The 46,285-nt window shown below is 65.3% G+C and carries 37 protein-coding genes and 1 pseudogene (1 of these 38 running past the window's edge); 22 read left to right on the top strand and 16 right to left on the bottom strand.

From position 1 onward, the window contains the following. Window positions 1–295: 295 nt before the first annotated feature. From GO707_RS06445 to GO707_RS06425, 5 genes are all read right to left on the bottom strand, one after another. Complete coding sequence (locus GO707_RS06445; RefSeq protein WP_114549142.1) at window positions 296–727, bottom strand: hypothetical protein; 432 nt, start codon at window positions 725–727, stop codon at window positions 296–298. A 12-nt stretch (window positions 728–739) separates the two neighbouring features. Next, window positions 740–1,177: a LytTR family DNA-binding domain-containing protein gene (locus tag GO707_RS06440; RefSeq protein WP_114539250.1), complete on the bottom strand. Its 438-nt coding sequence runs from the start codon at window positions 1,175–1,177 to the stop codon at window positions 740–742. 266 nt (window positions 1,178–1,443) lie between these two features. Continuing rightward, window positions 1,444–3,015: a C69 family dipeptidase gene (locus GO707_RS06435; protein ID WP_157012581.1), complete on the bottom strand. Its 1,572-nt coding sequence runs from the start codon at window positions 3,013–3,015 to the stop codon at window positions 1,444–1,446. Between the two features lie 157 nt (window positions 3,016–3,172). Then, on the bottom strand, window positions 3,173–4,543 hold the full coding sequence (locus tag GO707_RS06430; RefSeq protein ID WP_157012580.1) for an MFS transporter: 1,371 nt from the start codon (window positions 4,541–4,543) through the stop codon (window positions 3,173–3,175). Window positions 4,544–4,594: 51 nt separating this feature from the next. Then, window positions 4,595–5,440 (bottom strand): MerR family transcriptional regulator, encoded by an 846-nt coding sequence (locus tag GO707_RS06425; RefSeq protein ID WP_335878765.1) that lies wholly within the window; start codon window positions 5,438–5,440, stop codon window positions 4,595–4,597. Between the two features lie 371 nt (window positions 5,441–5,811). Here GO707_RS06425 and GO707_RS06420 point away from each other — a divergent pair, with 371 nt between their 5' ends. The 4 genes from GO707_RS06420 (at window position 5,812) to GO707_RS06405 (ending at window position 13,580) form a co-directional block, all read left to right on the top strand. Next, the gene (locus tag GO707_RS06420) at window positions 5,812–6,072 is read left to right on the top strand and encodes a hypothetical protein (RefSeq protein WP_157012579.1); all 261 of its coding nucleotides are present in this window, start codon (window positions 5,812–5,814) and stop codon (window positions 6,070–6,072) included. Window positions 6,073–6,101: 29 nt separating this feature from the next. Next, on the top strand, window positions 6,102–6,359 hold the full coding sequence (locus tag GO707_RS06415; protein WP_157012578.1) for a hypothetical protein: 258 nt from the start codon (window positions 6,102–6,104) through the stop codon (window positions 6,357–6,359). A gap of 28 nt (window positions 6,360–6,387) precedes the next feature. Beyond that, window positions 6,388–11,448, top strand: coding sequence for a DEAD/DEAH box helicase (locus GO707_RS06410; protein WP_157012577.1), 5,061 nt, complete (start codon window positions 6,388–6,390; stop codon window positions 11,446–11,448). Between the two features lie 554 nt (window positions 11,449–12,002). After that, window positions 12,003–13,580: a response regulator transcription factor gene (locus GO707_RS06405; RefSeq protein WP_157012576.1), complete on the top strand. Its 1,578-nt coding sequence runs from the start codon at window positions 12,003–12,005 to the stop codon at window positions 13,578–13,580. Here the strand turns inward: GO707_RS06405 and GO707_RS06400 are convergent. Continuing rightward, a complete protein-coding gene (locus tag GO707_RS06400) occupies window positions 13,564–14,601 on the bottom strand; it encodes a DMT family transporter (protein ID WP_157012575.1) in 1,038 nt (345 codons plus the stop codon). The two genes, GO707_RS06405 and GO707_RS06400, sit on opposite strands and share 17 nt — an antisense overlap. 124 nt (window positions 14,602–14,725) lie before the next feature. Here GO707_RS06400 and GO707_RS06395 point away from each other — a divergent pair, with 124 nt between their 5' ends. From GO707_RS06395 to GO707_RS06375, 5 genes are all read left to right on the top strand, one after another. Further along, window positions 14,726–15,613 (top strand): LysR family transcriptional regulator, encoded by an 888-nt coding sequence (locus tag GO707_RS06395; protein WP_157012574.1) that lies wholly within the window; start codon window positions 14,726–14,728, stop codon window positions 15,611–15,613. A 93-nt stretch (window positions 15,614–15,706) separates the two neighbouring features. Next, the gene (locus GO707_RS06390) at window positions 15,707–17,140 is read left to right on the top strand and encodes a response regulator transcription factor (protein WP_173114040.1); all 1,434 of its coding nucleotides are present in this window, start codon (window positions 15,707–15,709) and stop codon (window positions 17,138–17,140) included. Between the two features lie 158 nt (window positions 17,141–17,298). Further along, window positions 17,299–18,981 (top strand): FAD-binding protein, encoded by a 1,683-nt coding sequence (locus GO707_RS06385; RefSeq protein ID WP_157012572.1) that lies wholly within the window; start codon window positions 17,299–17,301, stop codon window positions 18,979–18,981. A 104-nt stretch (window positions 18,982–19,085) separates the two neighbouring features. Continuing rightward, window positions 19,086–20,699 carry a helix-turn-helix transcriptional regulator gene (locus GO707_RS06380; RefSeq protein WP_157012571.1) on the top strand — a complete coding sequence of 538 codons (1,614 nt, stop codon included), beginning with the start codon at window positions 19,086–19,088 and terminating at the stop codon, window positions 20,697–20,699. A 160-nt stretch (window positions 20,700–20,859) separates the two neighbouring features. After that, window positions 20,860–22,500 (top strand): FAD-dependent oxidoreductase, encoded by a 1,641-nt coding sequence (locus GO707_RS06375; RefSeq protein WP_157012570.1) that lies wholly within the window; start codon window positions 20,860–20,862, stop codon window positions 22,498–22,500. Between the two features lie 125 nt (window positions 22,501–22,625). Here the strand turns inward: GO707_RS06375 and GO707_RS06370 are convergent, their stop codons facing one another. From GO707_RS06370 to GO707_RS06350, 5 genes are all read right to left on the bottom strand, one after another. Then, window positions 22,626–23,717, bottom strand: a complete 1,092-nt coding sequence (locus GO707_RS06370; RefSeq protein ID WP_157012569.1) for an ATP-binding protein — start codon at window positions 23,715–23,717, stop codon at window positions 22,626–22,628. A gap of 256 nt (window positions 23,718–23,973) precedes the next feature. After that, window positions 23,974–24,444 carry an acyl-CoA thioesterase gene (locus GO707_RS06365; RefSeq protein WP_157012568.1) on the bottom strand — a complete coding sequence of 157 codons (471 nt, stop codon included), beginning with the start codon at window positions 24,442–24,444 and terminating at the stop codon, window positions 23,974–23,976. Window positions 24,445–24,667: 223 nt separating this feature from the next. After that, entirely contained in the window at window positions 24,668–24,979 is a 312-nt protein-coding gene (gene rhaM / locus GO707_RS06360; RefSeq protein ID WP_157012567.1) for an L-rhamnose mutarotase, read from the bottom strand. Window positions 24,980–25,148: 169 nt separating this feature from the next. After that, window positions 25,149–25,835 (bottom strand): LexA family transcriptional regulator, encoded by a 687-nt coding sequence (locus GO707_RS06355; protein ID WP_197745945.1) that lies wholly within the window; start codon window positions 25,833–25,835, stop codon window positions 25,149–25,151. 4 nt (window positions 25,836–25,839) lie between these two features. Next, window positions 25,840–27,090 carry an arginine deiminase gene (locus tag GO707_RS06350; protein ID WP_157012566.1) on the bottom strand — a complete coding sequence of 417 codons (1,251 nt, stop codon included), beginning with the start codon at window positions 27,088–27,090 and terminating at the stop codon, window positions 25,840–25,842. 254 nt (window positions 27,091–27,344) lie between these two features. Here GO707_RS06350 and GO707_RS06345 point away from each other — a divergent pair, with 254 nt between their 5' ends. The 3 genes from GO707_RS06345 to argF all read left to right on the top strand — a co-directional run bounded on the left by GO707_RS06345 (window position 27,345) and on the right by argF (window position 31,274). Beyond that, complete coding sequence (locus GO707_RS06345) at window positions 27,345–28,775, top strand: YfcC family protein (protein ID WP_157012565.1); 1,431 nt, start codon at window positions 27,345–27,347, stop codon at window positions 28,773–28,775. A gap of 106 nt (window positions 28,776–28,881) precedes the next feature. Beyond that, window positions 28,882–30,129 (top strand): arginine deiminase, encoded by a 1,248-nt coding sequence (locus GO707_RS06340; protein WP_157012564.1) that lies wholly within the window; start codon window positions 28,882–28,884, stop codon window positions 30,127–30,129. 137 nt (window positions 30,130–30,266) lie between these two features. Then, window positions 30,267–31,274, top strand: coding sequence for an ornithine carbamoyltransferase (gene argF, locus GO707_RS06335; RefSeq protein WP_157012563.1), 1,008 nt, complete (start codon window positions 30,267–30,269; stop codon window positions 31,272–31,274). A gap of 62 nt (window positions 31,275–31,336) precedes the next feature. On the opposite strand, the gene GO707_RS06330 is transcribed toward argF, so the two are convergent. Continuing rightward, window positions 31,337–31,858, bottom strand: coding sequence for an acyl-CoA thioesterase (locus GO707_RS06330; RefSeq protein WP_157012562.1), 522 nt, complete (start codon window positions 31,856–31,858; stop codon window positions 31,337–31,339). A 219-nt stretch (window positions 31,859–32,077) separates the two neighbouring features. Between GO707_RS06330 and GO707_RS06325 the strand changes: the two genes are divergently transcribed. The 7 genes from GO707_RS06325 to GO707_RS06295 all read left to right on the top strand — a co-directional run bounded on the left by GO707_RS06325 (window position 32,078) and on the right by GO707_RS06295 (window position 41,047). Further along, on the top strand, window positions 32,078–34,498 hold the full coding sequence (locus GO707_RS06325; RefSeq protein ID WP_157012561.1) for a molybdopterin-containing oxidoreductase family protein: 2,421 nt from the start codon (window positions 32,078–32,080) through the stop codon (window positions 34,496–34,498). Between the two features lie 10 nt (window positions 34,499–34,508). Further along, the gene (locus GO707_RS06320) at window positions 34,509–35,126 is read left to right on the top strand and encodes a 4Fe-4S dicluster domain-containing protein (protein WP_114539236.1); all 618 of its coding nucleotides are present in this window, start codon (window positions 34,509–34,511) and stop codon (window positions 35,124–35,126) included. Between the two features lie 9 nt (window positions 35,127–35,135). Beyond that, entirely contained in the window at window positions 35,136–36,302 is a 1,167-nt protein-coding gene (nrfD, locus tag GO707_RS06315; RefSeq protein ID WP_157012560.1) for an NrfD/PsrC family molybdoenzyme membrane anchor subunit, read from the top strand. Between the two features lie 27 nt (window positions 36,303–36,329). After that, window positions 36,330–37,016 (top strand): TorD/DmsD family molecular chaperone, encoded by a 687-nt coding sequence (locus GO707_RS06310; protein WP_157012559.1) that lies wholly within the window; start codon window positions 36,330–36,332, stop codon window positions 37,014–37,016. 109 nt (window positions 37,017–37,125) lie between these two features. After that, window positions 37,126–38,025, top strand: a complete 900-nt coding sequence (locus GO707_RS06305; RefSeq protein ID WP_114539233.1) for a MarR family transcriptional regulator — start codon at window positions 37,126–37,128, stop codon at window positions 38,023–38,025. Continuing rightward, window positions 38,019–40,382: a DMSO/selenate family reductase complex A subunit gene (locus tag GO707_RS06300; RefSeq protein WP_157012558.1), complete on the top strand. Its 2,364-nt coding sequence runs from the start codon at window positions 38,019–38,021 to the stop codon at window positions 40,380–40,382. Before GO707_RS06305 ends, GO707_RS06300 begins: the two co-directional genes overlap by 7 nt. Beyond that, entirely contained in the window at window positions 40,379–41,047 is a 669-nt protein-coding gene (locus tag GO707_RS06295; protein ID WP_114539231.1) for a 4Fe-4S dicluster domain-containing protein, read from the top strand. The genes GO707_RS06300 and GO707_RS06295 overlap by 4 nt, the downstream gene beginning before the upstream one ends. Window positions 41,048–41,098: 51 nt before the next feature. Here GO707_RS06295 and rhaM (GO707_RS06290) read toward each other — a convergent pair whose 3' ends face one another. The 3 genes from rhaM (GO707_RS06290) to GO707_RS06280 form a co-directional block, all read right to left on the bottom strand. After that, a complete protein-coding gene (rhaM, locus tag GO707_RS06290; protein ID WP_114539230.1) occupies window positions 41,099–41,410 on the bottom strand; it encodes an L-rhamnose mutarotase in 312 nt (103 codons plus the stop codon). A gap of 225 nt (window positions 41,411–41,635) precedes the next feature. Then, the gene (locus GO707_RS06285) at window positions 41,636–43,003 is read right to left on the bottom strand and encodes an ATP-binding protein (protein WP_157012557.1); all 1,368 of its coding nucleotides are present in this window, start codon (window positions 43,001–43,003) and stop codon (window positions 41,636–41,638) included. A 364-nt stretch (window positions 43,004–43,367) separates the two neighbouring features. Further along, window positions 43,368–44,732, bottom strand: coding sequence for a PFL family protein (locus GO707_RS06280; protein ID WP_157012556.1), 1,365 nt, complete (start codon window positions 44,730–44,732; stop codon window positions 43,368–43,370). 318 nt (window positions 44,733–45,050) lie between these two features. On the opposite strand from GO707_RS06280, the gene GO707_RS06275 reads away from it, so the two are divergent. The 3 genes and pseudogenes from GO707_RS06275 to GO707_RS06265 all read left to right on the top strand — a co-directional run. Next, window positions 45,051–45,446: a helix-turn-helix domain-containing protein gene (locus GO707_RS06275; RefSeq protein ID WP_198161032.1), complete on the top strand. Its 396-nt coding sequence runs from the start codon at window positions 45,051–45,053 to the stop codon at window positions 45,444–45,446. Between the two features lie 139 nt (window positions 45,447–45,585). Continuing rightward, window positions 45,586–45,798, top strand: a complete 213-nt coding sequence (locus tag GO707_RS06270) for a helix-turn-helix domain-containing protein (protein WP_114539227.1) — start codon at window positions 45,586–45,588, stop codon at window positions 45,796–45,798. Window positions 45,799–45,835: 37 nt separating this feature from the next. Next, window positions 45,836–46,228 (top strand): annotated as a pseudogene (locus GO707_RS06265) (HipA domain-containing protein); the annotation flags it as partial. 14 nt (window positions 46,229–46,242) lie between these two features. Here GO707_RS06265 and GO707_RS06260 read toward each other — a convergent pair. Beyond that, window positions 46,243–46,285: the end of a hypothetical protein gene (locus tag GO707_RS06260; RefSeq protein WP_157012554.1), read on the bottom strand. Its footprint extends 368 nt past the window's final position; 43 of the gene's 411 nt are visible here — the last part of the coding sequence; the start codon falls outside the window, past its right edge; it ends in the stop codon at window positions 46,243–46,245.

The raw sequence follows: 46,285 nt of genomic DNA, 5'->3' as shown, positions 1-46,285 counted from the left end.
AAGTCATCCACGGACATCTCGCCGGGCATCGAGAACCACAGATCCAGCGCATCCTGCTTGGCCCTCTTGTCGTACATTCGAACTCCCTTCCGGACACCTGGGTGTCCAACTTGGAGTCCGCACCCCCCTGGATTGAAAAAAGCCGTCGAAATTAACGTAGAACAATATAATAATTGACTGTAGGAGCCTTCCAGACGCTGATAAGTGCAGATTTCCTACTAAATCGGCGCACTCGGCCTTCCGGGCGGGGAAAGCGCGGACGAGGACCGACGTAATCGCTTCTCGTCGCGATGGCCTACTCTTTCCGGCCTTCGCGGTAGCGGGCGAGGGCGGCGTCGAAGCTGCCGGCGGTGCGACGGTAGTAGATAGTGTAGCCGGCGGTGATGGCGGCCAGGGTGACCAGGTAGATGGCAACGAAGCTGACCCAGGCGCCGATGTTGTCCAGGGGGAACCAACCGCCGAGCGCGGCGCACAGGACGAGCGCCGGAAGGCCCGTCAGGCCGAACCCGGCGATGCGTGCGGGGTAGCTCAATCGCCCGATGACCGCCTCGGTAAACCAGAATGCCTGCAGGGCGCACAGGGCCAAGGCGGCGGCGAGCAGCGAGAGCGTGATGACGATGCCCTCGACGGGCCCGGCGAAGATGAGGCCGGCTGTGCACCAGAGGGCCATGGCGACGGTGAAGGTGATGCAGGCGCGGACAAAGGCGCTCTTGACGATGTTTCTCATGGCGAATCCTTTCTACAGCCCGATCTTCTGCTTGATGGCCGGGGCGTACTGGCGCGAGGCGATGACGGATTCGCCGTTATCGAGTACCAGCTCCAGCCGGGCGTTCAGGTAGGGGCGAAGCGCCCGCACGTGGTCGAAGTTCACGATGAGAGATTTCGAGGCCCGCACGAACTCGGTGCCGGCGAGGGCCTCTTCCAGCTCGTAGAGGCGCAGCGGGCTCTCCAGCACGCGGTCGCGGCCGTAGAGGAAGGTGCGGCCGTCGACGGTTTCCGCGTACAGCACTTCCGACGGTTCCACGATGAACGTGCCTGTGCCGTCGGTGCCGAGAAGCCGGCAATCCACTGCGTTCGCGGTCGCCATGATGGCCCGCACCCGCCGGTCGATGGCCGGGCAGCGGATGGTGACCTCCGCCTCTTCTAAGTCGGGCCGCTCTTCCACGGTCAGCTTCACGGGCGCTCCTTTCCGTCTCCTGTCCGTAGCGCTAGTGTGCCTCGACGAGGCAGCGACGGCAAGGGGGCGCCGCTTCACTTGCACGAGAAGAGCCCTGTGTTGCAGGGAGAGGGGAGCGAGTGGGGCGTGAATGCGAAAAGGGTCGTGAATGCGAAAGAACCGTGAATGCGAAAAGGCCGGCCTCGGCGTCGCCAGCGAATGGCGAGGCGCCGGGGCCGGCCCCAATCAGGCATTGGCGTTGCGCTCGGGGGCGCAACGGCGCGCTCTCAGTGGTCGTTCATGTTGAAGGCGTTCTTCATCGTGACCGTGCGTTGGTCGAGCACGGTGCCGAGCAGAGCGCGGGTCTGCGTTTGCACGCTATCGACGAGCGCCTGATTCGCGCGCTCGAGCTCGGCGATCACCGTCGGGTCGTCCATATCGTCCAGGTTCGCCTTGCCTTCGGCAGCGAGCTTCTCAAGCGCGGCGTCGGTCTCACGCAGCGACTGGTAGCCCTGGGCCATGGTGTTCAGGCGATAGCCCTGGATGGCCTCGTAGCTCTCGAAGAACTGCGGGTCGGCAAGGCCGGCCACCAGGCGGTTGTTCCAGTAGAGGCTGTCGGTGGTCACCGCGGTGGGTGTGTCCAGGTAGGCGGGCATCGCCTTCACGTTCGCGTACAGGGCCACGGCGGTGTTGAAGGGGCCGGAGGCCGGGGCGAACCAGTGCACGCCGCGCAGGGCCGCCGGAGCGTTCGGGCGGATGCACAGGATGGAGCACTCGGAGGTGCGGTCGATGCCGACGTAGCGGTACTGATGACGCGTGGCGGGGGTGCCCTTGGTGCCGTAGGGGTCGTACTCGGTGCCGTCGTAGGTGGTGGCGAGCAGATCCTTCACATCCGACGCCGACAGCTTCTTGTCGGGGCGCATGGCCCAGGGGATGTCGAGGCTCTCGGGACCGAACTCGGGCGCCGGGCCGGCAAAACGCGGATCGGAGGGCGTCAGGCGGCGGCAGAGGTACCACTTGCGCGGAGCGTTGTACAGCTGGTCGAGCCAGGTGTAGGTGGAAAATGCGATGCGGGCGTTGAAGTAGCGCGGCAGCCCTTCGACGGTCTCGCCGGCATCGTCCTCGTGGGCAGGCATGTCCATGAGCAGATCGTTCTCTCGGATCCACTGGGCCAGATCGGCGCTGCACATGTAGTCGTGCTGATCGCCCAGCGCGTCGGCCAAATCGAAGTGATCGATGCCTTGGCGGTTGGGCTGCACCACGTAGCAGTCGTCGGGCACGCGCCGTGCGATCCAATGGTGGCCGCCGATGTTCTCCCAGTACCAGACCTCGTCCGCGTCGCCGAAGGCCACGCCGTTGGTCTCGTAGGTGCCGTACTTCTCCACGAGCATGCCGAGGCGCGCAACGCCTTCGCGGGCGCTTTTGATATAGGGCAGCGTGATGGTGGGCAGGTTCTCCTCGCCGATGCCGCCGGGCACCTCGGGCTTGTAGTTGGCGTCGCCGGGCTTTCCGACGGCCGGCTGGTAGGTGACGAGCGGGTCGGCGCCGAGCACGCGGGCGTTGGCCGAGATGGTCTCGGTGGCCGACATGGACACGTTCGCCGCGTTGATGCCGGTTTCGGCCCACACGCCATTTGCCGGGTCGGCGTTGGGCGTGCAGGTGTAGCGCAGAGGGTTGTCGGGCAGATCGATGGTCAGGTGGCTGGCCACGCCGGTGTAGGTGCGCGGCTGGTCCTCTGGCATGACCACGATCATCTTTTTCGGATCGAACGAGAAGTCCTCGCCGTCCTCGTTGCGGGCGACGATGGTGGAGCCGTCGTTGGTGGCGCGGCGGCCCACGAGAAGCGTTGTGCAAGCCATGGTGTCTCCTTGGTTGGGGAATGATTCCGGCTCCATGGTGTGCCTGCGGGGCGCCCGCCTTCCGGCTCGCAGGCAACTTGTTCGAAGACCGTTGCCAGATGGCTGCGCCGCTGAAAGCCAGCTAGTCGTACTGCTGGCTTTCGGGCGTCGCGAGGTGCTAGATGCGCTCGGCGTCGGGAACGAAGGGAACGGGGTCGAGGTGGTTCTCCTTGTCGTCCAGGTACTTCAGGCTGTGGGTGTTGAGGGCCCACACGGTGATGAGCATCCAGCACCCGGCGAGGGCCAGGGCGGCCACGGACACCCCGGCGCCCTCCACGACGAGCGAGGTGGCAAAGATGGCCACGGGCGCGGCGGCCAAGGTGAGCGAATTTTGCGTCCCCAGGGCGCTCCCGCGATTTGCAGCGGGAATGCGGTCGAAGATGAAGAAGCCGAGCAGGGCCGAGATGGGGCCGGCCGAAAGCCCCAGCATGAGTGCGCTCGCGATGAGCAGCGGAAACGACGGCAGAAGGCCCAGCCCCAAGATTCCCAAGGCCATGCCGGTGAGCGACAGGATGTACCAGGTGCGGCGGCGCAGCTTGTGGGCGAGCGCCGCATAGCCGAGCGAGCTTGCGAGCATGCCGGCGGACATGGCCGACAGCACGTAGCCGAGCAGCTCCGGGCTGTTCGCGGCCGTGAAATGCACCGGCAGCACGAGGCCCTGGAGCGAGCCCATCACCATGACGATGCCGAAGCTGATGAGCATGGACGAGCGCAAGAGCGTATCGCTCGCGAACAGCACATGCGCGCCGTCGCGCAGGGCCTGCCACGCGTCGGGCAGAAGGCCGCGTCGGGATTCGTCTTTGGTGGAGCTGACAACTCTGGCGGCCGGGACGCCGGTCGGGCTGGCGGCGGGGGTTGCCGCGCCGCAGACGGCGCCGAGGGAGCGGGGCAGCGTGAGAGTGAGAAGAGCTGCGGAAAGCGACATGGCGGCCGTGAACCACAGGGCGTTCACGCTTCCTGCCGCGCCCATGAGGAAGGCGGCCAACGCGGGACCTGCGATGACCACGAGGGAGTCCAGCGATTGCGTGAGGCCCATGAACTTTTGCAGGCTGCGCCCGTCGCGCTCGCAGACGGCGGGCACGAGGGAGTCGCGGGCCGTCATGCCGGGGATGTCGCCGACGGCGCCGAGGAGTCCCAGTGCCACGAACCAGCCGAAGGAGAGTCCCCAGATCATATCAACGATGGGCAGCAAAGCCACGCTGGCCGCCGACAGGATGTCGGAGACGACAGAGACGTTGCGTCGGTTGAAGCGGTCGGTGAGCGCCCCGCCGACAAGGCCGATGACGAACTGGGGTGCGGCACAGATGAGCGCGAGGGTGCCAGCGGCCAGGGCGTCGCCGGTGGTGGCGAGGAGCACAAGCGGTAAGACGACGCTGGCCACGGAATTGCCCAGCAGCGAGCAGGCGCAGGAGAGCAGGTAGCGGGGAGCGGTCTTGCGCGGCCGGTACGGCTTGCGCGGTCGGCGGAATTTCGGGGACGCGAGGGTCATGGCGGGGCCTTTCTCGAACGGCGGGTCAGGGGTTCGAGGGGCCAGTAAAAACTATGACGTTGCGTCGGAGTCAAACGGCTCGTGGACGACTTGTGGAGAGGCCGCAGTCGCATTCTCCCGTTGCGCCCGCTCGGTCATGATCTCCTCGATGCCGCGCTCGATGCGGTCGTACACGTCCTGCTGGGCCTCGTTGTAGCCCGCGAAGGCTATTTCGTCCAGGAATCGCTCGCGGTCGGTGGCGGGGCGCAGCCAGTTGGCGGCATCGAAGCAGGCGATGACGGGGACAAGCGTCTCGAGGGACTCGGCGGCGAGTGCGGCGCGCTCTTGCTCGGGGGCATCGGGCGCGAGGGCGCAGAGCTTCTCGTCGAGCCGTTCCATGGCCTCCACGAGCCTCTCGCTTGCGATGGTATCCACGACGCGCTCCAGCTCACCGAGCTCTTTCTCGTCGTAGAGGTGCGCGGCGACGATGAGGGCGGTGCGGTCGTCGGGGGAGGTTTCGGCGAGGCTGTCCACGCCGGCGAGCTTGCGCAGGATGCGGGCGAAGCGCACGGGAAGATCGGGATCGAGGTGCTCGGCGCGCAGTTCGGCGATGGTGCGTCGCTGTTCCTGCAGCCTTGCGATCTCGAGGGCCAGCTCGCGGTCGAGCTCGTCTAAGGCGCTCGCGGATGTCGCGTGCCCCTCGGCATCCATCTCTTCCAGAACGTCCCCGATGCGCGAGAGGGGAAAGCCCAGGGCGGCCAGGCGCTTGATGCGCAGCACGCGGGCCACGTCGGCAGGGGAGTAGTCGCGGTACCCGTTGGCGCGCCGCGGCGGTTCGGACAGAAGCCCCAGCTGGTGATAGTGCCGCAGCGTGCGCACGGTCACGCCGGCCAATTTTGCCACCTCGTTGCTGCGCACGATTTCTCCCCTCGCGGTCGTTCACGTTCCATCGGACGCCTCCATTGTAATGGCTTTTCGAGCGGGTGGCCTTGGAAAGGAGGAACGGCGCTCTGGGAGAGGGAAATAGCTCGGCTTCATAGACAAGTTGGCGAAACTTACTCTTGACAAGAACATCTGTTCCCTTATAATGAACGAAAACAAATGTTCTAAAGGCTGGGTATATCCCTAACTTCTGTGCTTGAAGGACAGCCGTCCGATGTAAAGGAGGCTGTCATGGGCCGTTTTCCCTCACATTTTCTCAGACGGTTTCAGCGAGGCAACGCTTGCTTATAGCTGTTGCTGAGCCGCTCGCCCTGCAGTATAATTTCGTTTAACGAAAGTAGGTAGCGATGATCGAAATCGTTGTGCACGAGCACGCGCTCAAGCATGATTTGAGCAGTAGGGAAATCGAGTATGCTTGGAGGAATTTTGTAGTGCAGCAGCACAGGGCATCTCCGGATGAAGATAAGATTCTTGCTATTGGGTTCGACCAAATGCATCGACCCATTCAGATGGTTGCAAGAGACCAAGGAGACAGAGTGCTTATTTATCACGCCATGACGCCTCCTTCGGAAAAAGTCCTTCGAGAGCTGGGCATGGTCAGGAGGTAATGATGAAAACCGACAAGGAAATTGAAGAGATGTTTGGCGTAACCCGGGAGGAGATTGAGGCTCTTGCTGCGCCATGGGATGCCGGAGACGTTGATGGCGTGCCGGTGGGGGAGGTGATCGTCGGGCGACCCCTTAAGTTCGGGGAGCATTTGAGGCTCGTGGGCTTTAAGGAGACCGAGCAGAAGATCGAGCGCATGGATAAGCGGGCGGATAGCTTGGGCATGAAGCGTTCCGACTATTTGCGGTGGCTTGTCGACAAAGACCTTGCATCAGTGGACGTGGCTTAAGAGCAGTAGTTGATAGGGGAACTTACCTATGGATGATGCTGAGGCCATGGCCTCGTTCTCGGAACCGGTGCGCCACTGGTTCGCCGATGCCTTCGGGGCACCCACGGCGGTGCAGGGCGAGGCGTGGGAGGCTATCGCGCGGGGCGAGAACGCGCTCGTGATAGCGCCGACGGGTTCGGGCAAGACGTTGGCGGCGTTTCTGTGGGCCATCGATGCGCTTATGGCCGAGAAGGCGCGCACCGCCGAGGCGGGCGAGAAGTGGGTTCGCGGCGTGCGTGTGCTGTACGTATCGCCGCTAAAGGCACTTGGTGCCGATGTGGACCGCAACCTGCAGGGACCGCTTTCAGCCATTTCCGAGCTCGCAGCCGCTGAGGGCGCGCGTTGCGGTGCGAAAGCCCCCGAAATCCGCACGGCCATGCGCACCGGCGACACCCCCGCCGACGAGCGCCGCAAGATCGCCCGCAATCCGCCCGACATTCTCATCACGACGCCCGAGTCGCTGTACCTCATGCTCACCTCGGCGGCCCGAGAGGCGCTGCGCACGGTTGAGACGGTCATCGTGGACGAGGTGCACGCCCTGGCCGGCGACAAGCGCGGGGCGCACCTGTCGCTGTCTTTGGAGCGGCTAGACGATTTGCTGGAGGCTCCGGCCCAGCGCATCGGGCTGTCGGCCACGGTGCGCCCGCGCGAGGAAGTGGCCCGGTTCCTCGGCGGCACGCGGCCCGTGACGGTGGTGTCCACGGAGGCGCCCCCGAGTCTCGATCTTTCGGTGCGCGTGCCCGTGCGCGACATGACGGCCGTCCCCGCCTTCGGGGGATTTGCCGGTGCCGGGGACGGCACGCGACAGCGGGGCGCCGGTCCGCGCCGGGCACCCGTCGAGGATGCATGGAAATCCGATCGGGCGCTGCGGGCCGTCATGGCCGAGGGCGCGTCGCCCGCGCCGCATCCTGACAGCCGCCTGGGCAGCTCCTCCATCTGGCCCCATATCGAGGCGGCCATTCTGGACGAGGTGCTGGCCCATAAATCCACGATTGTCTTCGTGAACTCGCGCGGTTTGTGCGAGAAGCTGACGGCACGTTTGAACGAGCTGTACGCGAAGCGCCTTGGCCTGGATGCGCCCCATTCCGAGGTGGCCGGCTTCTGGGCCGCTGCGGGTAGCGGCGATGCGACGGCTTTCGGCGACGATGCGGTGCGCGGCGTGCCCACGGGCGCCGATGCCATGCGAGGCGCGCCGGGAGCGAGCTTCCGCTCCGACATCGGCTCCACCACCAAATTGGTGACCGAGCCCGCGGTGGTCATCGCGAAGGCCCATCACGGCTCGGTCTCCAAGGAGAAGCGGCTGCAGGTGGAACGGGAGCTGAAGGCAGGAGAGCTGCCCTGCGTGGTGGCCACTTCCAGCTTGGAATTGGGCATCGATATGGGTTCCATCGATTTGGTGCTGCAGGTGGCCGCGCCGCCCTCGGTGGCCAGCGGGCTGCAGCGCGTGGGACGGGCGAACCACCGGGTGGGCGGCCGCTCCCAGGGCGTCATCTTCCCGCGTACCCGGGTGGAGGTCATCGATGCCGCCGTCATGGCCGAGGGCATGGAGGCCGGCGCCATCGAGAGCACGCGGCTTGTGCGCAATGCGCTCGATGTGCTGGCCCAGCAGACCGTGGCCGCCGTGGCCATGACGCCAGACGGTCTGGCGGCCGACGAGTGGCTCGCCTGCGTGCGGCGGTCGGCCTGCTATGCCGATTTGGGCCGACGCTCCTTCGAGGGAGTGCTCGACATGCTCGCCGGGCGCTACGGCTCGGGCGAGGTGGCCGAGTTCGCGCCGCGCATCCTGTGGGATCGCGAGACGGGGCTGCTCACGCCGCGCCCCGGTTCCCAGCGCCTGGCCGTAACGGCGGCGGGTACCATTCCCGATCGCGGCATGTTCTCGGTGGTGCTGCCCGAGGGCGACGCCCGTCAGGGGCGCCGGCGTGTGGGCGAGCTGGACGAGGAGATGGTGATGGAGTCGCGTGTGGGCGACATCATCGCCCTGGGTACGAGCACCTGGCGCATCAAGGAGATCGGTGCCGACCGGGTTATCGTGGAAGCGGCCCCGGGACGCGCCGCGCGATTGCCTTTCTGGCACGGCGAGGCCATTGGTCGCCCCTACGAGACGGGCCGCGCCCGGGGGGCTCTTGTGCGGGCGCTCGACGGCGGTATTGCGCGCGCTGCCGAACGGGACGAAGCGCCGGAGGCTCGTTCGGGGAAGAATGCCATGACTCCGGCGCTGCGCGATCGCCTGATGGCCGACGGGCTGGACGAGGACGCCCGGCGCAACTTGGCGGCTCTCATAGAGGCGCAGCGCGCCTGTACCGGGGCGGTGCCCACGGATCGGCGGCTCGTGGTGGAGGCATGCCCCGATGAAACGGGCGATATGCGCGTCATTCTGCATTCTCCCTTCGGGCGCCGCGTGCACGAGCCCTGGGCGCTGGCCGTGGCCCATCGCATTACCTCCACGCTGGGCTTCGACCCGCAGGCGGTGGCCTCCGACGACGGCATCGTGCTGCGCGTGCCCGCCACCGAGGACGCCCTACCGGGAAGCGATCTGTTCCGCTTCAATCCCGACGAGTTGGAATCCATCGTGCGCGAGCGCGTGGGGTTCACGGCCCTGTTCGCCGCCCGTTTCCGCGAATGCGCGGCCCGGGCTCTGCTCATGGCGCCGACGGCCCCGGGCAAGCGGGCGCCTTTATGGCAGCAGCGTCTCAAGGGCGGACAGCTTTTGGAGGCGGCCCGGCGCGAGGAGGATTTCCCCATCGTTCTGGAAGCTCTGCGCGAGTGTCTGCAGGACGTGTTCGACCTGCCAGCCCTGCGCGAGGTGATGGACGGTCTTGACTCGGGCTCCATCAAGATGAGCGAAGTTCGCACGGCCGCGCCGTCGCCCTTCGCGGCGCCGCTCGTGTTCGGGTATCTGGGCGAGCACCTCTACGAGGGCGATCTACCCCATGCCGAGCGCCAGGCGTCGCTCCTGTCTGTGGATCCGGCGCTTCTGGGCGAGCTTCTGGGCACCGGTGCTGTGGAAGATATGCTGGATGCGGAGGTGGTGGCGCGCACCGTGGCCGAGCTGCAGCGGACGGTCGCGGGCTGGAAGGCGCGGGGCGCGGAAGGCGTGGCCGACCTTCTGCGGGAGTTGGGGCCGCTCACGGTGGAGGAGGTCGCTGCGCGCACTGAGAACGGCGAGGCGGGCGCTCTTTCCGCGGGCGCTGATGCGGCTGCTCTTCTTGCTAATTTGGAAGCGGACCGGCGGGCTTTCCCCGCCGTCATCGGCGGAGCGGAAAGATGGGTCGCCGCCGATGACGGCCCGCGTTTGAGCGCGGTGCTCGGCATTGCGGTTCCCTCCTGGGCTCAGAGGGAGGGAAAGCTGTCCCGTCCCCTGGATGGCCTCGCGGCCCGCTTCGCCCGCACCCACGGGCCTTTCGACAGCGAAGAGGCCGCTTTTAGCCTGGGGGTCGGCGTGGCGCTTGCGGCGGAGTCATTGGAGCGGTTGGCCGCCGAGGGGAGGCTCGTGCGCCTCGGGCCCGACCGCTGGGCGGACGGCACCGTGCTCGCCCGCTTGCGCAGCCGGTCCCTCGCCCGGGCCCGCGAGGCGGTGCGCCCCGTTCCCGCCGACGCCTATGTGCGCTTCCTGCTGGATCGCCAGGACGTCGCGCGCACCGGTGAGCCGACGCTTGCGGGCATTGACGGCGTAGCCCAGGTCATCGCGCAGTTCGAGGGCGCGGCCCTCCCCATGGAGCAGTGGGAGAGAGACGTGATGCCGGTCCGCGTGCCCGACTATCGGCCTGCCATGCTGGACGAGCTCATCGCCGCAGGCGAAGTGCTGTGGACGGCGTCGATAGCGGGGGAGGCGCACCTCGTCTCGTTCTTCCCGACGGACTCGCCCCTGGCGCCAGTGTCCCAGGACACCCAGGCGGGCGTGGCGGAAGTCGCTGTAGCCGAGCCGGGCCAAGATGACGCAGGCGCCCTGGAAGACCCTCCGCTGGATGTCATCGTGCGCCACGTGCTGGCAGCCCAAGGGCCGCTTCCATTTCGCGCCTTGGCGGATGGTGCCGCGCGGCTCACCGGGCCCGTGGCGCCGACGGATCGCGAGGTGGCCGAGGCGCTGCAGCGGCTCGTGTGGCAGGGGAAGGCGACCAGCGACGGTCTGGGCTTTCCCCGCGCCGGAGGGCTGGCCGCAGCGGCATCGGCGTCCGCGGCCAGCGGCCAGACGCCCTCGCCCTCGCGGCGGCGGGCGAGCAGCCGGCGGGGCCGGTCTCTTCGCAGTGAGGCCCGCATGGCGGCCCGTGCGGCCGTGGTGGGCCGCCAGGTTGCGGCGACCGCCTTCGACGCCGCCCTCGCCGGGCGCTGGTCGGCCCTGGCGCCGAGCGGCCAGAGTTCCACGGTACAAGCGGTGTCTCTGGTGGAATCGCTGCTCGACCGCTACGGGGTTGTGACGCGCGACATCGCGCTGGCGGCAGGTGTGCCCGGCGGGCTTACGACGCTGTACCCGGTGCTCAAGGCCATGGAGGACGCGGGCGATCTGGCGCGCGGCATGTTCGTGGAGGGCATGGGGCCGGCCCAGTTTGCCCAGCGCGAGACCGTGGAGGCCCTGCGCGCCTTCGCCCAGCCTGCGGATGCGTCAACGCCCGTCTCCCTCGTCGCGCTTCCCGCCGACGACCCCGCGTGCCTCTTCGGCGCCGGCATTTCCTGGTCCGACGTGGCGTGGGGTGCGGCGGGCGACGCCCCTGCGGTCGATTCCGCCGTCGTGGCCGCGCGGCCGTCCCGCCGCGAGGGGGCGATGGTGGTCATCGCCGACGGTGTGCCGGTGCTCTGGGCCGCGCCGCGTCTGAAATCGCTGCTGGCGTTTTCAGGCGACGAAAAACTGCTGGAGGCGGCCGTCGCCGCCCTGGTCGCCTCGGTGCGCGCCGCCCTCAAGCGCGAGGGCGCCTCTGCCGCGCGACGCAAGATCGTCGTCGAGCACTTCAACGGCCGCGATGTTCTGGCCACTCCGGCCGCTTCGTGGCTCCAGGATGCCGGTCTCGTGCGCCTCCCCGACGGCCTGCGCCTCTATACGAGCCCGTTCTAGAGCGGCCTCGCCGAAAAAAGAAGGGCCGCTGCGTCTCTCTCCGACGCGGCGGCCCTGCGATTCCGGCCGTGGTCCCCCTGATGATACGCGGCCGTTCCGAGTTAGCACAAGGTAAAGAAAGCGGGCGGCGGCCAGAAAGGAGAACCGCCGCCCCTCGAGTTCCCGGCGCGCTGCGCCAGGTTCCCGCATAGCCCTTGGTGAAGGCGGAGCGGCCTGGCCTCAATGGCCCCAGAAGACCAAGCCGTGGGAGTCCGCCTCCAAGAGGAACGACGTCCACTATAGGGAGTGCGGCCGTCGGGCGCCATCGCCGCTTATGGGTAAGGACATCGCACTTTTTGGGTATTGTGGAAAACGCAGTCGGAAACAGATGCGTCCGGCTGCATTATCACAGGTCGGCCACGAGTTCCCGGATCGACGGGCGCTATCCCGCGGCGATGCTAGAATCGGCGTTTGGAAGGGAGCGCGCCGGCTCGGTGCGCTGTGTCGCGCGATCGCCCGGCGATGTGCGGACATCTCGTTTAGGTACCGGAGCGAAGAAAGGAGACGGAAAGGCCATGGAGGGTTTCGCGTTGCGCGATGCCGGCGACGATGGACGCGCCCCGCTCGCCCTGCGCCCTATTCATCTCGCTCTCGTTGCTTTTGTGGCCACGCTGCCCGCCCATGCACCGACTATCGGGGCGTTCGCCGAGGCCCCTCAGTTCGAGGCAATCGCCGACACGTTTCTGTTCGCGCTGCTTCTCGCCGCCGTCACCTCGTCGGTCGTGGTGCTCCTGCGCGGCTTGCAGCGCCCGCGCAAAGTGTTCGCACGCGCCCGGGTCACTGCCATCGCGGCCGCAGCCTACCTGCTCGGCACGATGGGCGCCGTGGGCCTTCTGTTCGCCCCGATGCCGCTGCCGGCGGCGGCCGTAGGCGCGGGGCTTTTGGCGGGGGCGGCGCTGCCCCTGCTGGTGGCGGAATGGGCCCGAGCCGTGGCCGTCCCCATCGACCAGGCCCTCGTCCTGTGCGCTTTCGTCGTGCTGACGGCCTCCTTTGTCGGCTGGATTCTCGCGCTGCTGCCGCCCTCGGCGCTCGTCCCCGTGTTCTGCCTGCTGCTCGTGGCGGGAGTCGTCGTGCCGCCGGTGGCCGCCCGCATGGGCGACCCTGCGCTTCCTCTCGCCCGTCCCGCCGACACGATGCGCCGCCTCGTGTCGGTGACCTGGCTGCCCCTTCTGGGGTTCGCCGTGTACGCGTTCATGACCGACGTGATGGCCCATAGCGCTTTCGGCGTCGTGCAGGCGTCGTTTCTCGGGGGAGCGGTTGCGGCGCTCGTGATGTTCGGCGTCTGCTTTTTGTGGGGGCGCACGCCCCTGCTGCCCTGGTCCTACCGCATCCTCGTGCCCCTTATGGCGGCGGCGTTCGTAGTGCTGGGCGCGTTTCCCGCAGGCACGTTCCCGCGGGATGCCTCGGTGGTGGCCCTCTACGTGTTCTACATCGTCCTCGCCCTGCTGGGGTGCGCGGTGCTGCTCGCCGTGGTGCGCAACCGCGAATTGCCGGCGAACGTGGCGTCGGGCTTCGCCTGCGGCGTGGCCGCAGCTGCGGCGCTTTTGGGGCAGATCCTCTCCCAGGTGCTTACGGTGACCGACGACTTCGCCCCGTGGCTCGCGGTGCTCACCGGCGCGTTCGTGGCGGTGCTCCTGGTGTTTCTCGGCCGCACGTCGTGGAACGAGCTGGTGGCGCCCCACGAGTCGGCCGCCGCGGAGGAGCCGGCCCTGGCCGCAAGATCGGGCACCGGCGACGCCCCTGGCGGGGGTGCCGTCGGCGCGGCGCACGGAGAAGAGTTCGAAGGCGCAGGCGCCCCCGACGGTTCCGAGCCCCCCGTCCGTCCGAACGCGTCCGGCGATGCTTTCGAGCTGGCCGAGCCGAGCATGCAGAACACCCTGGAGGCCCGCTGCGCCGAGGTGGCCGCGGCCCGCGGCCTCTCTCCCCGCGAGGCCGAGGTGCTCGTGTTTCTGGCCCGCGGCTTCACGCCGGCCTATATCGCGAAGTCCCTGGTGCTCTCCATCTCAACGGTGCGCACCCACGTCCGCAACATCTACCGCAAGCTCGGCGTGAACAAGCGCGAGGAGCTCATCCACCTCATCGACGGCGAATAGCCCAGCGAAGAACTCCTCCGTGGGCACCGTCCGTCCGCGCGCCGCCGTGGGTGCCGTCCGACTTGATGCCGCCGCGGGTTCTGCCTGATCTTGCGTCGGCGCCCGCTCCCCATTGCCTCGCTGCGCCCGCCTTCGCATCTGCCTGCGTTACTCCGGTTCGCTTCCGCATGGGCAGGTTCGCCACGACCATGGCGGATATGATGAGGCCGAGGCCGACGAAGGTGGCGGGGCCGGCCGGCTCGCCGAGGAGCGTGATGCCGAGCAGGCTGGCCACGAGCGGCGTGGTGGCGCAGAACAGGCTCGCGCGCTCGGCGGACAGGTGGCGCTGGGCCACCGGCTGCAGGGTGAAGCCGAACCCGGTGCACACCACGACGAGCACGGCCAGCGCCTCCCATTGCAACGGGCCGGCGGGCAGCGTCGGCTGCTCGAACAGGAAGGCGGCCGCCAGTCCGAGCGCCCCCATGACGCCGATCTGGACGATGCCGAGGGCCAGCGCGTCCCCTTCGCGGGAGAACCGCGCCGTGACGAGGATGGCGGCGCTGTAGCAGAGGGCGGCCAGCAGCGCGAGTCCCTCGCCGGGCCCGAAGGGCGCCGTGCCTGCGAGGTTGTTCCCCACAGTGAGGCAGGCCACGCCTCCCACGGCGAGGGTGGCGGCCACGGCCACGGTCGACCGGGGCGCGCGACGCAGCAGCAGCGCCTCGGCGAGGGGCACGATGACGATAGCCAGGTTCTCCAGCAGCGACACGGTGGAGGAGGGCGCGCGGGTGAGGGCGTGCAGCTCGAAGGCCATGGTGGCGAAGAAGGCCGCGCCCATGAGGCAGCCGTGAAGCACGGCGCGGCGCGATAGGCCGCGCAGGTGCCACCAGAACAGCAGCACCAGCACGGCGAAGGCGAGGGTGAAGCGCACGCCCAGCAGGGTAAGCGGCCCCATATCCGCCAAGAGGATCGTGCTGAACAGAAACGAGGTGGCCCGGGCGGCGATCACCGCCGCGAGGAGCCATGCCGCATGTCGTGCCGTCATCGCCGGTTCCCTTCTCTGCCGGGTAGTGCCCTGTTGCGGTCATCTTAGCGATGGCGTATCATTGCGAAAAGCGACACTGTGGCATATCATCATTGTGAAATTCGCAAAGAAGGGGGGGCTTGCCATGGATACCGCGAAGTGCGCCGCCGTGCTGAAGACCGTGGAGCTCGGCAATCTGACCGCTGCCGCCGAGGCGCTGGGCTACACCGCGTCGGGTATGAGCCGCGCCGTGGCCTCTCTGGAGGCCGAGCTGGGATTCCCCCTATTCACGCGCAGTAAGGCCGGGGTGACGCTCACGCCCGACGGCCGGGCGATGCTGCCGGCGCTCAGCGAGCTCGTCGCCGCCCAGCGGGCCTGCGATGAGCAGGCGGCGGCCATCCGGGGCGCGGTGTGCGGCAGCATCACCGTGGGCAGCGCCTACCGCCAGTTCTACCGCCAGCTGGCCGGCATCATCGCCGCCTTCCACGACGAGCACCCCGGCATCGCGGTGAACCTCGTGGAGGCGAACAGCTCCATTCTCCTCGCCAGCCTCGAGCGCCGCGAGCTGGATTTCGCCATCATGAGCCGCCGCGAGGGCGATCACCGTTGGACGCCGCTTCTGCGCGATCCCATGGTGGCCGTGCTGCCGGCCGACCATCCCTGGGCCGGCCGCAAGACGTTCCCCATCGAGCGCTACGCCGAGGAGCCCTTCATCGAGGTGTACCCCGGCGAGGACTGCGACAACGCGCGCACCCTGGCGGCCTGCGGCGTGAAGCCCCGCCCGCGCTACACGGTGCGCGACACCCACGCCGCCTTCGCCCTGGTGGAAGCCGGCCTCGGCATCACGCTCATGAACGACATCTACGCCCGCGACACCCGCTCGGCCATCGCGTTCATGCCCCTGGCCCCCCGCACCGACATCGAAATCGGCGTCGCCACGCCGGCCAGCGCCCTCTCCCCGGCCCTGGCCGCCTTCGAAGACTTCGCCCTCCCGCGCCTCTCCGCCCAAAGCCAGGCTCTGGCAGGGAAGTGAGGGTGTGGAACACTGACGGGAAGCGGCGGCCATTCCCGATATGCCGCGTATTGGTTGTCGTCCGTGTTGGATCGTTGCGCTATCATGTCGGCCATGGAAAAGTCAGCTTCCCATAGCTTTGAGATCGGGTTCGTGGCCGCGCTTGTCGTGGGACTCGCCTGCATGGACATGTGGCCCGATATGCTCGGGCACGCCGCGGGGCTGGTGGGTGTGAACGACTTGTTCGCGGCGCTCGGTCTCAACGGACGGTTCTTCTGGTCGCTCGGATTGGCGGTCGGCGCCTTCCTCATCGCGGCCTTCCCCGCCTTCACGCGAAAGTTGGATCGGCCGTTGGCCGTGGTGGTTCCCGTGACAGGCCTGCTCGCCACGATTCTGTACGTGAACAGCGAGGCTTCGGGGCTCGGCTTTGCCGGCGCGGCCCTGTGCGCGGTGCTTACGGCCGCCGGCTACGGCTGGCTCGAAGTGCGGCTCATTGCCATGGTCGGTCGCATCCCTCAGTTCTCCACTATCGTGCTCGTGCTGGCGGCGAGCCGCATACTGAAGATGGTTTTCGTGACGGTGACCGGTGTGCTTCCCGAGAGCTTCCAGGTGGTGGGCACCTGTCTTTCGCCCGTGCTGACGGGCGCATCGGTGATCGTCGCCTCGGCCCTGGCTGACCGGGCAGCCCGGGTCACGTTGCTGCGCGGCATGGCCGGGCTTCCCTTCGCGCGTTGGTCGGCGCTTTCCGACACGCGAACTGCCTACGTGTTCCTCGTTGCCGCGGCGGTGCTCTCGGCCGTGGCCCGCTCGGTGAGCGACCTGGGGTTCTGGGGCCGCGAGAACGTGATTGGGGCCCAGTACGTGACGCTGGTACTACCCGTGGGTATAGCCTTGGCCATCGCCGTGTACGTGGCGTTCTTCCGGTTGCGCGAATCGGCGATGCTGTCGCAGTTGGTGGTGCTGTTCCTCATTGTGCTGGGAGGTTTGTTCCTGCAGGACGGCGCCTTGGTGAACGCCCTCGGCCTGCCGTCGGTGGTGGCCGCCCAGGCCTCCATCGCCACCGAGTTGTTCTCCCAGTTCTTGTTCTGGGTGGCCATGATAGCCGCCATGCGCCTGGGCGGTGTGAGTCCCTACCGGGCCGTCGGCGTGGCTGAGGGCTGCATGAGCGCGGCGGCGCTCCTTCTGGGTGTGGCGCTGTTCGGGCGCGGGCCCCAGCAGGGGGTGGTGGCTGCTGCGGCTACCTACGGGACGCTCTTCGTCGTGTGGTACCTGCTGCGGCGCACGCAGTCCATCAGTGAGGCCTGCGCCCCGGTGTTGCCGGGGGAGGATCCCCTTAAGGGCACCTGCGAAGTCGTGGCCGCCCAGCGCGGCCTGTCCCCGCGCGAGACGGAGGTGCTGTACCTTCTGGCCCAGGGCCGCTCGCGCACGTTCATCCAAAGCGAACTGTACCTTTCCGACGGCACCGTGAAGACCCATATTCGCCATATCTACCAGAAGCTCGACGTGCATTCCAAGCAGGAGCTCATCTCGCTTATTCAGAATTCGTAAGTCTCTCATCAGGTAAAACTTCGAAATAATGTCTTTTGGGCGATGGCTTTCATCCCCTTTGGAAGATGGCGGCAGGCCCGTGGCGCCGTAGAGTCCCCCTCGTCTGGCGCCGCCGCGGCGCCGGGCGCAATGTCATCATCTCTGGAAGGGGAACGATCATGGAGAACAACGGAATCGAGACGACGCGACGCGGGTTTCTGAAGGGCGCGGCTTTGGCCGTGGCTGGCGCCGGGGTGGCGGGTCTGGCAGGGTGCGCGCCCCAGGGCTCGGACGCCGGCGCCGGCGCCAGCGCCGGCGGGGCGGCTCCCGCCGATGCGGCCAACATCGCCTGGGACGAGGAGTTCGACGTCGTCATCATCGGCGCCGGCGCTGCGGGCATGACCGCCGCCATCACCGTGGCCCGCGAAGGCAACGGCAAGACCTGCCTTCTGGCCGAGAAGGAACCGCAGCCCAACGGCAACTCGCCCTTCTGCGCCGGCGACTTCAGTTGGACCACGGTGCCCGACGACTACTACACCTACTTGAAGGAGCTGGCCGGCGAGCACACCACTACCCCCGACGAGGTGCTGCGCGTGTTCGCCAACGGCCTCGGCCAGGTGAAGGACTGGGTGGTGGAGCTGGGCGCCCGCGAGGAGGAGATGCAGATTCTGCCCAACGGCACGGCCGAGGATCCCTATCTCAACATCGATGTGGTGTGGCCCGAGCTGGAATGCTCCTACGCCCACGCCATGTGCACCATCGGCGGCATCGTGCGCGACGACCCGGAGTACGACCTGAAGGGCGAGCCCCACATCTTCACCTTCCTCACCAACCGAGTGAACGAGCACACCGATGTGGTGGACTACCGCACGAACTTCGCCATGGAGGAGCTGATTCAGGATGCCGCGGGCCGCATAGTGGGTGCCGTGATCGACGGCAAGAACATCAAGGCCCGCGACGGCGTCATCATGTGCTGCGGCGGTTTCGAGAACGATCCGGCCCTGAAGGAGAACACCTTCGGCGTGTCCACCATCGTGCCGGCCGCGGGCCAGGGCAACACCGGCGACGGGCACCGCGCCTGCATGAAGGTGGGGGCCGACTTCTGGCATATGAGCGGGCTGGCGGGCATGTGGCTGCAGCCGCGCAACCTGGACAACACCGCCTTCACATCGGTGGTCGTCGGCGGCCCGCGCGTGAAGAAGTACGGCATCACCGTGGGTTCCAATGGGCACCGCTTCTACATGGATTACGACGCGCTGACCTCGTGGCCCGATCCGAAACCGGGCTATCTGGCCGACCTGCGCACCGATGTGGGCATGCGCTACGGTCACACCAACTTCGGGGGCGCGTGGCCCTGGCAGGCCATGCCCGCTGACGGCGGCTGGTTTATCTTCGACGCCGATGGCTTGGCGGCCGGTGCCATTCCCGCCGAGACGTCCGCCGACCCTGTGGCCGACAAGCTAGCCCTGACCGCCGACACCCTGGCCGATCTGGCTGCCCAGATCAACGTGCCGGCCGAGGAACTGGAACGCACGGTGGCCGAGTGGAACAAGTTCTGCGCCGAGGGCGAGGATGCCGCCTTCCATCGGCCGCCCGAGACGCTCACCCCGGTGGCCAAGGCACCTTTCTACGCCCAGTTCTGCGCTCCCACGCTGCTGAACACCGACGGCGGCCCGGTGCGCAGCCACCTGGGTGAGATTCTGGATCCCTATGGCAAGCCCATCCCCGGCCTGTTCTCGGCCGGCGAGTTCGGCAGCCTCTGGGGCCACTTCTACCAGGGTTCCGGTAACATCGCCGAATGCCTCATCTACGGCCGCATCGCCGCCGAGAGCGCCATGGGGTGCGAGGTGGCCTATCAGTAGAGAGCGCGTCTTCTTTCAAGCAAGCCAGCCGCCCTCCCTCCCCGCGGCTGGCTTTGCCTTTCGGTTTCCGGCGAGAAGTACGGTAGAATGGAGGCGTGAAGAGCATGGCGAACATACCGGCGATGACCGAGGCAGCTGAGGAGGCGGCCGCATCGGGGACGACGGCGGGCACCCGTCTTGACCGCGACTCCCTGCTGACCGCGGGTATGGCCGTGATGGGGTTCGCGTTGTTCCTGTCGGCAGTGTGGACGGCTCGCAACGAGGCGGCGCTCGTGCCCGACGGAGCGCTCTACACCGCACGCTTCGTGAAGGCCGTCGCCTGCTTCGCCATCGCTTTCACCCTGCGCAGCCACATTCCCTCGGTGGGGAAGTTCTTCGCGTTGGGCGCGGGGTTCGTGGGTATGCACCTTGTCGCATACGGTCTCGGCGCGCTTATGCCCGCGGGCGTAGCCGAATATTTGGCCGCCTCCGTCATTTCCGGGGCCTTCAGCGGCATCGGCGAGGCCTGCGTCATTGTGTTGTTCGCGCATCTGTTCTCCACCTATGCGCCGAGGGTGAGTGCCGTGGCCATTCCGGTGGCCTACCTGCTGAACGAGGCGCTATACTTCTCCACGCTGTACCTGCCCACGGAGGCCATCATGGCGCTGCGTCCGGCGGGGAAGCTGCTCGGCGTAGTGCTTTTGGGGCTGTGCCTGCGCCGCAAGGAGCGGCTGCCCCTGGCCGACAACGAGTACCCGCTCCAGTACGGCATTTCCATCAAGAGCGCCGGCGAGCGCGCCATCACGCTGTTCGCCACCCATCGCAGTTGGGCGCTCATCATCGCCGGCTCCACGCTGTTCCCGCTCATTTTCGGTTTCGTGGCCCAGGCGTGCTCGCGGCTTTCCACCAACTCGGGGCTCTACGACGGGTTCAACGAGATTGTCGCCTTGGGCACCATCGCCCTGCTGGTCTTCTACGGCGTCTGGCGCGCCGGACGCCTCACCTTCGACGAGTTGCTGTACTTCTCGGTGCCCCTGTTCGCCACGGGGTGCCTGCTGCTACCGGCCTTCTGGCTGGCGGACGCCCCCTATGCCGGCATGCTCGTGAAGTGCGGCTACACGGTGAACCAAGTGCTGTTCTGGGTGCTTCTGGCCCAGGAGAGCTATCGCGACCTGCGCCATACCTACCTGTTCTTTGGCCTGTTCTACGGCATCTACGAGCTGACGACCGCCGCGGCGCGACTCACCACCTCGGCCCTGTACGCCGAAGGCGGCATCGATTTCACCTTCATGGTATACGTGGCTTTGGTGGCGCTGTGGCTCATCGCCTGCTATGGCGTGCTGTTCTTCGCGCTGGCGAAACGCGTGGCGCGGGGGCGCCAAGGAGGTGGCCGCTCTGCGGACGCGCCGGTTCCGGACGTCGAGGGACCCGCAGGCGGAGGCGGCGCGAGCGAGGCGGCCGTGGGTGGGGAGGAGGTTCCCGTGCGGCTGGTGCCCGAGGCGCGGCGGACCCTCGTGTTTCCCGACAAGCTGGCGCTCGTGTGCGAGCGTTACGGGCTCACGCCGCGGGAGGTCGAGGTGCTCACCGAGACCATCCACGGCTACAGCATGGAGAACATCGGCAAGAAGCTGTTCGTGTCCCGCGAGACGGTGAAGACGCACCTGCGCCGGGTGTACGCGAAGGTGGGCGTGGGCGGCAAGCAGGAGCTCATTGCGTTCATCGATCGCTACGAGGGCTAAGGCAACTCATAGTTTTCCCAGTTCATGCAGGGGTACCCCATAAATGGGGACGGGCAGGCGCGCCAGAAATGTCTGCTTGGGGGGATGGCGGGAATGCCGCCGGGGTCTAGGATGCGGGGCGTCTCAACGGAGACAGACCAATCCGGAGAAGGAGGACCCCATGACTCAGCAGACTACGAACATCTCCCGCCGCGGCTTTCTCACCCTGGGCGGCCTGACCGCGCTCGGCGGCGCGGCGGCGCTGGCCGGTTGCGCGCCTCAGACGGCCGCCGATAAGAAGCTCTCGGGCACGGGAACGGGAACGAGCGCCGCCGATGTGGACTTCGAGGAGGAGTACGACGTAGTGGTCGTCGGCGCGGGCATTGCGGGCATCACCTCGGCCATCACCGTGAGCCGCGAGGGCGCCGGCGCTTCCTGCCTCGTCATCGAGAAGGAGGCTGCGGCTGCCGGTTGCTCGCCGGTGTGCGCCGGCGACTTCCTCGGCCGCGACGACGAGTACGAGTACCCGGTGCAGTACCTGAAGGACATGGCCACCACCGCCTCGGGCCAGACCATTCCCGACGACGTGCTGGAGGCCTTCGCTGCCGGCATCAACGAGAACCTGGAATGGGTGCTCTCGCTCGGCGCCACCATGGACATGCTGGACACCAAGCGCACGCTCATGGAGGACTTGGACAAAGCCGAGTACCGCGAGTTCGCCAGCGCCGTGGCTCCCGAGTACAGCTTCGACGACAACGCCCAGCCGCCCTTCAACCACCTGCACAACTTCCTTACCCACATCTGCGTCGACGAGTGCACCGAGGCGGTGGAGCTGCGCTTCAACACCCCGCTGGAAGACTTGGTGCGCGATGGGGACGGCCGCGTCGTGGGCGTCATCGCCGACGGCCATGCGATCAAGGCGAACAAGGGCGTCATCATGTGCTGTGGCGGCTACGAGCACAACGAGGAGTTCCTCGAGGGCTTCTGCGGGGTGGGGAACGCGATATCCTTCGCCATGGAGGGCAACACCGGCGACGGCCACAAGATCTGCGCCCGTCACGGTGCCGACTTCTGGCATATGCACAACGCCGCCGGTTTCTGGATGGCTGGGCGCAACCTGGACAACACCGCGTTCTCCAACGGGGCCCTCGCCAGCCACAAGTACAAGTGCTATGGCATCACCGTGGGCAAGAACGGCCGCCGCTTCTACATGGATTGGGACGGGCATAAGTCCCTGGACGTATCCAACGATGCGGCGGACATTCCTCGTGACGACCTGAGCCGCCATGTGGGCAGCCGCCACGGCGTCATGCAGTTCGGCGGCGAGTGGAACCATCTGCCCATGCCCTCCGTTGGCTGGTTCGTGTTCGACAGCGACAACTACGAGCGCGCCTTCGATTTCGAGGCCACCAAGACCACGGATCCCGTGGCCGATGGCTGGCTGTACAAGGCTGACACCTTGGAGGACTTGGCCGCCCAGATGGAGGTGCCCCCCGAGGAGCTGACTGCCACGGTGGCCCAGTGGAACGAGTTCTGCGAGCGCGGCGCTGATATGGCCTTCTATCGGCCGGCCGACACGCTCACGCCCATCAAGACCGCTCCCTTCTACGCCCAGCGCTGCAATCCAGCTATGCTGAACACCGATGGCGGCCCGAAGCGCGCGGCCGACGGTGCCATCCTCGATTGCAACGGGGAGAAAATTCCGGGTCTTTATGCCGCCGGCGAGTTCGGTAGCGTGTGGGGCTACCTCTACCAGGGCAACGGCAACGTGGGTGAGGCCATGGCCTTCGGCCGCATCAGCGCCCGCAGCTGCCTGGCGTAAGGCGTCCCCCGACCATCTCGCAACCGCGCAATACCCCTAGCTCAAAGCCAGCCGCTTTCCCTCCCTGCGGCTGGCTTTTGTGCTGTGCTGAGAATATGGACCGAGCTCTGGGCCTTCCAGTCTGGTTACCCCAGTCTTTCCCGAAGATAGTCTTTGAACATGGGCAGGGCGATGCGCACCGTTCCTTGGCCGTTGTCGACAAGGAGGCCTTGCTCCATGAGACGCCTTTTGTATTGCGAGGCGTAGTTGCTCTTCTTTTCCATGCGTCTCGCGATATCGGCAAGCGCACTTGGACCCTCGTCGTCGAGCATAGCGGCGAGAAAGCGCACATCCCCTTTCGAGAGCTCGCAGAACGTGGTGTCGAAGACCTTTCGCTGCAGGTCGTTACGGGCGTAAAGTCCTCCGCTGTCCACGTCCTCGAGGGTAACATCGTCTCGTTCAGGCGATTCGTTCCAGGCGCGGTAGCCTACGAGCTGCATCATGTAGGGGAAGCCCGCCGTCAGCTGCACGGCCCGCGAAAGCGCCTCCGGGGACACGCCGCGGCCTCCGTCCTCGATAGTCTTTCGCATGGCCTGCTCGATATCGAAGTCGCTTACAACTCCCAGTTCATGGAAGTTGGCCCTTCTCAGAAACGATACGGACTTGTTTTGCAAAAGCCCGTTTACGTGAGTCGGAAGGCCTGCCATGAAGAGAGCGACGCGGCGACGATCGCGGACGAAATGTTGGAAAACGGATGCAAGCTGGACCATTTCATCGAGGTCTTCGCGTACCTCATCGACGGTAATGAGAAGCCCCGCATCCGCTTCGGCCAGTTGACCCAAGGCCTCTTCCATGCGTATGCGCCAGGTGGGATGGTCGTTGTCGGCACTTTGGAACTGGATCTCAGCGAGATCGGCCACCTTGATGCCCGACAGTTTGAAAGCGCCCTTTCTTTCAATAAGATGAGAGGAGTTCCTGAGCGTTTGCTGAAGGATTTCGTCGAGCATGCCGGGAAGCGCCGACACGTTGACTGCGACCCAGCCCCGGGAGGAGGCCTCATCGGCCAGATACGAGAGGAGTGCGGTCTTTCCCGTGCCGCGAGCGCCCGTCAGGATGGTCGTGAGGCCCGGGTCGCCCGGGCCGGCCTCCAGAGCGCGGATGAGTTCCGAAATGATATGTTCGCGCCCCGCCATGTGAGCGGGAATGACGCCGAACGTCGGGGTGAAGGGATTGGTCATTTCAGAGGCCTCCTTGACAATTTTTGCATCTTTTGCAATTTTTGCATCTTTTGCAACTTTTGCCAAGCGGTAGAAGAGATGGCTTTGGCTGGCACTGAGGCCGGCGCCCCCGCTGCGCCCCCAGTGCCGCCGTCGGGTCGCAGGGAGCGGCTTCGGCTGCCCCTCCGCAATCGCGTAGGCCGATGCGGCCGCCCATCCGGAGAGGACGGCTTCGGCCGTCTATCCGCGATCGGTGTTCACTTTCGCGGGTGTAGCCTTATGCCTCTTCCGCGATCTTCTCGTAGTGGGCGTACAGGTCGGGGAAGGTGCGGCGCAGGCTTGTCGGCTTGAAAGTGTCGCGCTCCACCACGCAGACGGTGACGAGCGCGTCCACGAGCGGGGTGGCGCCCTCGCGCAGAAGCGGCTCGCCCGCGGCACCGGTGCCCGCAGCATCGTCGCCATGGTAGACCTGCTGGCGGTACACAGTGCGCATGGGCAGGTTTTTCGCCACCGAGGTGCGCACGAAGCCGGCCTCGCCGTAGCGCAGCGGGGCCTTGTAGTGCACTTCCAAATCGTAGATGGGACTCATGTAGCCGGCCGCTTCAAGGCGCTCGTTGTAGGAGAAGCCGAGCGCGTTCAAGAAGTCCACCCGGGCGTCTTCGAAATACAGCAGGTAGTTCGCGTGGTAGACCACCCCCATCATGTCCGTCTCGCCGTACCGCACGGTTATGGGGGTGTGCCTGTGCATCTCTTCGCTCGCTTTCGCCGTTTCGCTTAGGTTCCAGCACTCATTATAGTGAAGGTCGCCCTCTTTTGGCCAAAACGACGCGGTTCTCGTACCTCTTAGCGGGTCGCGCCGAAAAGCGACAATGCGCGACTTGGGAAAACGGCACCGAAACGGCTTCGAGGCTGCTTCGGAGTGGCGCGCGAGCTACGAGAACCGCCCTCTTTTGGCCATTTCCCGCGACAGGCTAGTCCAAATGGAAGAGCACGGGCAAGTCCATCGAGACCGGCGAGTTGTCCTCGTTGGTCTCCATGATGTCGGCCATGAAGTCCCACCACTTCCGGTTGATGGCCGTATCGGCGCCGGCGGCCCACCGCTCGGGGTCGTCGATCTCGATGTAGCCGAACAGCGTCAGCGTGTCCGGGTCCAGCGCGATGGTGTAGTTGCGGCCGCCGTGGGCGTGGATCATGTCGATCATCTCGGGCCACAGCTCGTTGTGCCGCCGCTCGTACTCCTCTTCCATGCCGGGGTACAGCTTCATCTTGAACGTCTTGATCATCGGGTGCTCCTTGGGCGAAGGGGGTTGGGCCCGCATGCAGCGGGCGCTTTCTGGGGGCTATGCTAGCGCGTTGCTCCGGGAAAAAGCGCGTCCCCATGGCACTTGCGACGAAACTGACAAAGTGCAGATCGTGCGCATGGGGGCGATTGCGTGGAGTCGGAAAGCCGGCTCAGAGCGCTTCCGTGTCGTGGCTGGCCTGGAAGAAGACCACCACGCCGATGATGCGCACTCGGCGCTTGTCTAGGATGAGGTCGGGCGAGGGTGCATCGTAGGACCATGAGGAAAGCACGACGGTGTTGTTGCCCGCCGTGTAACGGCGCACGACGATAGTGGCGTTGTCCACCAGAGCCACGACGGTGCACCCGTTGTAGGGCCGGGCCCGCTGGTCGACGAGTAGGAGACTGCCGACGGGGTAGAGGCGCGTCATCTCTCGATAGTCCATGCGCACGAAGATGCTGGCCACGTGACGGGCCGCCACGTCGGACGGCGCGCAGGCGTAGCCGGTATGGCGCAGCGTCGTGCCGTTGCCCGAGCGATCCGTCTTGTACACGGGAAGGATCGCATCTCCCGCCCCCTCAGCGGCACCCGTGCCGTCGTTTCGCGTCTCCGGGCCCGGCCAGTTGTCTGCGGGCTGGGCACTCGGCGCCGTGCCCAGCCCGCGCTCCTCGCTCATGATGTCGTCAGCGCAGACGGCGAAGTCGGCGATCATCTTGTCCAGATGGGTGCGCCGGGGGAAGGTGCGGCCGCTTTCCCAACGGCCCACCGTCTCCTTGGTGACGCCGAGCCTGCCTGCGAAGGCGGTCTGCGACAGTCCCTCCCGCTCGCGCAGGCGCCGTATGTTCTCGCCGATGCTCACAACGCTAGAGATCCTCGCGCACGAGGGGCAAACACAGGCTGTTGGGACCGCCGAACCCGACCGTCATCTCCTGGATAGATACTGGGTGCACGGTCATGCCCGCATCGACGAGCGCCTCGTTGGCGGCGAGATTCTCCGCGCACACGCAGAGGTTGCCGGGCGCAAGGGGCAGGATGCCCGCTGCTCCGTTGCCGTACTCGAAGGCCATAGGGCCGCCGCCGTCGCCGAAGTCGATGAGCCGCACCGGGCCGCCTCTCGTGGCCGCCCCCAGGATACGAGCGAGGCCCTCGCTACAGGGCTCGATGCGCACGCCGCCCCGCCGCCGGGCCCGCCGCAGGCGGTAGACGCGGGGCTCGCGGGCCAGGAGGGGATCCACCACAAAGGTGTCCCCGTCGATGGGAGAGAGGTAGGCGTCCAGATGCAGGCGGTTGCCGCTCTGGGGCACTTCGATCACGTACACATCGGTGACAGACGACCCGTCGCCCCACAGCAGCCCCTGACTCAGACGGTCGATGGCCAGGCTCTCCGTGCGACTCGAGAGCCCGATGGCCACGGCGTGCCCGCTCAAGTTGACGATATCTCCGCCTTCCAGGTGGAAAGAGCTGTCGTGGCCGAACCATTGGGGCGTGTCCGCGAAGCACGGGTGATGCTCCGCGACGGTCTGGAGCAGGTCTACCTCGCGGTTGCGGTCGTGCCAGTACATATGGTTGAGACTGATGCCGCCGCCGATCACGCTTAAGGGGTCGCGCGTGAAAAACGCCGTGTTCAGCGGGCTCGAGAGGAAGGTATCGGGATCGAAAGCGCTGTCGGTGAGGGCGGCTAGCGGAAAGCGATCGGAGGCGTCGAGGTCGGTGTCGCCGTAGCGTATGCCGTTGAAGAGGCGGGTGACGAACTGCTCGGCGTCAGCGGCCTCGGACATGTACCGGGTCGCCGCCTCGGTCAGCTCGGAGCCCTCGATGCGGCAGTTGGCCAGGAAGCGATCGAGCAGCTCGTCTTTGGCCTCGGGCGCGAAGGCGAGGGTCTCCCCGACCAGCTCAGTCAGCTCGACAACCTCGGCGCCTTCGGCGCGAAGGATCGCCGTGAGGGCATCGTGCTCGTCCTGGGCCCGTGCCAGATCGAAGTCGCTGCTCGTGGGCCGCAAGGGGAAGGCCAGAGCAAATTCCCCGTGAGGGAAGCGTCGCGTCTCTGGGCCCGGCCGGTGGACGAGCACTCGCTTGAGGCGGCCCACTTCGTTGTTCACTCGCACGGTATCCATGGCTGTTTCGCTCCGTTTCTTCTCTCGTTGTCCTTCCAAAGCATAGGGAATTTTCGAGCCTGAGAAAAGGCACTGAGGAAAAAAAGTGACTTTTAACGTCACCTTCTACTGCTCAGGCGACGGGAAAGGTCACTGCGGATGCCGCTTCTCCGAGCTGCGTTCCCGCTTGCGATGCGACGGCCGGACGGGAGGTGTCGCCCCGCGATGATGGCCTCGCGAATCCCGCACGCAGCGAGTGAGAAAGGAGAGGTGCAATGAGGGAAAAGGCAAAGCGCACGTTCCAGGTGCCGCATACCTACACGATCATCTTTATCTTGATGATCATCGTGGCGGTCATGACGTGGGTCGTTCCGTCGGGAACGTTCGCGACGACGGAGATCGACGGGCGCGAGGTGACGGTGGCGGGTACCTACGAGCAGATGGACAAGACGTTCGTCGATGGCGAGACGGGCAAGCAGGTCGATCTGCGCCAGGGTCCCGGAGCGGTGCTGGAGGCGCCCATCGCGGGCATCATGGCCGCGGCCGAGGTGGTGGCCTTCGTGTTCATCGTCGGTGGCGCGTTCCAGATCATCACGGCTACCGGCGCCATCGACGCCGGCATGCGCCGGGTAGTGAGGAGGTTCAAGAGCAAGGACATTCTGGTTATCCCCATCGCCATGCTCCTGTTCGCCCTCGGCGGCTCCACCTTCGGCATGGCCGAGGAGACCCTGCCGTTCTTCGCCATATTCCTGCCCATCATGATCGCCATGGGCTTCGATTCGCTCACGGCGTTCATGATCGTGTTCATCGGCGCGAAGGCAGGCTACATCGCCTCGACGGTAAACCCCTTCAGCGTGCTCATCGCTCAGGGCGTTATCGGCATCACGGGCAATCCTCAGCTTTGGCTGCGCGCTATCATGTTCGTGGTGATCGTGGGGCTTTCCATCGGCTGGGTTGTTCTCTATGCGCGCAAGATTCGCAAGAATCCCGAGCTGTCGCTCACCTACAAAGACGACAAGCAAAAGCGCCTGGAGATGGGAACCGTAGATGACGACGCGCCGTTCACGATGGCTCAGAAGTGGGTTCTCGTGGTGTTCCTTGCTGGCATGGCGCTTATCGTGTGGGGGCTTGTCACGCAGGGTTGGTACATGACCGAACTGTCTGCGGTGTTTCTTGCTATGGGCCTCATCTCGGGCATTGTGGCGCGATTCTCTCAGCAGAAAATCGCCCAGGAGTTCGTCGTCGGCCTGAAGGACTTCGCGTTCTCGGCCATCGTGATCGGCCTTGCCCGCGGCGTGCTCGTTATTGCCGATAACGGCATGATCATCGATACGATCCTGAATGCCATGGCTACAGGTTTGTCCGATGTGGCGCCGGCGGTATACACCACCATCCTTTACGTGGTGGAGAACCTGCTGACCATCTTGGTGCCGAGCTCTTCCAGCTTGGCGGCGCTGACCATGCCGATTTTCGGGCCGCTGACGGAGCTGGTGGGCCTTAACCCCGAAGGAGCCGTCACGGCGCTTTGCCTGGCCGAGCCGATGATGACCATCATAGCTCCCACCAGCGCCATTCTTGTTGCGGGTCTTGCCGTATGCAAAATCAGCCTCGAGCAGTGGTGGAAGACTTGTTGGAAATGGTGGCTGCTCATGAGCGTGGTGTGCATCGGTTTCACGACGGTGTCGGCCATGCTGCCTGTGGCGTAGGCCGCGGTGCAGCGACCTTTTTCGCGAGGCCGTCGAATGTTGGATGCGGTGGCCCCGCGATCTGGAAAAGTAGTATGTTGCCCTAGGGCAGTGAAAGGAGCGAGAGATGGCGAACAAGCCCATTCACGTTACGAGCGAAATTGGAAACCTGCAGCGCGTCGTGCTGCACCGACCGGGACGCGAGCTTGCCAATATGAAGGCAGCCGAGTTTGAAAAATGCTGGATTCACGATGCCTTCTATTTGGAATACGCCCAAAAGGAGCATGACGTCTTCGCGGGCATTTTGCGCGATGCCGGTGCCGAGGTGCTCTATATGGAGGAGCTGCTGGCTGAGGCGATGGATGTAAACCCGGCGGCGCGCGCGGCGTTTCTGGATGAATATATGGTCCAGGCTCCCATTCCCGATCCGGCATTGGTGCCCCTTGTTCGCGAGAAGCTCGATGCTATTGAGAACAATCGCGAGTTGGTGGACAAGGCGCTTGCCGGCATGCGTGTGAACGAGCTTGATCTGGCGACCGGCCCGCTCACGTTGTCCCGTTTGGAGGGAGACGGCCTCGCATTCGACGACTTCGTGGTGTTCTCGATGCCGTCGAGCTATTTCTCCCGCGATCCCATTGCCTCCATCGGCACGGGAGTGGCGCTGCATCGCATGTACCACAATCAGCGCAATCGCGAGGTGCCCTTCTATAAGACCTTCCTTACCTATCATCCCGATTTTGCGGGAACGCCGTTCTGGTACGACAACCATAGCGAGGCCCATATCGAGGGCGGTGATGTGCTGAACATCAACGAGACTACCTTGGCTGTCGGTATTTCGGAGCGTACTGAGGCTGCGGCGATCGATGCGTTGGCTCAGAACTTGTTCTGGGGCGAGGAGCCTTCCGCCATCGAGACGGTGTACGCCATTAAGATCCCCTTCGGCTATGAGACCATGCACTTGGATACGGTGTGCACGCAGATCGACTACGACAAGTTCACGGTATACCCGGGTATGTACGACGAGTTGCATGCGTATCGTCTGCGCAAGGGCGACAATGCGGGCGAGGTGGCTGTGGACGAGCTGGACGGCTCCCTGAAAGACATCCTGCAAATGGCCACGGGCGTCGATGACATCATGCTGATCGAGTGCGGCGGGGGAGATCCGGTCGAGGCTTCGCGCGAGCAATGGAACGACGGATCCAACACGTTGGCTATCGCTCCGGGCAAGGTGTGCGTCTACGAGCGCAATGTCGTGACCAACGACGAGCTGTACAAGGCGGGCATCGAGCTGTGCGTGGTGCCCTCCGAGGAGCTTTCCCGTGGACGCGGCGGCCCTCGCTGCATGTCCATGCCTTTCGCCCGCGCCGATATCTAGCGCGTGCGGATGAAGCGGGGGCGCAATCGGGCGATCGTTGTGCCGGCGCTGCGCCGAGTGTGCCCCCGACCATTTCGGCTTATCGCCGTTCGACAATTCGACTTTCGCTATTGAAGAATCTGAAAGGGTGATTCACTATGCCGCTCAATCTCTCTGGGAAGAATTTTCTCACGTTGCTCGATTTCACTCCCGAGCAAATCAATTACCTGCTCGACCTTTCTCGCGACTTCAAGAACGTGAAGCGCGCCGGCACCCCGCACCGCTACCTCGAGGGCAAGAACATTGTGCTGCTGTTCGAGAAGACCTCCACGCGCACCCGCTGCGCCTTCGAGGTGGGCGCCATGGATCTCGGCATGGGCGTGACCTACCTGGATCCCGGTTCCTCCCAAATGGGCAAGAAGGAGTCCATCGAGGACACCGCCCGCGTGCTCGGCCGCATGTACGACGGCATCGAGTATCGCGGCTTTGAGCAGTCGGTCGTGGAGGATTTAGCGGCGAATGCCGGCGTTCCCGTGTGGAACGGACTTACCGCCCAGTTTCACCCCACCCAGGCTCTGGCCGATATTTTGACCATGCGGGAGGAGTTCGGGGACGATCTGCGCGGCCGCAAGCTGGCCTTCTTCGGCCAGGTGGGCAATACCGCCTCGTCTCTCTTGGTTATTTGCGCCAAGCTCGGCATCGATTTTGTGCAGGTAGGGCCCCAGGCCGACGTTCCGGGCAATCGCACGTACCGTCCCGAGCTGTGGAAAGCTTGCCAGGAATTGGCAGCGGTAAGCGGGGCGACCCTCACCATGACTGACGATATCGACGAGGGCATTCAGGGCGTGGATGCCGTTTACACCGATGTGTGGGTCGGCATGGGTCAGTCGGCCGATTTGTGGTGCGATCGCATTGCGCTTTTGGAGCCCTACCGCGTAACTGAGGAGGTTATGGCGAAGGCGAATCCCGGGGCAATTTTCATGCACTGCCTCCCCTCGTTCCATGACACGAACACGACGATCGGCGCTGAGATTGCCGAGCAGTTTGGCGTGACGGAGATGGAAGTGGAGGACGCGGTGTTCGAATCCGAGCAGTCCCGTGTTTTCCAAGAAGCGGAAAATCGCATGCACACCATTAAGGCCGTCATGTACGCTACGTTGCGCTAGAGGCATACTGCCAATACGAAAGGGGCCGTTCTCCCTCGTGGGGGAGCGGCCCCGCGCTGCAATCAGGCCTCTTCCACGATGTCCTCGTACTTGGCGTAGAGGTCGGGGAAGGTGCGGCGCAGACTCACGGGCTTGAAGGTGTCGCGCTCGACGACGCACACGGTGACGAGCGCGTCCACGAGCGGGGTCGCGCCCTCGCGCAGGTGGGGCTCGTGGCAGGAAGCTGCCGCAGTGCCCTCCGTGCCCGGATCGCCCTCGATCCCGTCAGCCGCCTCGCCTTCCGAAACATCTTCCGCCCGGTACACCTGCTGGCGGTAGACCGTGCGCATGGGCAGGTTCTTCGCGACCGACGTGCGCACGACGCCCGCCTCGCCGTAGCGCAGCGGCGCCTTGTAGTGGATCTCGATGTCGTGGATGGGGCTCATGTAGCCGGCCCCCTCGATGCGCTCCGCATAGGAGAAGCCCAGCGCGTCCAGGAAGTCGATGCGGGCGTCCTCGAAGTACAGCAGGTAGTTCGCATGGTAGACCACCCCCATCATGTCCGTCTCGCCGTACCTCACTTTGATGGGGGTGTGCCTGTGCATGCTCGCGCTCGCTCTCTCGTCAAATGCGCTCGTGGGTTTCACTAGATTATAGCGAAAGCGCATCGCCTCCTTTTGTTTACCAAAATACCTTCAATTTTTTGTAAAAATCCAGGTCAAATCCTATAAGTAAAAAACTTGTTTCCTAGAATTTCGCGCCCTTCGCTCCTATACTTTTGCGCGGTTCCAAAACCTGTTTGAAAGCGAGAGCAAGGAGGAGAGATGACCGAGTCTTCAAGCACGCGCGGACGGCTGACGCGTCGCGGTTTCCTGAAGACCGCCGGCGCTGCGGCCGGCGTTGCGGGGCTCGCCGGCGTGGCGAGCATGGCGACTGCCGACGGTTGGCTGGCGCCCGCTTCGGCCGAGGCCGCGCCCGAGGAGCATGTGGCGCGCACCTACCATCAGAGCCATTGCGGGGGCATGTGCTCGCTGGCGTGCACGGTGCGCGACGGGCGCATGGTGAAGGTCCAGCCCAACGGCGTGGGCAACCCCGACTTCCAGACCATCTGCCTGAAGGGCATCTCGGAGGTCGCGCACATCTACGGAAAGGGCCGCGTGCAGACGCCGCTCAAGCGCGTCGGCGAGCGCGGAAGCGGACAGTTCGAGCCGATCAGCTGGGATGAGGCGCTCGACGAGGTCGCCGAGCTCATCAAGACCACGCAGGACGCCTACGGCCGCGACTCCATCATGGTGCTGGCCACCGCCGAGGCCGACTTCGGTTTCCTTGCCCCCATGCTGGGCGCGCAGACCGGCGGTTTCGACGGCATCGATGTTGGCACCGGCAACGGGCTCGACCCGGCCATGGGCTTCGGCGCGGGATACGCGATGTGTGCCCCCGAGGCGCGCGACTGGCAGCGCTCGAAGCTCGTGCTCACCGTGGGGTCGAACTACTGCGAGTCGAGCCTGCCCAACGTGTTCACGTTCTTCGACGCCAAGGAAGCCGGCGCGCACATGGTGACGGTCGATCCGCACTACTCCACGACGGCCTCGAAGTCCGACGAGTGGATTCCCATCGAGCCCGGCACCGATGCGGCGCTGTTTTTGGGCATGATCTCGCACATCATCGACAACGATCTTGCCGACGAGGACTTCATGGCGCAGCACTCGACGATGCCGTTCCTCGTCGATGCCGAGACGGGTCTGCTCATCCGCGATCACGAGGAGATCGCGCCGGTCGATGAGGCGGCGGAAGCTGAGCCGGAGACGCCCGAGCAGAACCCCTACTTCGTCATCGATCCGGTCACCGGCAACCCCGTCCACCACACCCAGTGCGACACGCCGGCGATCTCCGGCACGACTCAGGTGCGCGGTCGCAACGCGGTCACGGTGTGGGATGTGCTCGTGGAGGGCCAGAAGCCCTACACGGTCGATTGGGCGGCCGAGATCACGGGCATTCCCGCCGAGCGCATCGCCAGCTTGGCCGAGGAGTACGCCGAGGGCCCCTCGTCGCTGGCGCTCGGGTGGGGCGGCAACGACAAGATGACCAACGCCGATATCGCCGGGCATGCCGCCGCCGTGCTCGTGGCCATTACGGGCAACGTGGGCAAGCCGGGCGCGGGCGTGGGCGTCTACGTGGGCCAGTCCTACAACAGCTACGCCCCGGCGCTCGGCGCGTGGGCGCTGCCGGAGGACTGGGCCGCCGCGGCGTCCGAGGTGAGCATCTACGACATGCCCTACCGGGAGAACAACTGCCATGCGGCCATCTTCTGCGGCGACATCGTGGCGCAGCATCTGGCCAACATGAATGTGACGTGCGACTGGGCCGATACGCTCGACTTCATCGTGACCATGGACCCCTACTTCACCGAGGGCGCGAAATGGTCCGACTACATCTTGCCGTGCACGTCGCGCTTCGAGTACGACGAGCCGTTCGGCAATGTGAAGGCGGGCTACAGCCAGATCGTCATCCAGGAGAAGATCATCGACCCGCTCTTCGAGGCGCGCACCGACCTGTGGATCCAGCGCGAGTTGGCGAGCCGCCTCGGTCTTAAGGCCGGCATCCCCGAAAGCTCGGTCGATCGCTGCAACGCGATTCTGTCCACCTCGACTGAGCCGTGGGTGTCGGAGCTTACGGTGGAGAAGATCTCGGAGAACGGCGCCGTGTGGCCCGTGCCCGATCGCGAGGTCATCCGCGAGGTTGTGCCCGATCAGGTGTTCCCGACGCCGACGGGCCGCATGGAGCTGTACTACGACGGCATGGTCCCCTTCGATCAGCAGCTGCCCCAGTGGGAGCCCTGCACCGAGATCGCCGACGAGTCTTTGCGCGCGCAGTTCCCGCTACAGCTCACCAACACGCGCACGCGCTTCCGCATCCACAACCAGTTCTACGATTCAGACTGGCTCCAGCTGATGTACGAGCCGCTCGTCATGCTGAACCCGGCCGATATGGCCAGCCGCGGCCTTGAGACGGGCGATGTGGTGCGCGTGTTCAACGATCGCGGCGAATTTAAGGTGCACGCGGCCGCGAACAACGCCATTCGTCCCGGCTCGGTGCGCATCTACGAGGCGGCCACGGCCGATTACACCGTCGCGGGCAACCTGCAGAACGTCACGAACAACACGATGATCGAGCGCGGCTACGACCTCATGTGCGGCCCGGTGATCCCGTTCTCCGACACGCTCGTCGAGATCGAGAAAGCGTAGGAGGGACATCATGACCAGACTAGCCATTGCTATCAATCTCGACCGCTGCGTCGGTTGCCACACCTGCGCCCTGTCGTGCAAGATGCAGAACAACGTGCCCGAGGGGATGCTCTGGAACCGCGTGCTCACCGAGGACTGTGACGTTGTGGACGGCGCGCTCGGCACCTATCCCAATGTGACGCGCACGTTTCTGCCCGTGGCCTGCCAGCACTGCCAGAACGCGGCGTGCCAGCGCGTGTGCCCCACCGGCGCCACCTACAAGGACGACAAGGGCCGCGTGGAGATCGACTATGACAAGTGCATCGGTTGCCGCATGTGCATGGCCGCCTGCCCCTACAACGCGCGCAACTTCAACTGGCAGACGCCGGTGCGCGTGACGGGCGCCAACTACGGTGATGCCGAAGTGCCGGTGCGGCCCAAGGGCGTGGCCGAGAAGTGCACGCTGTGCCGTGAGCGCACCGATCGCGGCGAGGAGCCCATGTGCGTCGTGTGCTGCCCGGCCCATGCGCGCATCTTCGGCGATTTGGACGATCCGGACAGCGAGATCTCCCAGACCATCCTGAACCGCAAGGCATGGACGCTTCTGGAGAACCAGGGCACCCGTCCGTCCGTTCACTACTTCGAATAGGAGGCTCTCATGGAACTGATCAAGCGATACAAAGTCCTGGCGGCCATCCTGGCCGTCGTGGTGGCCGTGGGCGTGGGGTGCTGGGTGTACCAGCTCATCTTCGGCCTGACGGTGACGGGTATGAACAACGGCACCTCGTGGGGCCTCTACATCACCAACTTCATGTTCTTCGTGGGGCTTTCCGCCGGCGGCCTCATCGTGGCCTCCTCGGCGAGCGTGTTCCACATCACGAAGTTCAAGGCGGTGGCGCTTCCCGCCATCATCCTCTCCACGGTGTGCATCTGCGCGGCGGGCATGTTCGTGCTCATCGATTTGGGCGGCATCCAGCGCGTGTGGCGCATCCTGACCGGCCCCAATCCGACCTCCCCGCTTCTGTGGGACGTGTGCGTCATCACCTGCTACCTCATCATCAACGTGCTCTATCTCGTGTTCATGACGCGCGGCAACCAGCACGCCGTGTCCATCGTGTCGCGCTTCGCGCTTCCCTGCGCCATCCTGGTGCACTCGGTAACGGCGTGGATCTTCGGCCTCGAGGCTGCCAAGGAGGGCTGGTATACGGCCATCATGGCCCCCATCTTCGTGGCAAGCGCCATGGACTCGGGTCTTGCGCTTCTGCTCGTCGTGCTCGGCGTTCTGAAGAAGGCCGGCATCTACGACACCTCTCGCGAGCTTATGGCCATGCTCGCCGGCCTTCTGTGCACGTGCGTGGCGGTGGACGCGTTCTTCATCTTCTGCGAAGTGCTCACTATGGCCTATCCCGGAGCGGCTGGAGCGGAGACCTTGGCGCTTTTGACGACCGGGCCCACCGCTCCCTTCTTCTGGTTCGAGATCATCTGCGGTCTGGTGATTCCGTTCTGCATCCTCGTGTTCGCGAAGAACCGCCAGAGCGCCGTGCTGATCAACGTGGCCTGCGTGCTCATCGTGGTGGGTGTGTTCTGCAAGCGCGTGTGGCTCTTGTTCACTGCCTTCATCGTTCCCAACGTGATGGGAGCGCCGGGCATCATCTCCGGCTCGAGCGAGGCGGCGCACGCGACGGGCACGGCGTCGTTCGCGGTGCTGAGCTCGTATGCCCCCACGCCGATCGAGATCCTCGTGGCCGCCGGCGTGATCTCGCTGGTGATCCTGGCGTTCATGGTGCTCGCGAGCAAGCTGATCGTGGAGCGTCGCGAGAAGTAGGATCGAGGAGAAGGAAGGGAATGCGTCATGGAGTGCACTTTGGAGCGTGAAAAGGCCGCGCAACATGCGGAGGCCGCCGCCGATGAGCTGGCACGTGCCCTGGCCTTTGTGGGAAATTCGTTTCTCGCCCCGATGAGCCAGACGTCCGATGCGGCGCTCGACCGGGCCTTCTGGGCGGCCTTCCCCGATTTCGGGAGCGAGGAGGCGGCGTGTGCCCTCGATGGGCTGTTCGCCTGGGCGGCCGAGGGCGAGAACGTGCCGCGCGCCGAGCGCGTGCGCGCTGTCTCGGTGGAGTACGCGCGCCTGTTCATCGGGCCGCCGGAGCCGGCGGTGGCGCCGTGGGAGTCCTTCTACGTGCAGGAGGGCGTGACGAACGGGTTCGGCGAGCCGACGTTTCGCATGCGGGAGCGCCTTCGCCAGGCGGCCCTCGAGGTGTCGAACGAGAACAACCAGTACGCCGATCATATCGGTATCGAGCTTCTCTACTGCAGCGAGCTTGCTCGGCGGGCGGCCTCGGGCGGCCCTGCGGGGACGGAAGAGGCGGCTTTGCTGGAATCGTTCGTGGAGATCGACCTGCTCCCCTGGCTCGGGCGGTTTACGACGGCGCTCTATGAGGAGGGGGCGACCTACTACGGTCTGCTGGCCGATCTCGCCGAGGGTCTGCTTGGCGTTGTGCGGGCCTTCTCGCCGAGCGCATCAACCTGTGCAGCCTAAAGAAGAGCGCTTTCTCGCCGAGCGCCTGTGCCTGCGTGCGCTATAATGCCGCAGACGCAGGCGCTTTCTTTGCGCCGATCGGACACGAAGGCGGAAGGGGGCGGCACGGGTGGACTACGCGAAGGCCCATAGCGTCACCTTGTGGTGCGCCGTGCTCGCCAAGGCGAACCGGGGCGTGGCCAAACTCCTTCCCAAGCAGATGACCCAACTTCAATTTCGCCTTCTGGAGCAGCTGACGCTGCCCGAGTCCGGGCATGTGCGCCCGGTGCGCGTCGCGCGGCTCTTGGTACTGAAGCCTTCCGATGTTGATGAGGCAGTGGCCGTTCTTGCCGATCAGGGGCTCGTCAGGCCCTGCGAGGACGGCTGCATCGAATTGACGCGGGCCGGCCGTGAGAGAACGATGGAGCTGACCAAGCGCTTGAATGTGTTCTTCGCGCTGTGCGTGGGCGGACTGGCCGATGAGGAGCGCGCCGTTTTGGCTGACTTGCTCCGGAGGGCGTTCTCCCTCCCGGGGAGTTACTACGCGAGCGGTTCTCGTGCGGGCGAGTCCGTCGGGGTGTTCGACGCCCGGCGCGGGCTGGCGGCGACGGCCATGCTCCACGGCGCCGTGCTGGTCGCGATCAAGAAGGCGACGTCGCTGTCGTTCACCGATTTCCGTTTCCTGTTGGAGCTCTACCCGAAGCGCCGCACGGCGACGAGGATGCTGCGCGCCCGCGATGTGGTGGCCTTCCTGCGGACGGGCCGGGCCTATGTGACCACCGCCTCGGTTCGCCTGGAGGAGCAGGGCTACCTCGTGCGCGTTCCCGACGACCGCGATGCGCGCGGCATCCTGTTCAAGCTCACGCCGCAGGGGATGCTCTGCGTGCAGGATGTGGCCGACGACTTGTACGCCGTGCTTGTGTCGATGTTCGGCGAGGCAGTGGAAGAGCGGGCGGTGCAGCGTGCCCTCAAGCACCTGCTCGAGCTGGAGGACGCGGCCCTCGACGAGCTGGGGGAGCTTTCATGGTGAGGCGCGAGGGTTGGTCGTCTGGGCGGGACGGGTCGCGCGAGGTGTGGCAGACCTGCGCGGTGAACTGCGGATCCCGCTGCGCGCTGCGCCTTCGGGCGCGCGAGGGCGAGATCCTCTGGACGGAAACCGACTGCGGCGACGAGGAGCCCGGCAATCTGCAGATGCGCGCGTGCCTGCGTGGTCGGGCCCTGCGCTATTGGCTGGGCAGCCCCGATCGCCTGAATGAGCCGCTGCGCCGGGTGGGGCCGAGAGGGTCGGGCCAGTTCGAGCCTATCAGTTGGGATGAGGCCCTCGATGAGATTGCGGAGCGCATCCGCGACACGGTGGCGCAGTGGGGCAACGAGGCGGTGCTCCTTCCCTATGCGACGGCGATATGGTCGGGCTCCGGCTCGCCGTTCGAACGGCTGATGAACTGTTACGGCGGACACTTGGGCATCTATGGCGACTACAGCTGCATGCAGCTGCAGACGGCGTGCATGTCGCTGTACGGCGATGACGGCTACTACACCGGCTCGCTGCTTTCCGAAGCGTCCCATGCCGATCTGGTGGTGTTTTTCGGCGCCAACCCGGCGCTCACGCGCATGGGCGGGGCGAGCGGAGCGCATCGTCTCGCGCAGGCGCGCGAGGAGGCCGCGAGGGAGGGGCGCCCTTTCAGGGTAATCGCGATCGATCCGTGCCAGAGCGATGCGGCGACAGGCGAGAGCGATGCGTGGATCCCCGTCCGCCCCGGCACCGATGCGGCCTTCGTGGCCGGCGTGGCCTGGGTGCTCATCACCGAGGGCCTTGCCGATGAGGAATTCCTTCATCGGTACTGTATCGGCTACGACGGCGCGACGATGCCCGCGGGCGCACCCGCCTCGGAGAGCTACCGCGCTTACGTGCTGGGGGAGGGCCCGGACGGAGTGGCGAAAACGCCGCAGTGGGCCGCGCGCATCACCGGGTGCCCCTCGGCGCGCATCGCCTCTTTCGCGCGCGAGCTGGCCGGCGCAAGGCGGGCGTTCATCATGCAGGGATGGGGCCCGCAGCGCACGGCCCTCGGCGAGCAATCGGCCCGAGCGATCTGCCTGCTTTCCCTGCTTACGGGCAACTTCGGTCTTCCCGGCACGAACAGCGGCGCCCGCGAGCGGCTTTTCCGGCCTGTCCTTCCCGATGATCCAGTGGGGGAGAACCCGGTTGATGTGGCCATCCCCGCGTTTCTCTGGTCGCGCGCGGTCGAGCGGGGGCGCGCTCTTACGGCTTCCGACGGCGTGCGTGGCGCCGCGCGTCTGCCCTCGCCGGTGAAGTTGATCATCAACCATGCGGGAAACGCGCTCACCAACCAGCACGCCGACGTCAATCGGACTCACGAGATCCTCGCCGACGAGAGCCTGTGCGAGTTCATCGTGGGCATCGACGTGATGATGACCGATTCCATGAGATATGCCGACATCGTACTGCCCGATGTGGCTCAGGCCGAGCGCGACGTGCTCGTGTCGTCGGGGAACTCCGACGGCGTGCGCGGCGTCATCGTGGCCGCATCATGGGGCGGCAATGCGTTCGATCGCCGGTGCGCGTGGGACGTGGCTCGCGATCTTGCGCGGCGGCTTGGGGTGGAAGAGGCCTTTTGCGAAGGTGCCTCCACGTTGGGCGAGATGGATGGGCTGCGGTTGCGCGAGAGCCGCTTCGCCCATGATGACGAGGCATTGCGCGAGCTGGCCGAACGGGGAATCGTGCGGCGTCCCTACGAGGGCGAGACGGTGGCCTATGCCGCTTTCCGACGCGATCCGGAGGGGTGCCCCTTGCCCACGCCCTCGGGGAAGATCGAGATATACGACCAAAAGATCGCGGAGCTCTTGGCGGCCGACCCGGGTCTTCCCGTAAGCTCGATTCCGGCGTATATCGCCGCGCCCGAGGGCGCCGAGGCGGCGCTTGTCGGCCCCTATCCCTTCCAGATGATCAGCTGCCACGGGCGCCAGAGCGCACACTCGTCGTTCGCCAACGTACCTGAGCTTGCGGTCGTGGCGCCCCGGCGCCTGTCGGTGAATCCCGTCGATGCCGAACGACTTCAGCTTGTCTCGGGCGGCTTGGTGGTCGTCGAAAACGATCGGGGCGCCCTCGTATGCCGAGTGCGGGTGACGCCGCGCATCATGCCGGGCGTGGTAGCGCTGCCGGAGGGCGCGTGGCACGATGCGGACATGTGGGGGGATCGTCTCGACTGGGGCGGCTGCGCCAACACGGTCTCCTCCGACGAGCCGACGGCGTGGTCGCACGGCAACCCCCACAACTCGTGCTTGGTCCGTCTGCGCCCCTTGACCGATGCCGAGCGGGCGGAAGCGGCGCGGCGTGAGGCAGCGGGACGAGGGGAGGTGGCGCGATGACGCGCGCGAAGATGCCGATCGTATCTGGCGCGGGTTCCTCGGGCGACCCGCATCATCAGTTCGGCTTCTCGTTCGACCAGCGGCGCTGCACGGGCTGCAAGACCTGCGAGATGGCCTGCCGGGACTACCATGATCTGGGCACAGGTCCGGCTTTCCGCACTGTGCACGAGTATGCGGGGGGAACCTGGATCCAAAACGACGAGGGCGCGTGGGAGCACGACGTGTTCGCCTTCTACGTCTCCATGTCCTGCAACCATTGCACGAATCCCGTCTGCCTGCGCTTTTGCGCCTCCGATGCCATTGCCAAGGACGATTTCGGGTTCGTGAGGGTCGATGCCGCGCGTTGCACGGGATGTCAGGTGTGCGCCCTGTCGTGCCCCTATCACGCCCCGCGTTTCAGCGAGGCGAGTGCGCACATCGAGAAGTGCGACGGGTGCTTCGATCGCGTCGCCGCCGGCCTCGGGCCGATTTGCGTGGAGGCGTGCCCCCAGCGGGCCTTGGGCTTCGGCATCTACGACGACATCGCCGATCATCCGCTCATGGTCGAGCGTGTGGCCACGATGCCCGATCCGGTCATAACGCAGCCGAACTACGCGATCGAGCCGTGTGAGGCGGCGTTGCGCGCTGCAGATGCGGCTGCTTTGCAGAATTTGGGAGAAATCTAGGCGGTTGGATGGCCCGGGCGGAGCGCCTGCTCGCACATGCGCTCTCTGCGCCTAGTCCATGTGGAACAGCACGGGCAGGTCGACGGAGACCGGCGAGTTGTCCTCGTTGGTCTCCATGATGTCGGCCATGAAGTCCCACCACTTCCGGTTGATGGCCGTATCGGCGCCGGCGGCCCACCGCTCGGGGTCGTCGATCTCGATGTAGCCGAACAGCGTCAGCGTGTCCGGGTCCAGCGCGATGGTGTAGTTGCGGCCGCCGTGGGCGTGGATCATGTCGATCATCTCGGGCCACAGCTCGTTGTGCCGCCGCTCGTACTCCTCTTCCATGCCGGGGTACAGCTTCATCTTGAACGTCTTGATCATCGGGTGCTCCTTGGGCGAAGGGGGTTGGGCCCGCATGCAGCGGGCGCTTTCTGGGGGCTATGCTAGCGCGTTGCTCCGGGAAAACCGAGGGCGAGCGTGCCTTGCGATGAAACTGACAAAGTGGATATGGCCAATATGGCAAAAATGCAAAGTTGAAAAGAGGCGAAATGGCAAAAATGCAAAGTTCTGAAGCTGCAATGGGCGCAGCACCTAGGTCGCCTTCCGTCAGGGAAGCTCCACGACGAAGGAATCGGGAAGGGTGTCGGGTTTGAGGAAAGCGAGCATATACCAGGGCATGTAGGCGATGGCGCATTGGATGTCGCGCCCCTCGGGAATTTCCACTTCCACCGTCGTGTTCTCACGGCAGAAGACGTAGGCGAAATCGAGCCCCCACTCCTTGACACGCAGGACGTTGTCGAGGGCGACGTGGGCGCGGAATATCCGGCCGGATTTCGCCTCGATGGGCACCACCTTACCGCTCTTCTGCACGACGAAATCGATCTCTCTGTGCTTGGCCTTCTCGTAGTAGAGCGCGTCGAATCCGTTGGCTGTGAGCATTTGGGCGAAGGCGTTCTCCAATATGGCGCCCCAGTTGATGTCAAGCTCTCCCTGGAGTACCTTGAACGGCACGCCGTCGCCGAGCATGGCGACGAGGAGTCCCGTGTCGCACAAAAACAGCTTGAAGACGCTGTGCTGGCGGTTGAGGCGCAGCGGTGCCACGAGCTCGGTCACGTTGTAACAGGGGATCGCCACGCCGGCGTCGGCCAGCCAGATGAAGTCGCTCTCGTAGCGCTCGCTGCGTGCCGACTTTGCGAGGTCGGAGAGCTTGAAGCGCTTGTTCTTCTTGCTGAGCTCAGCAGGGATAGCGTCGAAGATAGCGCCGACGTGGGCCTTGTTGCGGGCGTACTTCACGATGTCGGCCCGGTACAGCTTTAAGATGTCCTTCTGGACGCTCTGCACTTGGGCGATGTCGCGGGTCTGGGCGAATCGGGCCACGGCGGCCGGCATGCCGCCCACTATCAAGTAGTACTTGAACAGCTCCATGAGCTTCTGGTGGATGACGGCGGGCGCGGCGGCTTCTTCCTTGAAACACGCGCGCGCCATCTCGAGGGCTGTCTCGTTTTCTCCGAGGGCCCAGCAGAATTCCTCGAAGGAAAGGGGATAAAGCGTCAGCTCGCTCTCGTAGCCGACGGGGAGGGAGGGTACGTTTTCGTAGGTGACGCCGAGGAGAGAGCCGGACTCGATGTAATCGAAACGGCCGTCCTCCACGAGGAACTTGATGGCCGTGCGCGCCCGCGGGCACTCCTGGATCTCGTCGAGGAAAATGAGCGTGTCTCCCGGCGTGAGGGCGGTGCCGCTGAATGCGGAGAGCTGGGGGATGAGGGTATCGGCATCGAGGTTCCCCGCGAAGATGGCTTTCGCTTCGGGGGACTCAACGAAGTTGATCTCAATGGTGGTGCCGTAGTGCCTCTGGGCGAAGGCGCGGACGAGGTAGGTCTTTCCCACCTGTCGCGCGCCGTCCACAAGCAGAGCGCGGTGGTGGGGATCTTTCTTCCAACTTACAAGTCGCTCGTAGGCAGCTCGCTTCAGCATGATGCCTCCTTCGCCGCTGATTATAGCTTATCGTTAGTATGCGACGAAAATGAGAAAGTGTCCAGGGTACTTTGCGACGAAAATGAAAAAGTGACAGTTTGAGGTTGATAAAGAGAAAGGGCCAGCGCTAACTGGCCCTTCTAATTCAACTGCACCTGCGCCGCCCGTGCTACCTGAGTTTTGGATGACGAAGGAAGCGGGCTTTGCTGGTACGCCTCTATTATAGTTGCACGGCTAGTCTTTTGGAACTACCTACCGGGAAATAGTCGGCAACAAAATCACGCACCCCGGTTAGGCGATTTTCCGTTCTCGATTCGTGGTGCATTTTGACGCGAGGGAAGCGCAGATCATGGTTTTCGAGCCGCTAGTTCTTCAGCGAGTTCAAGGGGGCGGGCATGCGGCCGCCGCGGTGGGCGAAGACGGTGCCGGCGTAGGGGTTCACGGGCATGACCGGGGCGTAGCCGAGCAGCCCCCCGAAGTCCAGTTGGTCGCCCACCTGGCAACCGATGGCGGGAATGAGGCGCACGGCGGTGGTCTTGTTGTTGATCATGCCGATGGCGCACTCGTCGGCGATGATGCCGAAGATGGCCTCTTGGGTGGTATCTCCCGGCACGGCGATCATGTCGAGGCCCACGGAGCACACGCACGTCATGGCCTCCAGCTTCTCGATGGAAAGCGCTCCGTCCTCAGCGGCGCGGATCATGCCGGCGTCCTCAGACACGGGGATGAAGGCGCCGGACAGGCCGCCCACCGAAGACGACGCCATGACGCCGCCCTTCTTCACGGCGTCGTTCAGCATGGCGAGCGCCGCCGTGGTGCCGGGGCCTCCGCACTGACCCACGCCGATGGCCTCCAGAATCTCGGCCACGGAGTCCCCCTCGGCCGGGGTGGGGGCGAGCGACAGATCCAGGATGCCCTGCTGCACACCGAGGCGGCGCGAGGCCTCGCGGGCCATGAGCTCGCCGGCGCGGGTGATCTTGAAGGCCGTGGCCTTAATGGCCTCGGCCACAGTGGTGAGGTCCGCTTCCTTCGGCAGGTCGGCGAGCACCGCGCGCACGACGCCGGGGCCGGACACGCCTACGTTCACCACTTCGTCGGCCTCGCCGGAACCGTGGAAAGCGCCGGCCATGAAGGGGTTGTCCTCCACGGCGTTGCAGAACACGACGAGCTTGCCGGCGCCGATGCACTGGCGGTCGGCGGTGAGCTCGGCAGCGCGCTTGACGATACCGGCCATCTTGAAGGCGGCGTCCATGTTGATGCCGGCCCGCGTGCTGCCCACGTTCACGGAGGCGCAGACGCGGTCGGTAGCGGCGAGCGCGGTGGGGATGGAGTCCATGAGCTTGTGGTCGGCCCGGGTGGCGCCCTTGTGCACGAGCGCCGAGAAGCCGCCGACGAAATCGACGCCCACCTCCTTGCCGGCGCGGTCCATGGCCACGGCCACGGGCGTGAGGTCGTCGGCGGTCACCGCGGCGCAGATCTCCGCGATGGGGGTGACCGAGATGCGCTTATTCACGATGGGGATGCCGAACTCGCGCTCGAGCTGCTCGGCGGTGGGTACGAGCTTCTCGGCGGTCGAGGTCATGCGGTCGTAGACCTTCGAGGCCAGCTTGTCCACATCGGCGTCCACGCAGCCACGCAGGTTGATGCCCAACGTGATGGTGCGGATGTCCAAGTTCTGCTTGGACACCATGGCTAGGGTCTCGGCAACTTCGGCAGGGGTGATCTGCATGGCGGCTCCTCGCTCGCGACGGTCGGCAGGGCGCGCACTTCGCGCCCTGGTAATTGTTCCGGCTCAGTCTACCAAATCACGCCCGTTCCCGTCGCCGTACGGGCGTGGACGGGTCAGATTGTCTGTGACCATTCGCAATGTCAGGTTCGAAGAGGTCAGTCGTTGGTTTTTTGCCGCCGGAGCGTCTCTATTACACTGATCCGCACCAAGGGCAACCTATAAGTGCGCAATAGTTGCTGGTGCTCTGCCGCCTGCGTGCTAGGATGAATTCATCAAGGTGATTCTGAGAAGGCGAAAGGCGAGAAAGCGAGGCGGAAAATGGTGGTCATGGGGTTAGGGCTTCCCGAAGTTGTTATGGTACTGGCGGTTATCGTCATCAAGGTGATTCCCTATATCCTTTTCGCCGTTCTGGTTGCGCTTGTTGTGAGATATCTGAACGCGCGGCCCCGGCGAGATCGTGAGAGGAAGACCGCGCATTCGTTGGGCGAAGTGCTAGCGGAGGAGCGCCGACGCTGTGGCATGACGCAGGAGTTCGTGGCCCACGAGCTCGGAGTGAGTCGCCAGGCGGTTTCGAAATGGGAGAAGGGAACGAGCGATCCGTCCACCCACAACCTCATCGCCCTTGCCGAGCTGTACGGCGTCGATGCGGCCACCCTCATCAAGTCGGTCGAGCGCGACGGTAGCAAAGCGGCCAGCGCTGCCTCGGAGGGCTAGGCATCGGCGGCTAGTCGATTGCGCAGGTCGCGGTGCTGATCGCAGACGCAGAGAGCAGTCTTTATCGCGATCGCGATATTTTTCTTTTCCTCCTGTGCTATTATCGCGATCGCGATAATGATTGAAGGCAGGTGAGGACATGGCCATTCGAAGCGCGCGGGACTTTGGGGCGGCGATTCGCAATCGTCGCAAGCAGCTTGGATACACGCAAGGAGAACTTGCCGAGATGTGCGACGTAGGAATAATGTTTGTCTCTCAATTGGAGAACGGAAAGCCGACGGCCCAGCTGGACAAGGCGATTCGCGTTGCGAACATGGTCGGACTCGATATTGCGCTTCAAGAAAGGCGGTAGCCCATGCGCATGAAGGTGTGGGGCGAGATATCGGGCGAACGCCGTTCTCGGAAATTGCGACGGGCACCTCAAGAACCTCACTGTGCTTCGGGGCACCGACTGGTCGTCGTTTGCATTGGCGCCTGTGTACGACATCGCCTCGACGGTGGTATATGGGGGCCTCGACCGTCGTATGGCCATGCGCATCGGGTCGACCAACAAGATCGACGAGGTTGGCCGGGACGATTTTCTCGCTTTGGCGAAGGAGCTAGACGTTTCGCCGCGCATGGTGAGGCGGCTCATCGAGGAAGTTTGCGAAGGTGTTGGCGGGGCGGCGTCCGACGTGCTGCGCGATACGGAAGACGCTCTGGGCGCACCGCTTTCGAAGCTGCGAGATATCGAGGAGTTCGCGCGGTCGCAGATTGATCGGCTGGGCATAAAGGGCGCGTAACGAGGGCGAATCTCCTAAGACTCCTTTTCGCTCTGCTCGGCAGCTGCCTGCTCGGCC

Source organism: Adlercreutzia rubneri (genome assembly GCF_009755265.1).
Classification (GTDB): domain Bacteria; phylum Actinomycetota; class Coriobacteriia; order Coriobacteriales; family Eggerthellaceae; genus Adlercreutzia; species Adlercreutzia rubneri.
Note: the sequence above shows the minus strand (reverse complement) of the source record. Positions and strands in the feature narration are given on the sequence as shown.

Excerpts from the sequence above, each read along its gene's own strand:
- GO707_RS06445 (WP_114549142.1), bottom strand. The coding sequence starts at position 727 with ATGAGAAACATCGTCAAGAGCGCCTTTGTCCGCGCCTGCATCACCTTC.
- GO707_RS06435 (WP_157012581.1), bottom strand. The coding sequence starts at position 3,015 with ATGGCTTGCACAACGCTTCTCGTGGGCCGCCGCGCCACCAACGACGGC.
- GO707_RS06430 (WP_157012580.1), bottom strand. The coding sequence starts at position 4,543 with ATGACCCTCGCGTCCCCGAAATTCCGCCGACCGCGCAAGCCGTACCGG.
- GO707_RS06420 (WP_157012579.1), top strand. The coding sequence starts at position 5,812 with ATGATCGAAATCGTTGTGCACGAGCACGCGCTCAAGCATGATTTGAGC.
- GO707_RS06415 (WP_157012578.1), top strand. The coding sequence starts at position 6,102 with ATGTTTGGCGTAACCCGGGAGGAGATTGAGGCTCTTGCTGCGCCATGG.
- GO707_RS06410 (WP_157012577.1), top strand. The coding sequence starts at position 6,388 with ATGGATGATGCTGAGGCCATGGCCTCGTTCTCGGAACCGGTGCGCCAC.
- GO707_RS06405 (WP_157012576.1), top strand. The coding sequence starts at position 12,003 with ATGGAGGGTTTCGCGTTGCGCGATGCCGGCGACGATGGACGCGCCCCG.
- GO707_RS06400 (WP_157012575.1), bottom strand. The coding sequence starts at position 14,601 with ATGACGGCACGACATGCGGCATGGCTCCTCGCGGCGGTGATCGCCGCC.
- GO707_RS06395 (WP_157012574.1), top strand. The coding sequence starts at position 14,726 with ATGGATACCGCGAAGTGCGCCGCCGTGCTGAAGACCGTGGAGCTCGGC.
- GO707_RS06390 (WP_173114040.1), top strand. The coding sequence starts at position 15,707 with ATGGAAAAGTCAGCTTCCCATAGCTTTGAGATCGGGTTCGTGGCCGCG.
- GO707_RS06385 (WP_157012572.1), top strand. The coding sequence starts at position 17,299 with ATGGAGAACAACGGAATCGAGACGACGCGACGCGGGTTTCTGAAGGGC.
- GO707_RS06380 (WP_157012571.1), top strand. The coding sequence starts at position 19,086 with ATGGCGAACATACCGGCGATGACCGAGGCAGCTGAGGAGGCGGCCGCA.
- GO707_RS06375 (WP_157012570.1), top strand. The coding sequence starts at position 20,860 with ATGACTCAGCAGACTACGAACATCTCCCGCCGCGGCTTTCTCACCCTG.
- GO707_RS06370 (WP_157012569.1), bottom strand. The coding sequence starts at position 23,717 with ATGACCAATCCCTTCACCCCGACGTTCGGCGTCATTCCCGCTCACATG.
- GO707_RS06365 (WP_157012568.1), bottom strand. The coding sequence starts at position 24,444 with ATGCACAGGCACACCCCCATAACCGTGCGGTACGGCGAGACGGACATG.
- rhaM (WP_157012567.1), bottom strand. The coding sequence starts at position 24,979 with ATGATCAAGACGTTCAAGATGAAGCTGTACCCCGGCATGGAAGAGGAG.
- GO707_RS06350 (WP_157012566.1), bottom strand. The coding sequence starts at position 27,090 with ATGGATACCGTGCGAGTGAACAACGAAGTGGGCCGCCTCAAGCGAGTG.
- GO707_RS06345 (WP_157012565.1), top strand. The coding sequence starts at position 27,345 with ATGAGGGAAAAGGCAAAGCGCACGTTCCAGGTGCCGCATACCTACACG.
- GO707_RS06340 (WP_157012564.1), top strand. The coding sequence starts at position 28,882 with ATGGCGAACAAGCCCATTCACGTTACGAGCGAAATTGGAAACCTGCAG.
- argF (WP_157012563.1), top strand. The coding sequence starts at position 30,267 with ATGCCGCTCAATCTCTCTGGGAAGAATTTTCTCACGTTGCTCGATTTC.
- GO707_RS06330 (WP_157012562.1), bottom strand. The coding sequence starts at position 31,858 with ATGCACAGGCACACCCCCATCAAAGTGAGGTACGGCGAGACGGACATG.
- GO707_RS06325 (WP_157012561.1), top strand. The coding sequence starts at position 32,078 with ATGACCGAGTCTTCAAGCACGCGCGGACGGCTGACGCGTCGCGGTTTC.
- GO707_RS06320 (WP_114539236.1), top strand. The coding sequence starts at position 34,509 with ATGACCAGACTAGCCATTGCTATCAATCTCGACCGCTGCGTCGGTTGC.
- nrfD (WP_157012560.1), top strand. The coding sequence starts at position 35,136 with ATGGAACTGATCAAGCGATACAAAGTCCTGGCGGCCATCCTGGCCGTC.
- GO707_RS06310 (WP_157012559.1), top strand. The coding sequence starts at position 36,330 with ATGGAGTGCACTTTGGAGCGTGAAAAGGCCGCGCAACATGCGGAGGCC.
- GO707_RS06300 (WP_157012558.1), top strand. The coding sequence starts at position 38,019 with ATGGTGAGGCGCGAGGGTTGGTCGTCTGGGCGGGACGGGTCGCGCGAG.
- GO707_RS06295 (WP_114539231.1), top strand. The coding sequence starts at position 40,379 with ATGACGCGCGCGAAGATGCCGATCGTATCTGGCGCGGGTTCCTCGGGC.
- rhaM (WP_114539230.1), bottom strand. The coding sequence starts at position 41,410 with ATGATCAAGACGTTCAAGATGAAGCTGTACCCCGGCATGGAAGAGGAG.
- GO707_RS06285 (WP_157012557.1), bottom strand. The coding sequence starts at position 43,003 with ATGCTGAAGCGAGCTGCCTACGAGCGACTTGTAAGTTGGAAGAAAGAT.
- GO707_RS06280 (WP_157012556.1), bottom strand. The coding sequence starts at position 44,732 with ATGCAGATCACCCCTGCCGAAGTTGCCGAGACCCTAGCCATGGTGTCC.
- GO707_RS06275 (WP_198161032.1), top strand. The coding sequence starts at position 45,051 with ATGGTGGTCATGGGGTTAGGGCTTCCCGAAGTTGTTATGGTACTGGCG.
- GO707_RS06270 (WP_114539227.1), top strand. The coding sequence starts at position 45,586 with ATGGCCATTCGAAGCGCGCGGGACTTTGGGGCGGCGATTCGCAATCGT.